Raw genomic sequence first — 57,671 nt, 5'->3', positions numbered from 1 at the left:
GAGGGTAGCTGATTATCTAAGAAATACTGAAACTTCCTAATAGAAAAAGGCTTGTCACTTTGGAAAGAGATGGAAGTAAAACCATCATTTTCTAAATGGTCAGAATGGTGGTGATGATCGTGGTGATCGTGGTCATGATCGTGATGGTCGTGACCGCATGTTGAGTGGTCATGATCATCATGATGATCGTGATGTTCATGATCGTGATGGTCGTGTTCATCCACCACTGTGTCAAAATATTTATCCGACTCAAACAGACCAACACTCAAAATTAAAGGAAGTGGGACTTGCGATCGCGTAGCGCGAATAATTCTTGCTCCTTCCTTGACTTCGTTAATTTTTCTTTCTAACTCGTTCAAAGTGGCTTCATCAACCAAATCAGCCTTGTTCAGCACAATTACATCACCATAAGCAATCTGGCTGTATGCTGCTTCCGAGTTAAATAAATCTAGGCTGTAATTGGCCGCATCTACCACAGTAATAATCGAATCCAAGCGGGTTAAATCCCGCAATTCTGTGCCCAGAAATGTTAAAGCTACTGGTAGCGGATCTGCCAATCCGGTTGTTTCCACTACTAGATAATCTAGATTTTCTTGGCGTTCTAAAACTTTGTAAACTGCATCTACTAAATCATTATTAATAGTGCAGCAGATACAACCATTATTTAGCTCCACCATGTTCTCACCAGTGGAAACAATTAGCTCGTTGTCGATGCCAATTTCACCAAATTCATTCACGAGAACAGCGGTTTTCAAACCCTGTTGGTTGTTGAGGATATGATTGAGTAAAGTCGTCTTGCCACTACCGAGGAAACCCGTAATAATTGTTACTGGCATTCCTTGTTTGGGCGTATCCATTGCCGAAGATTCGGATGTAACTGCTGATTGCATAGCGCTGTTATCAAATAATCAAAAAATAGTAATGTAGCGCAGATAGTCCAGAAAACACTAGCATCGCAAGGCGGAAGTCAAAAGTTAACACTGAGCGAAGTCGAAGTGTCAAAAGTCAAAAACCCTTGATTTCTAAGCTTTCGAGATTTTGTCCAATAGTATGTTGATTTCCGCCGTGACGTACTAGCATAGGGATGCTGGACTGTCATCCCAGCTGCTTTACCCTATTATTACGTATCTTCTTATTTCAGCATTACTCTGTTATGACCCTAACACTTTACAATACCCTCACCCGTCGTCAAGAACCGTTTGAAACAGTCGAACCAGGCAAGGTTAAGATGTATTACTGCGGGGTGACGGTATACGACTACTGCCATTTGGGTCATGCGAGAGCTTGCATTGTTTGGGATGTAATCCGCCGATATCTCCAGTTTATCGGCTATGAAGTCCGATATATCCAAAATTTTACTGATATTGATGACAAGATTCTCAATCGAGCTTGTCTTGAACATTCTTCGATGGAAGCCGTAGCCGATCGCTTTATCAAAGCATATTTTGAGGATATGGCGCGGCTGGGAATCAAAGAAGCTGATGAATATCCCCGCGCTACCCACACGATGAATGGCATTCAGCGGTTAATTCATGAGTTGGAAAATAAAGGTTTTGCTTACCCTGCTGACGGTGATGTGTATTATGCAGTCCGGCAGTTTGCTGAGTATGGCAAGCTATCGGGACGCAGGTTAGAAGATATGCAAGCGGGTAAAAGCGATCGCGTCAACATCGAAGATCCAGAGTATCAGAAAAAGAAAGACCCCTTTGATTTTGCTTTGTGGAAGGCAGCAAAACCGGGAGAACCCGCTTGGGAATCACCTTGGGGCGCAGGTCGTCCGGGGTGGCATATAGAATGCTCGGCAATGGTACGCGATCGCTTGGGTGATACCATCGATATTCATGCTGGTGGTGCTGACTTAATTTTTCCCCACCACGAAAACGAAATTGCCCAATCTGAGGCTGTGACAGGAAAACCCCTAGCGCGTTACTGGTTACATAACGGCATGGTGAAGGTAGATGGTGAAAAAATGTCCAAATCTTTGGGTAATTTTACCACTATTCGAGACTTACTGGATCGAGGAGTTGACCCGATGGCAGTGCGGTTGTTCGTACTGACTGCTCAATATCGCACACCAATTGATTTTACTGATGAAGCGATCGCCGCAGCAACCAATGGCTGGCACACCATTAAAGAAGGGTTATTGTTTGGCTATCAATACGGCAAAAAACTAGGCTGGGGAGTGGGAACTGCTTCACTACCCGCTGAAACTGTTGAACGCTTTCAAGAAACCGTAAATAACGACTTTAATTTTCCTGGTGGGTTAACAGTGCTGTTTGAATTAGCCAAAGAACTGCGCCGTGAGGGAAATATTATTGTGCATGAAGGGAAAACCGAAACTTCCCCTGATGAGTTACAGCGTCAATGGCAAACTCTCGTCACATTAGCTGGAGTTTTGGGTTTAGAAGCCGAGATAGAAGCTGAAACTCAAACAATTAATGGTTTAAGCGATGCGGAAATTGAAGCGAAAATTCAGCAAAGGCAAGAAGCACGTAAAGGCAAGAATTTTGCCGAAAGCGATCGCATTCGTGACGAACTTCAAGCACAAGGTATTACGCTAATTGATAGTCGTGATGGCACGCGCTGGCATCGGAATTAAGGAGAGCGGGGAATGGGAAAGCAGGGGAGCAGGGGAGAAATTGCAGTAATGTTTTTCCCCTTTGCCCCTCTGCCCCTCCGCACCTCTGCCTCTTATGCCCAATGCCCCATTCCCCATTCGCCATTCCTTATTCCCCTAAATTATGTGGTCTGAACTTAGAAAAGCGATCGCTAGTTTCGATATTCCCGCTGATTGGATTGGTATTAGAGCCGTAAAGGAGACTTCTACTACCCGTTTAGTCCGTGATGCCTTACCTCAAGTTAACGGCAAATCCTTCACTGTTGGAGCCATGCTGGAAGTTTTGGTCAATGGTTGTCTGGGTTATGCAGCTACTAACTCTCTAGAACTGTCTTCCCTGCAAACCGCGGCTCAAACAGCCTATAAACAAGCACTAGCAGCCAGTGAATGGTGGATACATCCCTTCGGTGAAAGTGAGCGTCCTAAAGTTGTTGGTGAATATAAATCTCCATTTCTGGAGCCATTGGATGCTCTGAGTCCAGGAGAAATCAACGACTTACTGGTTCGTATTTGCCAAACGCTCAAAGTTGACGACAAAATTGTGCAAACCATAGCTAGTGCCAGCACAATCGAGAGAGAATCTTGGTTTGTTAGCAGCAACGGCTCAGAAGTCTATCAAAAAATACTATCTATAAGCACCAATTACGGAGCCACTGCCCAAGATGGAGCAGTTGTACAGCAGCGCAGCAACAACGGCTCCCAAGCAAACTGTTACCAAGGCGGACTCGAACTATTAAAACAAGAAGATTTATGGCATCGGGTGCGGCAAATAGGCGAACAAGCAATAGAACTATTGACAGCAGAAGAATGCCCAACCACCCGTACCAATTTAGTTTTAGCCCCAGATCAAATGATGCTGCAAATCCATGAAAGTGTCGGGCATCCCCTAGAAATTGACCGAATTTTGGGAGATGAGCGTAACTATGCTGGCGGCAGTTTCGTTAATAAAAGCGATTTTGGCAACCTAGTATATGGTTCGCCGTTGATGAATATTACCTTTGATCCTACTGTGCCTGGTGAATTTGCCAGTTATGGCTTTGATGATACCGGTGCTGTAGCAACAAAGGAATATTTGGTTAAAGAAGGTGTACTGCAAAGGGGTTTAGGCAGTCTAGAGAGTCAAGCCAGAGCAGGTGTAGCAGGAGTTGCCTGTGCCCGTGCTTCCTCATGGAATCGGCCAGCGATCGATCGCATGGGTAACTTGAATTTAGAGCCTTTAAACGGCACTTTTGAAGACATTATTGGCGGGATAAAACACGGTGTTTACATGGAATCTAACCGTTCTTGGTCAATTGACGATCGCCGCTACAAATTCCAATTTGGTTGTGAGTACGCTAAATTAATTGAAAACGGTAAACTTACCAAAACCCTCCGTAATCCCAACTATCGCGCCACAACACCAGAGTTTTGGCATAGTTTAATTAAAGTCGGAGATGCCACAAACTGGCAAATGTATGGTACTCCTTATTGTGGCAAAGGAGAACCAAATCAGGCCATTTGGGTAGGACACGGTTCACCTGTCTGTATATTTGCTAATGTCGAAGTTTTTGGTGGAGGAACTTCAAAAATACAATAGTTAGGAGTTGGTAGTTAGGAGTTTTGAATTAAGTAGGTAGGTATAATTAAACATCAAATAAAATTCTAGCTTGTAGTGAGCGATTCATCGCTCAAAAAGGATTATCAGGACTAAAGTCCTTACTACAAACTTTAATTTGTTTACGCCTAGCTACTTATAAAAATTCTTTTAACTCCTAACTCCTAACTTTCTCCCTCTCTCTATTCCCTATTAATATTTAATATCCATGAAAATTGAGGAATTATCTGCATTAGAAGTCAGTTTTAATCGACTGATTGAAAATTTGCTTATCAAAAAAGCAGAAGATGAACAATTCACTGTGAGACTTAGTAGTGAAATAAGTCAATTTACTCGTTTTAATCATGCGAAAGTGCGGCAAACTGGTTGTGTTGCTGATGGTTGGATAGAACTGACTTTGATGCAAAATCAGCGCAATAGTGTTCGGCAGTTTCCCTTTACTGGGAATTGGGAGGTAGACTGGCAATTAGCATATACTGCTTTGCAAGAACTACGTGACGAACTTATTCTACTACCCGTCGATCCATATCTAGTTTTGCCATCAGGAAATAATATCAGTCGAGAAATACATTCTGGAAATTTATTGGCGGCTGAGGCAGTAGTTTCAACTGTGCTAGAACTAGTTGCTGAATTGGATTTTACAGGAATATATGCAGGAGGAGTAGTAATTAAAGCTTATGGTGATTCTAGCGGTCAAAAGCACTGGTTCGCTACTGATTCTTTTACCTTAGATTATTCTCTATTTTCCCCATCTGGACAAGCAGTTAAAGGGACGTTTGCCGGGAGTGATTGGAATGAATCTAAATATATAGCCAAAATTAGCGAAGCTAAAAAACAACTACAATTGCTTGCTCACCCAACTAAAGAACTGCCACGTGGACAGTACAAAACTTATTTTGCACCTGCTGCTGTTGCAGATTTATTATTGATGCTTTCTTGGGGAGCAATAAGCGAAGCTGATATCCAACAAGGAAACAGTGCTTTAGCTGCTTTATCGCGTCAAGAAAAACAACTTTCTTTAAGATTTAGTTTAAAAGAAAATTTTCAACGGGGATTAGTGCCGCGATTTAATGAATTGGGAGAAATGGCAGCACCGGAGTTACTTGTAATAGATAAAGGATATTTGGTAAATACTCTGGTGAATTCTCGGACTGCTAAGGAATATCAAAAGATTGCCAACGGCGCTAATGGTTCAGAGACTTTACGAGCGCCAGAAGTGAGTCCGGGAAATTTAGTATTTGAGCAGATTCTTCCAAGTTTAGATACAGGATTATATGTATCAAATTTGCATTACTTGAATTGGAGCGATCGCCACACTGGTAGAATCACAGGTATGACCCGCTATGCTTGTTTTTGGGTAGAAAATGGAGAAATTATCGCACCCATTGAAAACCTACGTTTTGATGAAAGTCTGTACCGCTTTTGGGGAGAAAACTTAGTAGATTTGACTAATTTTCAAGAATTCATTCCCGAAGTAGGTACTTATGATAGTCGCCAACTTGGAGGTAGTTTAGTTCCCGGTATGCTAGTGGAAGATTTTACATATACTTTGTAGTCATATAGCAATCCTAATTGAGTTGTGAAAAATATAGATTAGGAAACGAACCGCCAAGGACGCGAAGGACGCAAAGGAAAGAAAGAAGAAAGAGAGATATAATTTTCACGAATGATTTAGGACTGCTATATTGTGTAAAAATACTCTATTTTTGCTAGAGACGCATTAGCGAAGCCCACTCTAAGTTCACGTCTCTACAAAAAATTATAAAATCATCTATCTCTGTAAACTGCATTAATTACAATATCTTTGACGCTCAGGTAAAGAATTAATAGCAATAATAAAAATTGCTCAAATTGAAGAACTGGATCTAAGCGCCAACCTTGATAATACAAGATTGCTCCAGTTAACAACATTATAATTGGCGTAAATATAAGTTGAGTAATGTAAAGGGCTAAAGCCCAACCTCTAAGCCTGGTTCCACGTTGGGATAGCCAAGCTACTGTTAAAATCAAGTAAATAATTGCCCAAAGCAAATAAATAATTCCAATTAAACCAGCTATATTTAATCCAAAATTCACTTGAGCGAAAGTAAGCATTTATTAAAAATCCTGCTTAATTACAAGCTAAAATTTTAAATTTATTACTAGTACAAAACGGCGGAAATAAACCAATCATTCCAAATCAACGAAACCCTTATGCTATATTCATTTTTAATTTTTAATTTTTAATTCCGCCTTGCTGTACTAGGTAGATTCCCTAAAATTACTCCTTCATGAAAATTGTTGGGTTAAGCAATAGCGAAACCCAACCGGCAATTTTTCCTCATCTCTCGTTAGAACCTCTATTTTTTCTTACCTGGAGGTGAATTGCGCTGGGTGAGGTTATCAATCTGCAATTGTTGCCGTCCGTTGGTGATAATTCGCAACATATCTTTGAGATCCTGCTCGATATTTCCCAAAATGCCATCGGCATAAGCATCAGCACCATCTTCAATTTCTTGAGCTTGAGCGATCGCAGTTTGTCGCATCAGCTCTAACTCTTGCTGACAAGCATACCGCTTGCGGTCAATCTCGGCGAGGGTTTCTTGCATTATTCCCTCACACTCTTGTTGCACTTGTCGCCGCAGTTGTTCAGCTTCTTGTTCCGCCTGGTGAATAATATCGCTTTCAGCTAAAATTTGCGCTCTTTTGGCTTGTGCAGCCTCAACAACCTGCTGTCCATACTCTTCCGCTTCCAGCAGAATTTCGTTCTTTTGGTCGAGAACTGCTGCTGCTTCTTGAAAAAGTGATGGTAAAGCCAGTCGGATGTAATCAAGCTGATCTAGCAGCTTTTCTTCATCAATGAGTGTGCGTCCCGTTAGCGGAATTCTGAGACTAGAGAGAACCATTTCCTCTAGGCGGTTGAGTTCCTGCTGAATATCTATGCTTCCCTCTCCACCGAGATACTTTTGAGGGGGGGGATTGCTTCCGTTGAGATTGGGTTCAACATTGGAGATTTCTGATTGTAGCATTGGTATATATCTAGGGCAATGTGTGGGGGAACGAGATGATCGATAGAGCCACCAAACCTTGCAATCTCTTTTACCACACTACTACTTAAAAAACTATACTCATTTGAGGTTGCGAGAAAAACTGTTTCTATTTGGGTAGAAAGAGTTTTATTGGTGTGAGCCATTTGCAGTTCCACTTCAAAATCTGACACAGCTCGTAAACCCCGGATCAAAACTTGTGCTTGTCGCATTTGAGCATAATTGACGGTAAGACCATCAAAGCTGTCTACTTCTACATTAGGTAGATGTTGTGCAGAAAGACGGATCTGATCTAGCCGTTGCTCCACACTAAAAAGTGGCATTTTGTTAGGATTCCGTAGTACAGCGACAATCACCCGCTCAAACAGCCGACTACCGCGCTGGATAAGATCGAGGTGTCCCAAGGTAATGGGGTCGAAGCTACCAGGATAAATAGCAATCACAATTTTAAATATATCAAAGTTGTTTAGGTGATTATATCGAAACGGTTTTGTGTAACTTACTCAAATCTACCATCTTGCGCTCTCGGTAAGGATGCTAAACTCAATTGTTTTAGTGGCACAAGTTATGCTCAACTAGGCGTTAGGAACTAGACTCCTAAATATGAATACTGGATTTTTACCTACGTCCCCACAATGTTGTGGAAGATTCAAGTGTAGTTACAGTATTCAAGACACAATAAACCCCGTACTTAGCAAAGTGCGCGGGTAGCTAACGAACTTTTCTAGGTAATTTTTCATGGCACTGGATTTTCCCACTTTGCCCTTGGCGTTTCAATTTACTTCTCCAGGACCGATTCTGGTGAAAATAGGGCCACTAAGTATTCGTTGGTATGGCTTGTTAATTGCCACAGCAGTGTTAATTGGCGTCATCCTTTCCCAGAATTTGGCAAAGCGCCGTAACGTTAATCCTGAGTTGCTAGGCGATTTGTTCTTTTGGCTGTTGATTGGAGCAATTCCTGGCGCACGACTATATTACGTTTTTTTTGAGTGGTCAAAATATGCCCCAACTCCAGGAAAAATTTTTGCGATCTGGGAAGGAGGTATTGCCATTCATGGAGCGATTCTTGGTGGCGTTGTGGCTGCGTTAATCTTTGCCAAAATCAAGCAGGTTTCTTTCTGGCAATTGGCAGATTTAGTAGCACCTTCGCTGATTTTAGGGCAAGCGATCGGACGTTGGGGCAATTTCTTTAATTCTGAAGCTTTTGGCGATCCTACTAATTTACCCTGGAAACTCTATATTCCAGCAGACCATCGTCCTTTAGACTATGTTAATTTCGATTACTTTCATCCCACCTTCCTCTACGAATCTCTATGGGATTTAATGGTGTTTACGCTACTAATAACGTTGTTTTTGCGGTCTTTATCCGGTAAGCCACGCCTGAAGGTAGGCACACTGTTCCTAATTTACTGGCCAGCCTACAGCTTAGGACGCTTGTGGATTGAAGGCTTTCGCACTGATAGCTTGATGTTGGGGCCATTACGGATGGCACAAGTAGTTAGTAGTCTAGGAATTTTATTAGGATTAGTTGGATTAGCTTGGCTTTACTTACTCAAACGCCCTTTACCCGATGTAGTTCCTACTCTTAAGGGAAATGGGGAGCGGGGGGGACGAGGAGAACAAGGAGAATAACTATGCTCTATGCTCAATTCCCAATGACTAAAAAATAAAAAATGCCCCAGAGTATTCTCTAGGGCTTAACCAGGGTGCATCTACCATTACTCTCTACTAGGGAAAGAGGGTAAATCCGGAAAGATACTGAAGAATTTGCCAAAAAATTTTTTTGAGGGATTGCCGTGTGTTCTTCTAAGAGTGAATATACAGAAAGCCTAAGCTATAAAAAAACACTATATGCTGTAGAACCATCTGTGTATATTGTCGGAGCTGGCCCTGGAGATCCTGATTTATTAACGGTGAAGGCGCAAAAATTACTGGTTGCTGCTGATGTAATTTTATTTGCTGATTCTTTAGTACCCGAACAAATTTTAGAACTTTGCCGAAAAGATGCCGAGATAATTAGAACTGCGAATCAGACTTTAGAAGAAATTTTGGCGATTATGATTGATAGAGTGCGATCGCAACACAAATCTGTAGTCCGTCTCCATTCTGGCGATCCTAGTCTCTACAGCGCCATCCACGAGCAAATGCACCTCCTCGCAGAGGCAGATATTCCTTTTGAAGTCATACCAGGTATCAGCGCCTTTCAAGCCGCTGCTGCCAAACTCAAAATAGAACTAACTGTTCCTGGTTTAGTCCAAACAATTATTTTGACACGCATCAGTGGACGTACAGAAGTCCCCACAACTGAAGAATTAGCCACTCTTGCGGCACATCAGGCTAGCCTCTGCCTATATTTAAGTGCGCGTCACGTCGAAAATGCCCAAGCTAAATTACTCGAACATTACCCACCCGAAACCCTGATTGCGATTTGCTTTCGCATTGGATGGCCTGATGAAAAAATCAGGGTTGTTCCCCTGAATCAAATGGCAGACTGCACTCATCAAGAAAAACTAATTCGCACCACACTGTATATAATCAGTCCAGCACTCTCGACAACAACAGGGCGATCGCGTTTATATCATCCCGAACATAGTCATCTATTTCGCTCATCTCATAACTAAATATTGGGCATTGGGCATTGCTTATTATCCTTATCTCCCCACCTCGCTAATCTTTGTACTCTGTACCTCTACATTTCGATAAACTTAACAATGTAATAAAATCCAAAATTCTGATTTCGGTACTATGCCTTTAATTAAAGTGCAAACTTCTGCATCTGCTCCTCAAAAAGCTGAAATTGAGTCAATGCTTTTAAATCTCTCAGCCAAGTTAGCGAAACATTTGGGCAAACCAGAATCCTATGTAATGACTGCTTTTGAACCGGGAATTCCTATGACTTTTGCAGGGAATACAGACCCAGTTTGCTACATTGAAATTAAGAGCATTGGCAGGATGAAGCCAGATCAAACCGTAGCAATGAGTCAAGACTTTTGCCAGCAGATTAACCAAACTCTAGGCGTGCCGAAAAATCAATCGTATTTACATTGAGTTTGCAGACGCTAAGGAGGCAATGTGGGGCTGGAACGGCACAACTTTTGGTTAATTTCTCGTCTTCTTTGGTCAAGACTAACTCGATCTGGCAGGTGTAGGATAGAGATCCAACATCAACTCGTGATTTTTTATGTCTGCTACGCCTCTTGTATCTCAGGTTGACTTCAACTCAGAAAAATCAGAATTAATCCCTCCCCTTCTAGGTGCTTCTCTGGCGGAGTTAAGCACTTGGGTGCAGCAACAGGGACAACCTGCTTACAGAGGAAGGCAACTGCATGAATGGATCTACGATAAGGGGGTGCGATCGCTAGCTGATATTTCTGTCTTCCCCAAACAATGGCGTGCAGAATTAGCAGAAATCCCTATTGGGCGCTCGATTTTACATTACCGCTCTGAGGCTCCCGATGGTACGGTCAAATATCTTTTACGATTAACAGACGGGCAAATTATTGAAACTGTAGGCATCCCCACCTTTGCAGAAAGGGGAGAAGGCCCAAAAGCCCGTTTGACAGTTTGCGTCTCTACTCAGGTGGGTTGCCCAATGGCGTGTGATTTCTGCGCTACTGGTAAGGGAGGCTACAAACGCAACCTAGCACGGCACGAAATTGTCGATCAGGTGTTGACTGTGCAAGAAGATTTTCGGCAACGGGTTAGCAATGTCGTATTTATGGGACTAGGTGAACCGTTGTTGAATACTGAGAATGTCCTAGCAGCATTGAAATCTCTAAATCAAGATGTTGGTATTGGACAGCGATCGCTTACTGTTTCTACAGTGGGTATTCGCGATCACATCCGTCAGTTCGCACAAAATAATTTGCAAATCACTCTGGCTGTGAGTCTCCATGCACCCAATCAAGCACTACGAGAAAAACTCATCCCCAGCGCCCGCGCCTATCCTCTCGAAGATTTACTGGCTGAATGTCGGGAATATGTAGAAATCACCGGCCGCCGCGTTACTTTTGAATATGTTCTCCTTGCTGGTGTTAACGATTTACCAGAACACGCATTAGAACTTTCAAAATGTATGCGAGGATTTCAAAGTCATGTGAATTTGATTCCCTACAATCCCATCCAAGAAGTAGACTACAAACGCCCCAACCGCGATCGCATTCAAGCTTTTGTGAACGTTCTCAAGCAACAAAATACTGCTGTTAGTGTCCGTTATTCTCGTGGTTTAGAAGCTGATGCTGCTTGCGGACAACTAAGAGCAAGTAAGAATTAAATCTGTTGTAGCCAGTAAATTTAATTACTTTAATCTCACAGATATCTTGACATTAGTCGCAATTAGTGCGGCAAGGCATCTGTAGAAATTGTTATATTAAGGTTAAGCGATCGCTCAACCCAACCGATAACAAATAACTTATGTTGAATCGATCATTGACGCTTAAACTATTGCCCCTAGTGATTGTTGTTGCAGAAGCTTTGCCGATAAATTCTCCTGCTTATGGACAAATAATTCGACCGATTTCTCCACAACCTGAGTCCTTTCAAGAAAGAATGAGACAACAACAAGAGGAACGAACTCAGCAAACACAAGAGCAATTGAGGGAAACATGGCTACGCCAAAACCTTCAACAACAACAACTACAACAACAGCAAGAATTTACACGACAACGGCAAGAACTAATACGCCAGCAACAATTTAGACTACAAGAGCAAGAAACAAGACTACAACAGCAACAATTTACACGACAGCAACAATTGAGAATACAAGATCAACAACTCAGACAAGATCAACAAATTAGACAACAGCAACAATTTAGATTACAAGAACAGATACGACAGCAAGAACTCAGACAGCAGAAAGAAAACCTGTGAAGTGTTCAGAATTTCTGTTGAAGAAGAATTCAGAATCCAGAATTCTGAATAAGAAAGTGGGGAATATCCTGCAAAAAGCAAGCTACTGACTTGCCACTAATGTAAACAAACCGCTAAATCTTCTTTTTCAGAGACGTGTAAAGGACGACTTAGCGTATTTATTAAACACGCTTCTTCAGAAGTTCTTGACAAGACGATGCGCGTAGCTTGCTTACCTGTAATGGTAGTGGTACGCTGACTCACTACCGCTGCGCGCCAGTCAGACTCCAATTCACACAGAATTCTAACTCCTGAATTCTCTTTTGATAAAAAACTTTTTTATTAAAAATTAGAGAAAATCTTCTCCAATTTTTAATTTTTTCTTATTAGCTAGCGGTGTGCATGAATGCCAGGGGCATACGCTTCAATTACTTTACCAGTGCGAGTGCAACTAATCATCAAATAGTCACAACTTGGGCATTGTGTTCGAGTTAATTGACTATCAGAAATATAATAACGCTCCGCATGACTACCACAATTTGGGCAGTAAATCTTTTGTACTGTCTGCATTTTAAAACCCCTGGTTGTAATTATTTTTTATTTGGTAAAGCTACTAGTTAAACCAGGAAAAAAATCTGGTTCGACCCAAATTAACAAACTGCTGTAATATTGGCTGATTATTTTAAACAAAATTTCAGGTTTGATAACTTTCCGATATCTTTATCTATTATTCTAGAATTTAAGTGATTTTACCCTCCTACTTTAGATACATAAATTATTTTTTAATTAAATGCTGTTTAGAGATTTACTGATCCCTATGATTAATGGCTTGAGAGAGGCTTGTTTACAGTCATTTTAGACGAATACAAAAAAGCCGTTCTTGTATTCAAAAATTAAATCACATAAATTACTGTATATTTAGTAACCAAATCTCTATCTTAAGATTTAGTTAATATTTGCTGACAGGATTTATAAGATTAAATTCTGGTAAGATAATTTAATTAAAATTAGCAAACTTCATGAGAAGGGGCTTCCTGTGGTCGAAGCTTCGGGAGCCGCTAAAAGTTCTCTGCAATGCTAGTAATTAAACCTGAATCTTAGTACAGCATCCTTTTGATAACTAGTCTGTTTTTGACATCTTGGAGAGAAGTTATGGGAATATATCCGGTTGTACGTACTAAAGTTTTAGCTCATAGCAATTCTCGTTTACGCGTGTACCTCACGTAAACGAGAACCGCTATAAAGGCTCACTACCTTACCATTACTCAGTCCCTAGTACAACATGGCGTAAATAAACCACCCCTGACGCTCGATGACTCGCTAACGCTGCGCTAACGGGTGACGCTCTCTACGAGACGCTAAAAGCGAACGCAGGCTCGCTAACGGCAGTTCCTCATGGGGGGAACCCCCTTGGCGCTAGCCTCTCCCTTTGGGAGAAGACCGGACTGCCTCACCATTCCAAATCAATGAAACGCTTACGCTGTATTCATTTTTAATTTTTAATTCCGCCTTGCGGTAGTAGTTCCCAATCCCAAGTTCAAGATGAAAATGGGAGTTGTGACTTCAAACAGGATGAAAATAATCGTAAATTTCTTGAGCCAAACGCGGCCCAATTCCTGCGACTTCAGCGAGTTGTGTGGTTGTTGCTTGCCGAATATAATCAACTGAGCGAAAATGCCCTAGTAGCTGCTTTTGTCGATGATGTCCTAAGCCAGGAATTTCATCTAAACGCGATCGCTTCAATTTATCACTGCGCTGTTGACGATGGAAACTCACAGCAAACCGATGTGCTTCATCCCGTAGCCGCCGCAATAACTGTACTCCTGGTTGTTCTGCATCAGTTGTTAAGGGTTTAGATTCTCCCGGTAAAAAAATCTCTTCTCGCTGCTTTGCTAAACTCACAACTCGCAACTCTTCTAATAAATTCATCTCTTGCAAAACGGCGATAACCGATGACAACTGACCTTTACCACCATCGATCATGATTAAATCAGGCCAGTCAGGATTACCCAGACGCTTTAATTGCTGATCTTCTGCATACTTGCGGAACCGTCGCTGGATGACTTCAGCAAGACTAGCAAAATCATCTGAATGTCCTGCTGTCACCGTGGGATTTTTAATTTTGTAGTGTCGATAGTGCTGCTTTGCGGGTAATCCGTCGATAAACACGACTTGCGAAGCTACTGCATTTGACCCTTGAATATGGGAAATGTCATAACCTTCGATGCGGTGGGGTACATCTGGTAAATCGAGAATGGTAGCTAAATCTTGCATTGCTTGGTGATTGCGATCGCCAAATTTCTGCATTCTTTGCAATTCATACTGAGCATTTCGCTCTACCATCTCAATTAATTCTGCCTTAGTTTGGCGTAAAGGAGTCAAAATTGTGACTTTTTTGCCTTTGCGTTGAGTTAAGACATCCGCCAATATCTCCGCATCTGGTAAATCATGCTGTACCAAGATTTCTAAGGGTATTTCCACCGAGTCAGCAGTTTGGTAATGTTCCTCTAAAGCTCGTTGTAAAATAGCTCCTGGTTCTGCGTGAGCATCCGCTACAAAGGCTAAACGTCCTACCAATTGTCCAGCGCGAATCTGGAATAGTTGAATGCAGGCGTGTTGTTCATCAGCTGCCAGTGCGATCGCATCCCGTGAAACTGTATCATCTGGTAAGGAAACTTTTTGGTCGGCTGTCAGTGACTTTAAGCCAGAAATTTGATCTCGAATCCGCGCCGCTGACTCAAAATTTAAGTTCTCAGCGGCTGCATTCATCTGTTGGGTCAAAATATCAATCAGTTCTTGGGTTCGACCTTGAAAAACCATCGCTATTTTTTGGACAATTTTGCGATATTCTTCTGGTGAAATCATCTGTTGACACACACCAGGACAACGCCCTAAATCAAAATTCAAGCAAGGGCGGTCTTTAAACAGTGGTTGAGGTCGTTGTTGCTGTGGAAAAATGCGCTTGCAGATGTGGACAATTTCTCGCAATAAACCAGCATCAGTATAAGGCCCGTAAAATTTATCCTTTTCTTTGCCGAATTGCCGCTTACGGGTAATAAAAATTCGCGGATAATCTTCTGACCAAGTAATGCAGAGATAGGGATATTTTTTATCATCTTTGAGCAACACGTTAAAGTACGGTTGGTGCTGCTTGATCAAATTGGCTTCTAGCGCTAAAGCTTCGGCTTCAGTATCAGTGACAATGAATTCAATTTCTGTCACCAACTTGACCATCGTGGCGATACGTTCACTCTTGTTGTAGCCATCCCGGAAATAGGAACGGACACGCGATCGCAACTTACGTGATTTACCTATATATATAATGCGATCGCTCCTGTCCCGCATGAAATAAACCCCCGGTTCCGGTGGAATTTCGGCTAGACGGTTTTCTAGTCGTTCTGGCTCTTTAACCAGTGGTAATATTTGAGTAGATATTGTCACAACCAAAATTAGGTAATCTTTCTCTATTTTAAGAAAAATTGTTTTTTCGTGCCGATTTAACAAATTATTTATCAAGTAAATATAAAGTAGCCGTCATGAGTGACACATACCACAACAAATGGCAGACGAGAGTTTGTTTCTCTGTCACTTAGTCATTGGCTCCTACTGTCATAATAAAAACTTTGCTTTTTGAATATATAATTCAATACGCTTGGGTTAGTGCCAAAAATCTTAAACTGTGTAGGTTGGAGAGCCACTGCATTAGACGGGTTTTCCTACTTGTACCCCTTCGGGGAAGCAAGCTACGCGCAGCGTCTCCTCTCCCTTTCTCCCAAAGGGAGAGGCTAGCGCCAGGGGAGAAGCAAGTAGCGTTTGAAGAACGTAGACCCGTTCGCGGAGCGTCTCGTAGAGAAGGGGCTTCTCGTTCGCGTAGCGTCTCCGACAGGAGAAGAGTAACCCAACAATTCCTGGGCTTTGTTGGGTTGCGCATTGCTTAACTCAACATACAATTTTTCTTAACTGAACTGTATTGATATATAATTAACATTTTTAAATTGGTAATACTTTATTATCTAAAACTTTATATTTGAGATTAGATGATAATAGTTTTGTATTGACTTATATTGTTTATTAATAAGTAATCTACTTATATGTTGTTTGTATAAACATTAGATAAAATCTTAATTTATTGATATTATTTGTGTTTGTTTGTTGAATTTCTAATATTAAGCGAATTAACGGATTTAGTCAGTTAAATTTGCGACTATGATTGAGAAGATATTTATGATGATGATTTCAGGCGAGAGCTAAACTATGAATTTACAAGATTTTGAAATCCAGTATCGTGAGGCTATGGCTGAAACTCTAAATGAATTGCAAACAGCAGTTTTATTATTAGCACAAGTACAACAAAAAATTTCAAAAATCGGCAGTTCTGTACAAACTATTAGCGAGTGTGTTGAAGAGTTTATTGCTGACCAAAAAGCAGAATAAATACACGCCTAGCAAAAAAACTTTATCTGTGGTGACAAGTAAACTGTTCTTCAATTGCAAGGATGAGATCCTTGAGTTTTAAAGGTTTAACAAAATAGCAACATGCACCCAAACTCAGAGCTAGTTCTTGATCTGCTTTAAAAGCAAAGGCTGAAACCACAATGATAGGTATTTTTGACAAATGAGGATTTTGCTGGACTTGTTTTAAGAGTGAATAACCATCAATATCTGGCAATTTCAAGTCCAATAACATTAAATCTGGCTCGAATTTCTCTATGGTTGAGAAAAAAGCAGAGCCTTCTGATAAACTTTGGACTTCATACCCACAGTAAATTAGATAGTCACTAAGTAACATCCGATTGAGGTAATGGTCTTCAACTAGTAAAATTCGTCTAGCTTTGTGTGACTGCAATGGCTTATTTATATTGAGTAATTGTACTGTCATTGCTACCTATTATCTGATTATCTTAATTAAAAGCCAACAATGATTACCATAAAATAAAATAGTAGTGCATTTAAACAGTGAAACAAATATAAATTGTACTTATGTAGTCTAATTAAATATCTGAAGAAATAAAATTTAGCTGCACTACAATACTAAAATGATAGTATAATCAAATATAATTAAATCAAAAATTAATCTTTTTTTTACGAACTTTTTATAATTTAGAGTATTTAAGTTAACATCTTTTTTACAATAGTAATTTTCTAAAGTTTATCAGTAAAACTACTTAAGTAATACTGGAACTAATATTATGGTAATTGCCCTTCCTAAAGATATGAAGGTAAGTAATACCATTGTACGAAATCCATATTAAAAACAAATCAAGTTGGTAGAGACATATAGATGTCAAATGTTGCAACCGATTTATTTTTTGCAAGTATTTTTAAAAATAGTATAACCTAGAAGATTAAATTCTCTTATAGCTGCAAGGAATTATTCATCAAAAAAGGGAGCTGTTAGCTCCCTTGCTTATTTTTTGGAATGGAAACCGGAGTTTTAGCCAGATACTTTTTTTAACTTGCGTTGTGTAGCAAAGATACCAGCAACACCTAAAATACCAAATACCACTGAAGGTTCTGGTACTGAGGATGGAGAGACATATTCAGGTGTTGTCCAAGTATAAATCGCACTGTAGGATACACCATCATCAGAAGCAGTAATACCAGATGCAGTGGGGTTAAAGCTATAGGCATAGTAAGTTTGACCACCAGTAACGACTTTAGCAATTTCACTAGCCGCAATTTCACCTTGATATCCATTTAATGCAGCTTGCAGAGTCAGTACATCTTTAAATGATGTGAGTTGAGAGATTTGATCTGGTAGCTGATTTTTGAGAGTATTCAGTTGAGAGATTTGACCTGGCAGCTGATTTTTGAGAGTATTCAGTTGAGAAATTTGACCTGGCAGTGTCTGATTTTTGAGAGTATTCAGTTGAGAAATTTGACTTGTCAGTTGTTGCCTTTTTACTTGATTGGCTGGAATGTTAGGAGTTGCGTTGAGTTGTGTTTGCAGTGTGGTAATCTGTGCTGGAATTGCGTTTAGTTGTGTTTGCAGTGTTGTAATCTGTGCTGGAATTGCGTTTAGTTGTGTTTGTAGTGTTGTAATTTGTCCTGGAATTGCGTTTAGTTGTGTTTGTAGTTGTGGAATTGAACTTTCAAGTTGTGAAAGGGTTGGTTGAGTTGTTTGTTGAGGAAACTGTGATTTAATTGCAGTCCACTTTTCATCAACCTTAGTAGAAATAGTTGTTGCAAGTTTAGTCTTTACATCCAAGTGACCAACTAACTTCAGTTCCACACCGCCATCTTGGCCGAATTGGAAACCACCAATGTTAGGATCTCCCATTCCCAAGGAAGGAAAATAACTAGTTATTAGTGATTTGCTGTCGGCTGAAAACCCGTTCCAAACTGATTGAAATGGTGTGTAGCTACTCAATAAATCGCCTAGCCATTGCGAACCAAAACTATTCCAGTCATTAGCAGTGACACTACTAACGGTGGCTGTATAAGTTCCTTTTGTGGCGGTGAAGCCAACATTAGAACCTGGGGTTTCGCTACTATACCAAAGCTCGACGTTAGAGCTGGGGTTATTATCTGTCAAAGCTTTGATGGCAGCGTTAGTACCACCTTGTGCATTCCCGTTAATGAAGGTACCTGTTGAGCCACCAGTGTAAGTGTTAATTTCTCCTGTATTATTAAAGTCAAAGGATGTAGCGTGTGCTGGGGCAGTGGCAAAACCGCTCACACCAATAGCCATTGAGGCACCAATCACAAGTTTCTGAAAAGTCATTTTCATTGTTTTCAAGTCTCTGTCAGTTTGGAAGTTAAGTTTTAAACTAGTGCCGTTTTTAGGGTTGGGCTGTCTTGACCACAGGCTTTTTGGCAATAGGGTTGCTTAAAAGCACGACCTGTATTATTAGCCGTCTTTGGTATCTCAGCGTACAAACCCAGTTTAAGAAATGGGGAGACTTGATTGGGTAAAGTTACTTCTGATTATCAATAAAAAGATGAAGAATGTTTTGATATTTTTATACGTTTAATTACATATTTAAAACAATATATTTAGTAACAGAAATTACCACATAATATTTTTAAGTTCAGTACAATACGGTAATTAGTAGGGACGCACAAATGTGTACCCCTACGTATCTTCCATTGGTAAACTTTGCCACTAAAAATCCTTAGCGTTCAGCTTGAGAAGAAATTTAATGAAGAAACTCAGCCATTCTTTCTACAGCAATTTCTAACAAAGGTGGCTCATGCACCAAGGCAAAACGGACATACCCTTCTCCAGATTTGCCAAAGCCAGCACCTGGAGAAGCTGCTACACCAGTTTGTTTGACTAGCTGGGTACAAAATTCTACAGAGTTTTCACTCCAAGGTGAGGGTAATTTTGCCCAAATGTACATTGTGGCTTGGGGAGTGGGAACATTCCAGCCAATGCGATGTAAAGCACTGATGAAAGCATCACGCCGCCCCTGGAAGGTAGCAACAGCAGATTTTACGCCGGCTTGAGGACCAGTTAGGGCAGCGATCGCACCATTCAAAATTCCCCGATACTGGTTAAAATCAACGGCGGCTTTTACCTGGCGTAAAGCGTTAATTAACTGGGCATTACCGATGGCATAGCCAATGCGGAAGCCGCCCATATTGTAGGACTTGGAAAGGGTGAAAAATTCAATCGAGACGCTTTTCTCTGGATCGGCTTGCAGAATTGAAGGGACTAGGCATGGGACATGGGGCATTAGTGATTCTCCCCTGCTCCTCTGCTCCTCTGCTCCTCTGCTCCCTTTTCCCCAGTCCTCACTCTCCCCAAATACTAAATCTACATAGGGGAAATCGTGAACTAGCACGAGGTTGTGTTGTTGACAGAAAGCGACAGCTTCTTGGAAGAAAGATAAAGGTGCGATCGCAGCAGTGGGATTATGAGGATAACTTAATACCATCATCCGCGACTGAGCCAAGACTGGGGCAGGAATATCAGCAAACACTGGTAAAAAACCGTTTTCTGCCAGTAGTGGCATTGGGTAGATTTGACCACTGGCTAGGTAGACTCCCCCCGCATGGGAGGGATAGCCTGGATCGAGCAACAGGGCAAAATCTCCTGGGTTGAGTATTGCTAGGGGTAAATGGGCTGTACCTTCTTGAGAACCAATTAGAGGTAGTACCTCAGTTTGAGGATCGACTTTGATGCCAAATTTTTGTTCGTACCAGTTGGCCGCGGCTTCGCGGAATCCTTGGGTACCGTTAAATAACAGATAGCCGTGGGTACTGCGATCGTGCAGAGATTGGGCGATCGCCTCAATAACGTGTGCCTCGGCTGGTAAATCAGAAGACCCCAACGACAAATCAATTATCTCTCGTCCAGCGGCCAAAGCGACTGCCTTGGCTCTGTCCATATCAGCAAATACATTAGATTTTAGGGGTTGTAAACGTTTTGCAAACTGTATGTTAGTCATTAGTCATTAGTCATTAGTCATTGGTCATCAATCATTTGCTATGAACTATGAAGTATTGACTAATTACTATTTAAGTGGGTATCTAGGAGAGCAAGTAATTTATCTTTGCCGATGACTCCCTCAGTAGATATCAAAACTTCCTGGCCTTGAAATAGTCTGAGGGCGGGTACACCTTCCACTTGGTACTGCTTAACAGTGAGTGGGTTGGGGTCGATTTCCATCTTAACGACTTTGAGGCGATCGCTATATTTGCTAGCAGCTGAGTTAATCAGGGGCGACATCAATTGACAAGGCCCACACCAGGAAGCCCAAAAATAAACTAATACAGGCTGCTCGGCTTTTAACACTTCGGTTTCAAACTCAGCATCGGTTATGGTGATTACAGCCTTACTCATTGCAGTCTCCATCAGGTGGCGATCAAAGTTGGCACACACAATACTTTATCCCAAAGTCGTCAATAGTCCATAGTTAATAATTCATAGTTATCTTGATTGTTAACTATTGACTAGTGACGTAAAATCCCACAGCCAACAGGTGTGGGACTAGCTCAAATAAGTTTTCTGTCAATTTTACAGTTGATCCAATTGCTTGCGTAGGGAATCTAACTCGGCATCAACCACCTCATTAGATTTAGGATTAGGGGCAGTGGTTTCTTGTTGCGGTGGCAGTTGGGCTTGAGTTACTGGAGTAGCGGGTGGTAGCATTTGCGCTTTCAAGGCTGCCAATTCATCATCGACATCGCTGCCACCTTCCAACTGGGCAAATTGGGTTTCTAAATCTGCACCTGCTAACTCTCCTAGTGCCTGGGCCCGTGATTCTTGCATCAAGACTTTTTCTTCCATCCGCTCGAAGGCAGACATTGCACTGCTGGTATTCATCCCACGCACCATGCCTTGGAGTTGCTCTTGGGCTTTGGCAGTTGTGATCCGAGCTTTAAGCATTTCTTTCTTGGTTTTAGCCTCAGAAATCTTGCTTTCCAGCTGAATTAAATTGCGTTTGAGAGTTTCAACTTGAGTGCTTTGCGTATCTAAACTAGCTTTGAGGGCTGTGCTGGTGTCAGTATAGGTTTTTTTACGCTCTAAAGCTTGTCGTGCTAGGTTTTCATCACCTTTTTGTAGCGCCAGTTGAGCATTGCGTTGCCACTTATTGATTTCATTTTGGGCATCATTATACTGTTTCTCACTGCGTTTTTGGGCGGCGATCGCTTGGGCTACTCCCTGACGCAGCTGTACCAAGTCTTCCTGCATTTCCAGGATGGCTTGCTCTAGCATTTTTTCGGGGTCTTCGGCTTTGTTAACCAGGTCGTTGAGGTTAGAACTAACTACTCGCTTAATGCGATCGAATAATCCCATAACTTTGTTTTTCCTTGTGTGATTTACGCTTTTTCTGGACAGTTAGCTTTTTTACTTTTTTATAGCTACCTATTTCAATGTAATCTTTCCATTTTGAATCAGTACCTCCTAACAACTCTTAATTGTTAAGATATCGCCAAACTGGGGTAATTAGTCGAACTTCAAGAATCCTGAGTTTTCGGTAACTGCTGTTGGGGAGGCTGCTCTGTCTTTTGGCTCTCCTCAGTTAGGATTTTGTGCTGTGTGTTTTCTGACTGGTTGAAAACCTGCACCTTCATCGCTGCCAATTCGGTATCTACATCATTAGATTCCAAAGAAGTAAATTGTGTTTCCAAGTCGTCGCTACTAAGTTGAGCTATGGCTTCTGATTGAGCTTCTATCTGTGAAACTTTTTCTTCCATGCGCTCAAAGGCACTCAGACTGCTAGTAGCAGAGACTCCGCCGAGCATTTCCTGGAGGCGATAAGACGCTTCAGCAGAACGGGCGCGAGCAATATACATATCTTTTTTTGTTTTCGCCTCGGAAATTTTTAACTCTAGCGATCGCATATCCTTTTTTAGCCTAGCAACTATCTCGTTTTGCTGCTCTATCTGCGAAAAGAGGGCTGTAGTGGTTTCTTTGTAGGCTTGGCGCTTAGTCAAAGCTTCGCGTGCTAGAGGTTCATTGCCTTGTTGCAGCGCCAATTGGGCGCGGCGATACCATTCTTCTGTTTGCGACTCAGCGGCGGCGGCTTGTCGTTCAGTGCGTTTCTGAGTAGCGATCGCTTGTGCTACACCCTGCCGCAACTGCACCAGATTTTCCTGTATTTCCAGAACAGCTTGCTCCAAAATCTTTTCTGGATCTTCTGCACCACCAATCAAACTATTGAGATTAGCGCGAATCACCCGCAGGATACGCTTGATTAATTCCATGTCGGCTCTCCATTCACGAAACCCAGTTCTGAGTGCCTAGTTAAAATCCTGAGTATAAAAATTTTTGTCGTAGGGTAGTTATGGAGTGCTGAATGCCAAGTTAGAGTCCTGAATATTAAGAATTTTTATCGTAGGGGCGTAAATAAGCAAGATTTTATCTCTACTACTCAGGACTCAGAATTGGCTCAACGCTCCGCTACTGCTAACAAAACTCAGCACTTAAAACTCAGGACTGTTATCTCATAGTATCGTAGATTTTTGCAATTCATGGCTGCTGAACCCGTGCCTTGATTCCCTTCGCTTCTAACAGTTTCATCTGTTGTTTTACTTGCTGTTTAGTTTTAAAAGCACCTAGATAAATCAATTCTTTGTTGGGCGATAAATAAGCATCAGGAATTACTTGCCGTGCTGAGGCAAAAGCTTCCCCTTTATTATCGATCACTACATGATAAAACCCATCTGTTCCTGGTTTGATTTCTGCATTTGGCTCTAGTGGGGTTGCGACTGGCTTGGGCGAGGTTTTTGTCGATGAAGTGGGAGGCAAATTTAGGGGAGGCAAGGATTGTAGCGTCGGTACTGGTGCTAAGGCGATCGGGTTGGTCGGTTTTAGGGCTGTATTGGGTTCAGACAATGGCGCTTGAGGATTTGCGGGGTTTTGGGGAACAACTGGATTAGTTACTACTGCGGGGTTTGGTTGGACTTTGGGTTTTAAGCCAACTACATCGTTAGGATCTCTTACTTCAGGAAACTCTTCAGTAGCTAGATTGGGATATTTGGGTATAGATGTACTTGGTGGCTGGATTTGAGGTTGGACATTACTCCCACCTTCCTCAGTATTTTCTGGTGTAGGAGACGAGTTGCCATTAAACAAATTGCCTAAATTCCATTGTGGCAAGCTTTTAGGGTTGAAGACTACATAACCCAAGGTAAGACTCGCTACTAATAGCAGTAACATGGAGCCAATACCCAAAGGTGATAGCAGACTGTCGCTAGAATTGCTTGGTTTTTTGGTTTCTGGTTGTTCTTCTGTCAGACTTCGCAGCAGTGCTTCACTAGATTCTAAATAGTCATCTGGATGCTTGGGGCTATCATCTGACTGCAAGTGATTTTCGCTTTTAGTATTTTTAACGATTGCTGGCACGATGCTGCTACTAAAGTTGGGTGGGGGTGGTGGAAGTTGAGTTTGTGTTTTAGCTGCATTGGAGGTGGAGGACGCATTAAGATTATTCAGTTCCTCACTTTTTGCCGTAGTTGGTGCTGGGTTCATCTCAAGATTCACAGCTACAGATTCGGGTGGGACATCAATTTTTGCCGTAGCTGGCGCAGGGGTTCCCTGATAATTCACGGGTACAGATGCAGGCGTTACGTTGGTTTTAATTTCCGTTGCTGATGACTGAGTTGCGCCCAATGTTGTCGGAATGGCAGTTAACTGTTGGGGTTGTCCGCTCATGTAACTTGCAACACGGGACTGGTTTGATGACACCAAACCAGTTCGCGTGCGTCGGTATCGAGCTAACTCTTGATCTAGCGGCACCTCTAAACTCGCTAGTGCTGCTGCTAGTACTGGTTTCAATCCAGGTGTTTTAGATGATTGATGAGTACCGGAGTCGTTCAGGGGATTTTGAGTCATTACTTTTGCGCCTCAAACGTAGATTACTGGAATCAACTTTTAGATATATTTTGTGACAATAGTAGCGGAAATTATTTAAATAGATAGAGGCATTGAAAAGAAGCAGAGGGGAAACTCTTCTCCCTTGCTCGCTGATCCCCTGCCCTTGCCCACTTTCCACTCCCCACTTTGAATAATGTCGTTGAAATCAATTAATGATGTTTTAAGGATTCTGGAAAAGCAGGCCAAATGGCAGGAACAACCATTTCAACGCCTGCTCAAATGTTGGGCAGAAGTTGTTGGCCCACTGGTTGCCGCAAATACTCGACCATTATCGATTCAGCGTGATGTTTTGTCGGTAGCAACTTCTAGTGCTGCTTGGGCGCAAAACCTGACTTTTGGTCGCACATCTCTACTTTTAAAGTTGAATAAAAAGCTGCCAACGCCTTTGGTTGATATTCGCTTTTCGACTGCTGGCTGGCAGAATCCTTCGGCGGATAGAAAACAGCAACAAACGGTTTCGCCTCATGAGCATCCCAGTTACCTTGGTGATGAGATTAACCGCCCTAATGCTACACCCACTAAAGATGTAAATGCGGCTTTTGGACATTGGACGAAGATTGTGCGATCGCGATCGCATGGCTTACCCCTTTGTCCCCAGTGTCAATCTCCCACCCCACCTGGTGAACTCCAGCGCTGGGAAGTCTGTTCTGTCTGTGCTGCTAAACAGTTTTCAAAGCAAAAGAGTTGAACGATTATTTCGTTGAGCAGAGTTGATCCTGAAATACCTTCCTGCCATTACATCAAAGATTTCTAATTCTTGAGAAAAAGTATAGTTTGTAGCTAAAATATGCCAAATGTGGGATCTCAAGCAGACTATTTATCTGAAAATCTATGCCTTAAGGATGGCTCAAGGAGGAATTTAAAAGGCTAGATAAATCAAAAGCTTTACTTTTATTCTTGATCCCTAATAAGTTTTAGACGATATCTATATGTAATTGCTCTACTGATTATTTAAATATATGACAAGATTATAAAAATATCCTGAAGTTTATTTTTTACTAGGGATCGCTGAAACCTATAGAAAATAATGACTTTTTGGCTTTTCTCTGTCTTTATATATAGAAGCAAAATATAAAGATGAAATTCAGCCAGAAATGACACTAAAGATGAATCCGAATGAAACCCATTAAAGTTTTAGCATCTGCCTGTAAATATTGCCGTCATTACCAGCCAGAAGGTCGCCGTGGCGGAACGTGCCAGCAGTTGGGCGCACCAGTTCAAGCGGCTTGGAAGGCTTGCTCTTTGGCGCTCCCACCTTTTGCACCTTCTTGGGAAACCTTGGAAGATGCTTGGGGTTTACCAGATGCAGCTCCAGTTTTAACATCTTGTCAATCTTTAGCCTCAGATTTAGACAATGCTGCTCTTGCCCCTCTAGAGGAAATAGCTGCTTCTATATCAGAACAGGTAAAAACTAAAGCAGTGGTCATTTAGTCATCCATTATTACTGGACTGAGTTTGTAGTCTGCTTAAAATAAGATTTGTTTTTAAGATTTTTAGTGCTGTAAAAGTTGATATCTACAAAAATCGCATCTCATTAAAGAGTGCGATTTTTGCAATTCTAAGGCAACCAAGGAAAAGAGCGAAAATCTGGTGGACGCTTTTCGAGAAAGGCTTGTTTGCCCTCAGATCCTTCTTCTGTCATGTAATAGAGTAGGGTGGCGTTGCCAGCAAGTTCTTGTAAACCAGCTTGTCCGTCACAATCAGCGTTGAAGGCGGCTTTGAGACAGCGAATTGCGATCGGACTTTTTTCTAAAATCTCTTGCGCCCATTGAATACCTTCCGCTTCTAGTTGTTCCACTGGGACGACGCAATTAATTAAACCCATTTCTAGCGCTTGTTGTGCATCATATTGGCGGCAGAGAAACCAAATTTCTCTAGCCTTTTTTTGCCCCACAACGCGGGCGAGATAGCTGGCTCCAAAACCACCGTCGAAACTGCCGACTTTCGGGCCAGTCTGTCCGAAAATGGCGTTATCGGCAGCAATGGTAAGGTCGCAAATTAAGTGTAGGACGTGTCCGCCACCGATCGCATATCCAGCCACTAAAGCAATCACCACTTTCGGCATCGAACGAATCAGCCGTTGTAAGTCCAGCACATTCAAGCGAGGGATACCAGTATCATCCACATAACCCGCATGTCCGCGCACGCTTTGATCGCCACCGGAACAGAAGGCATATTTACCATCAGTGTGTGGGCCATAGCCAGTAAATAGAACAACACCAATAGTAGTATCTTCACGAGCATTAGAAAAAGCGTCATACAGTTCAAAGACTGTTTCAGGACGGAAGGCATTGCGTTTGTGAGGACGGTTGATGGTGATTTTCGCAATGCCATCAGTTTTTTGATACAGAATATCTTCGTAGGTTTTGGCAGTTTGCCAGTTAATTTGCATTGGTATGGAGTGCGCTGTTGTGCTTGAGAATTTTATCGCGGACGTAGGGACATGCGATACCTGCGGTGGGCTACGCCTACGCACTCCGTAAAATAATTATGGCTACAAATAAAGTTTCCCGTAGTGAAGAAGCATTTGTAGACACGCAGGTATATCAGAAGCAGTGGAAGAAAAAGTGCGATCGCTCGTCCTGCGACTGTTAAAACGACTATTTGGTGAAATTGCTTAAGAAGATTGTTGGAATTGATATTGCGATCGCTGTCTTGGAAGGCTGGTTACAAGGTTAACCAAAATGATCTTGAATTGAAAGTGATGCTATTTGGAAGGCTGGTTGGCATTCATTAACTAGATTTTGGCTGTTGACACTCGACCACTATCACCATTAGGGATAAAATAAGCAACCGTGCAAAAAGTTACGTTAAGGCTAATTTTCCTGAAAACAGAACTTAGTCATTATCTTTTGAACAGCTCAAAATCTTGATTATTTAGTTGAATGTCCATGCATATTACTCAGCGTCAAGAGCAATTTAGTAACGCTTATATTCGTGCTGTTGCAGCAGTAGCAGGTTATACCCTTTATCCACTAGAGGTAGATGATGACAGCATTGACTTGGGTATTGCAGCCAAAGGAGCTATTGGAACTAGTCGCTCTCCCCGTTTAGAATTACAGCTAAAAGCCCCTTTTAAGAGGAATGTAGTTGGTGCTACGAGTATGAGTTATCCCTTAAAGAAAAAAAACTATGACGATTTAAGATATACTAATGTCTATGTTCCACGCATTTTAGTTGTTGTTGTCTTGGCTGACGATCTAAATAGTTGGTTGTATCAGTGCGAAGAACAATTAGTTATTAAACATTGTGCTTACTGGACATCACTGCGAGGTGAAAAAGAATTACCTATTGGTCAAGAAACTAAGTCAGTGCGTTTATCAAAAGATAAAATATTTAATGTAGAAACTCTACAAAAAATGATGGATATAATCTCAAATGGAGGTAATCCATGAAAGCAACTATACGAGACATTGACGTTCTTAAATCCATAAATCCACTAGAAGTTGCTAGCTATTTGGAAACTCAAGGTTGGAATAAACAAAGGCAAATAAACGATGTTGCATCTGTTTGGACATTAGAACTAGCTCAAGGAGACAATGTTGAAATATTATTACCTCTGAATCCTGAATTTCGAGATTTTTCTGCTCGGATGAAGGAAGTTTTACAAAATCTTGAAATTGTAGAAAATCGTTCTCAGTTAGAAATAATAACTAATCTTAAGACTCCACTAGCAGAAATTGTACAAATTTCAGTGAATCATTCAGAAATTATAAATGGGAGCATTCCTATATATCAAGGAGTTCAATTATTTGAATCAGCTAAAAAGCTAATGTGGTCAGCTGCTTCATCTGCTGTACAACCTAAACCTTATTTTAAAGGAGGTTCATTTAGTGAAGTAACTGACTATATGCAAAATTTACGTTTAGGACATACCAAAGAAGGTAGCTATGTTTTAACTATTATTTCTCCATTAAAAGTTGACAATTATCAATCTTCAGATTGTTTTGAAAGAAAGGTGACTAGAACTCTATTTCAAGCTTTAAATATTATTAGTTTAGCTCACGAGCAAAAACTTTCTGAAAGAGAAAGTGTTTTAGATAAAGCCATAGAAGAAGGAGTAAGTGCTAATCTATGTGATGCATTATCACACATGATAAATAATGATAATGATCCAAACTTGAGTTTTAATTTAACTTGTTCAAAAACACTAGATCATCCATCTAATATTCCTTTAGAAATAAAATTAAACAAACAAGTTCTGTCTGTTATTACAGAGGTTAAGAATAAACTAAAATCTCGCAAAAATATTTTGGGTAGAAACCAAAAAGCTATCCTAATCGATAGTATTGCATTGCCTTTATCTTCTAAACAAGAACTATTGCACTCAACCATTAAAGGTTTAGTAATTAAGCTTGAATGGTTTGGTGGAAATGAAAAAGCAAAAGTTACTATTATAACTATTATAGAAGATGAAGAGAAAGAGATTATTGTTGAAGTTAATCGTAGAGACTATCTAATTGCATTTCAAGCTAACTTAGATCAGCTACCAATAATATGTAATGGTCACTTAATTAAAGAAAATGAATTATTAGTTTTGAGAGAAGTACAGAATTTTTCTCTATATCGAAAGAATGTTTAAATTCATTTTCATTAAAAATTAAGAGCTTGTCACTACTTTGTCAGCGTTTGTAAGACTTGTAGCAAAGAAATTTTATGTTTAATCCCACAAGTGTTTAACTTAATGAGATAATTAAATTGCAATATTTACAGCAAACTTACTTAAATTACCCTGTCGCCACTTTGCATCTTTTTTACGATTTGTCCGCAACTCCAAAACCCGAATTCCCTGAGTTGGTAGCGGGTTTAATCTTTGCTGCAACTGCTGCCAAGAAGTAATCAATTCATGCTGCACATTATAAGTAGCGCATAACTGAGCAAAATCAATATCCTGGGGAGTGCCGAAAAACTCTTCAAATGGCGGGTCAAATTTAGCAATGGGTAACATTTCAAAAATACCACCACCATTGTTATTGATTAACAAAATTGTGAGATGCCCGACAAACTTATTGCGGATTAAAAAAGCATTGGTGTCATGCAACAGCGCTAAATCTCCCGTTAACATCACACTACTTTGCTGGCGATGGGCAATTCCTAAAGCTGTGGATAATGTGCCATCTATGCCATTTGCACCCCGGTTAAAGTGCGATCGCACTTCTAAATTATTCGGTTTCCAGAAATATTCCACATCCCGCACAGGCATACTATTGGCAATGAACAGAGGCGTTCCTGGCGGTAAAATCTGAGAAATTAACCAAGCTGCTTTACTCTCAATTACTTTATCTATTTTCCCCATCGTCTGGTCAACAACTAACCTGACTTTAGCTTCCACATCACACCATTGCTTTCCATAGTCTGAGGATAAAGATAAATTTATCTGCTCTGCTTTTATATCTTCCACAGATATCCGTAAATGCGTCGTTCTCCCATGCAAAGGGTCGAGGTTTTGGTCACTAGGGTCAATTACCCAGCGTCGCGGTTGAGTTGCATCTATCCAGGTACGCAGTTCTTTACTTGTAGGCATTTCACCCACCTGAATCACCATTTTGGGCGCTAACTGCTTTGCTAGTTGCTGATTTCGCAAAATCAGGTCATAAGTGGAAATCAAATAAGGGTTGAGTTCGGCATAATTTCTAACTGGGGAGAGTCCCTCAGCTAGCACGGGCCATTTGAGAGTTTGGGAAAGGTACGCGATCGCTCTACAATATTCCTCTGGTTGCGACGGTTGAGCAACACCTGCGATAATAATGCCGCGATCGCACTCTTTCCATTCTTTGGGCATTGGGCATTGGGCATGGGGCATGGGGCATGGGTTTGCTATTCCTGCGAAAAATTCTTCTGGGTGGAACTGGGACTGTAAATAACTCAAATCGGTTCCATCAGGAAGAGGCGCTAAGGGATCGCGAAAGGGAATATTCAAATGGACTGGCCCCTTTGTAGGAGTTTGCGCCCTTTCCCAGCTATGAATTACCGTTTGTCGCAGGTAAGCTAGCATTCCCAGATCGGCGGAGGGTAAGGCTAACTCTGTTTGCCAATTTGGGTAGTTTCCATATAATCTCAACTGATCTATAGTTTGCCCAGAGTGACAATCTCGCAATTCTGGGGGTCTATCAGTAGTTAGTATCAATAGTGGTACGTGACTATATGAGGCTTCTATTACTGCTGAATAAAAATTTGCTCCTGCTGTACCAGAGGTACAAACTAGTACTACAGGGCGTCCGGTTGCTTTAGCTTGTCCCAAAGCGAAAAAGGCGGCGGAACGTTCATCGAGAATGGAAATCGCTTCAATCTCAGGTGCTTGTTGAGCAAAAGCGATCGCTAAGGGTGTAGAACGCGATCCAGGGCAAATGATGGCACAAGTCAATCCCAACCGCTTTAGCGTCTCTGCTAAAATATAAGCCCAAAGTTGATTAACATTCCTATAAGCGATCGGCATTAAATCAAACATAGCTATAAAACAATCTTAAATTTTAGATTTTGTCTAGGGAAATTCAATTTAAAATCCATCAATGCGGTGTTGGGTTCCATCACCGCCACGCGAGTTTCTGGGAAAGAAAATCTCCAAGCAAAACTTGCTCTACTTTCTACAAAATGCACAATTTGCTCTCAAACTTTTATGGATTGCATTCATTTAACGGGAATTCGCGGTTATGGCTACACTGGGTATCTACCAGAAGAACAGGTGCTAGGACAATGGTTTGAGGTGGATGTGAGGTTATGGTTGGATATCTCCACAGCGGCCAAGACTGACGCGATCGAAGACACTTTAGATTATCGCAGCGTCATTAGCTTGATACAACATCTGATCAAAACGTCTAAATTTGTTTTGGTGGAGAAATTGGTAACAACGATCGCAGATTCTATCCTCCAAGAGTGCGATCGTGTAACAAAAGTTCAAGTCACTCTCAGCAAACCTGCTGCACCTATTCCAGATTTTGGTGGCAAAATTAGCATTGAACTGACTAAAAGTAAGTCCAACCTTTAATTCACAAAATGCGTTTTTTTTCAATATCTATCAGCTAGCAAAAACAGGGGGTTTACGTGGAGCTTGGAAATGTTTCATAATGATAATCTTTCTTGCTATTACCTCCAGCACCTGCTGATTACCAAAAAACTAAAAAATACCGCGATCTGCTGATGAACATTTAACTTGCATATTTTCAGAGGACATCAATTGTGATTAAGTATTAACCAGAAGCTATAGGGCTAGTACCCCAAGGCGGAAGTCAAAAGTCAAAAAGCTTAGAAGACAGGCTTTTGAACGATTTGAAATAGTTGCTTTATTTACGCCGTGCTGTACTAGTATTTTATTTTTAAAATACGCGTAGTGCCGTGGCAAGGCTAAAATAATGCATTAAAAATATCTCAACTATTGAGATTTGAGAAACATAACTAATTTTCTATTGCACATATTTAGGCTTGCCATGCTATTACAATAAGACTGAGAAGTTTAAAAAATTTACGGTTTTTATATGAATATTTCTAAGTAAGACGAGTTTACTTATCATTAAAAATTTCAGACAGATTTAGACCGTAATCTAGACCTCATCTGATATAAAACCTGTTTTTAGGTAAACCAGCATTAAACTCTTTAATTACAGGTTACGATGAATTATTAATAATATTTTATTTGATGTATATTAGCATAATAGATACAACAAAGTCTAGATTTTTTAAATTATATTAAAGTAATATAACGTGATTTTATGATTTTTTTTTCTTGATTAATTTGTATAGAGATATTATACTTAGTGTTTATACTTTCCCAATAAAAAATTATTGTATACATTTTAAAATCAGTTTTTGAGTGCTTGATAATTACATTCTAATTTAAATTTGATGTTTAGTAGCATCATATTAGCTACATAAATTAATTAAAATTAGCTTTGACAAGCATAGAAATTTCCGGAGATTAATAACATGATGCTATTTACTCATTAGTCAGTATTAATATCAAGCAAGAAAACAGGGTCGCTAGAGATTGTTTATGATAAGATAAGCACTTTTAACTTGAGTTGACACTAACAACAAAAATCTGAACCTTAGCAAACAGGTTATCGTAACATGTTCGCCCGCAAAATCCTAGTTGTTGAGGATGAAAAAAATATAGCCTCAAATATTAGAAAAAGTTTACAAAAATTAGGTTATTTAGTATCAGAAATAACTAAATCTGGTGAAGAAGCAATAAAAAAGGTAGCAGAGACTCATCCACATTTAGTATTAATTGATATTTGTCTAGCTGGAGAAATAGATGGTCTTCACGTAGCGGATATTATCCAGAATCACTTCCATGTGCCTGTAGTATATCTAACGGAGTGTTCGGAATATAAAACATTATATAAAAATCAGCTAAGTGAGCCTTTTAGTTACATAGTCAAACCATTTATTGAAAGTGATTTACATTTTGTGATTGAAATGACCCTGTACAAACATCAGAGCAAAAAAATATTATACGAAGAAAAACAGAGGTTGATGGCAATTATTAATAGTATGGGTTGTGCAGTGATTGTGACATACGCAAATGGTTGTATTGAAATGATGAATCCCATAGCAGAACTAATCACTGGTTGGAAGCAAAGTGAAGCGTTCGGGAAAGATTTAATAGAAGTCGTTAACTTAGTTAATAAAGATGTAGGAGAAAAAATTGAAAACTTGGGCACTTATGTAATCGAAGCAGGTGAAGTTTTCAATTTACCAGAAAACTTTACATTGATTACCAAAGATGGCAAAGAAATAGCGATTGGGGATAATGTTGCACCTATCCGCGATCGAGATGGCAATATTACTGGCGCGGTTTTAGTTTTTCAAGACATTACTAAACGTAAGCAGACAGAGGCGCAACTGATCCGCAATGCATTTTATGATGGGCTGACAGAATTACCAAATCGTGTTTTATTTTTAGATCGGCTCAGACAAACTATTGAACGTAGCAAACGCAGAAGCGATTATTATTTTGCAGTTTTGTTTTTGGATTTAGATGGCTTCAAAGAGATTAACGATCGCTTTGGGCATGGAATAGGGGATGATTTTTTAGTAGCGATCGCTAGACGTTTAGAATCGTGCTTACGCAGTGGCGATACTGTAGCACGATTTGGTGGTGATGAGTTTACTGTTCTTTTGGAGGATATTAAAGACATTACCGACGCTACCAATGTTGCCAAACGTATTCAAGACTCTTTACGATTGCCAGTTAACCTGAATGGATATCAATTATCTACTACAGCTAGCATTGGTATTACTTGGAATTTTAGTAATTATGAGGAGCCTGCAACTCTGCTGCGGGATGCTGATATTGCTATGTACCAAGCTAAACGCCAGGGAAAAGCTACTTATACTATATTTAGTTAAGAATGGAATATGATAGATACTCTAGGCGCTACTAAGGTTATGGTATACAACTGAGAAGCCCGATAATTCTGTCATGGAAAAAACTGAAAAACAGAATTCAGGAGTCAGTAGCCAGAATGGGCTAAACCTTAGCTATCCGCTAACAGAATTGAATTCTTTATGACTGGCGGACTTAGACAAGCGCTCAGGCGAACGCTGAAAATAGGTTTAGGTTTGCCACTTTGATTCTAAATTCTGAATTCTGAATTCTGCATTCTGCTTCAAAACTTATAACCTCTAGCAATCCAATAGAGCCAGTCTGCGATCGCTTCTTGAGTTTCACTGTCAGCATCAATAGCTGCTATTTCAGATAATTTTGCCGAATATACATCTTCATCCTTACCATTAATATAAGCAACTTCGACAAACATATCTTTTAAGCACTCATCATCTGGGGCCATTCCCAGGACTTCAACTTGTTTCTCCTCGACAGAACCTGATTTGCGTGCCTTCTTAGTCCATTTAGCCAGAAAGGGAAAATTCAGAGCCTCTTCGAGGTAGTAGTACCAACCCATAGCCCGGTCTTCTTTGTCTTCAGCATCTACAATGATCTCAGTTTTAATGCGATGCTCTCGGTTTTCGTCGGCTTCAACACTAGGCATAAGATAACACTTTGCGTATAATTCATTTTGATAATACTACCAAAATGTTTCTAAAATCATAGTTCAATATATCTCTTATGTCCGTTTAATTACTTATTAACCTCCAAGAACCCCATCCCTGAATACCCTCTTTGCAAACTCTTAGGGCCGGTTGGGGTGAAATGACTGTGGGAATCATAACTAATTATCTGGAAATGATATAAACTCTATAAAAAACCGCTTGTCATTGACAAACGGTTTTCTAGTTATTGCTCTTAAGGGTAAGTTATTCGTTGCACTAAGATGCAAAGTTTTTTTTAGCGCTCAAGCGCAAAATTGTTCAGAGATTAAACAAGTCTCAAATCAGGATAATTTGCCAACACATCATCAGATGTGAGGGTATCATTTTCAGCTTGCGGAGTCCAAAGAACTTCAATTGCTAGAAGCTTGTCGCTAGGGATACTACCAATTTGCCGCAAAGCTTGACGCAAATCATCAGCACTATTAATCGCTGTGGGGATTTCAAACTTACCTAGTGTCGCCGCCAACAATGTGACAATAATGTATTCACCAGGACCTTCGGTAAATAGGCGAGTGGGATTGTCGAGTTCACCAGCCGGAGGTAAAGCATCTTTAGCAAGGGCTGCTTTTAGCTGGTTGTTGACGTTAGAAAGAGTTTCTTCGCTAAACTTGCTGCGTTCTGCCAGTGACAGCCGATTAAACTGACCTTCAGCTGAATTTAAACTGGCTTGTTGAGTGCCACCACCCGCATATACAAAGTATTCGGGATGGCGGAGTAAAGCTAGACTGGCTTCTTGGAGAATTTCTGCTCTGCCTTCTGGGGTGTTAGTATCAGCAGTTTCAGCAATGTGGTTGAGTTCATTTTGCAATTCCCGGGCTTGAGCTAACAAACCTACTTGCAAACGAGTTACAGAAACAGGAGAGTTACTGCTGTAATCTGTTTCTCCAGTTTCACCGCTAGAGACACGGCGGAAAGTTTGCAATAAGAAATTAGCGATCGCCAAGAAAATTAAGATGGTAAATATCCCACCAAATCCTCCCCCAATACCCCAGAAGGGAACTATGAAGGGAAAGCCAAAGCCACCACCAAAACCACCACCAGGATAGTATCCGCCCCCGCCAGGAGGTGCATAGGTGCGCGGTGTATAAGTGCGGCTGGAAGGCATTCTAAAGGAGCCACCACCGATACGACCCCCACTGCGGGCTGCTAATGCGCCATCAGCGTGACCAAGAGCCAAAGCTAACACCAAGCTTAGGGCTAAGAAGGTTTTTAACAGCGGTTTGATGGTTTGTTGTAGTTTTTTACGCATAAGACAATAGCTTGAAAAACGGAATTATTATTTATGATCTCTCCCTATGCTGGGAGTAGTGTTGCAGGATGTCGCTAACGCTAGCCCGTAACAAGCAAGTTTGTAGCATTCACGTAGCATTGACTTTTAGAGGCTACATATTTAATTTACCGCGTCTTCTCTTGGGTAAGTAGCGATCGCAGGGGGGATTTCTCGACTGGGGAACCGTACCTGAAGACATGTTTATCATCACAGAAATTTACGATGTCTACGACGGGCTACGCTTACGGGCAATTGTTTGCTATGCCTTGGGCTAGCAGTTATCAGACTACAGTTTTGAATTATACAGATGATTTTAATTTTTAGTGATTATTTTGACTAATTTTTTTAATTATTCACTGAAATGGTGTTGAGTAAAACAGAACTTACGCAAACATCCGAGTAGCAAGTTAATCTGACTTTTCACGGAATTTGGAAAATCTCTTCCATATCTCTTCTTCTAGCAGAGAGACTTTAAATTTTCTCTCTTCACGACACTGTAAGGAGGCTAGTACCGCAAATCAAAAGTCACGCATAATTGTATTCCGAGCTTCTTGCGCCATTTGAAATGGTATGTTGTACTAGATTTTTCCTTGGCTGTTCCATATCACGTCAAAAGTCAGGAATATTTATTTACAAGTACTTCTTTTTAACTGATTACTTAAGGATTTAGCACTGGCTCAACGAGCCACCACCATTAATAACATTATTTAGTACATTAAAAAACTTAAAAATGCGTATACGCAGAACAATAAAAAGTGCTTGCAATCCCTGTTAGCCAAGGTATACAGACGCAATTTTGCTACTGAAATTTACAAAAGTTTTTATCATTTTGGTACAATAGTTCAGGTATTTAGGATATTCTATTGAACGTAGTTAAATTTGGGAATGTTCGCAACAGTTGTTCACTGAGTAATTTCGCTAAAAGTGCTAGCTTTGAAGCTGTTACGTATTTAAGTTGTATATTTAGTCATGAGGGTTGTGATTTATCATTTGTCATTAGTTATTTGTATTTCAAAGGATAGATGACCAATGACAAAGGACAGTATTAACGAACGCACATCAGCTTATTTATTGTTCATCATGCACATAATTTCTCATTACTTGAGAAATTTGCAGCAAAAATCAAATCAACACAATAAAAAAACAATCTTCCTGGCTAATCTTCTAAAATAGGCTTCAAATTTGTCTACCAAATTCGTTTTAAAAGAAATAAAATAATAATGATGGCTTTGAAAGTAATCCTAATTGTAAATAAATTAAAAACTATTTGAAATATAGTCATCAACTTTATTATGGAACATATTTCTCAACTAACAGCCGAAATCAGAGACAAAGCTGCATACCCAGATATCCTAGTCATATCCCGGATCTTCCTGCCGAAAGAAGCTGTAATTGGGGAATATATCTACAATCGCTGTCTCCAAGATCCAGAACGAGTAATTGTGCTGGCAGCTAGTTGCTCAGGAGATGAAGTATTTGATAAGAGTCAACAGTTTCCTGTGTATCGCTGGTATTATCCTAAATATTGGCGTAGTCGCTATGTGAGAAATATCCTGAGGCCTTTGGTCAATATCGTCTGCTCATTTGTCCTAGCAATTAAACTCTATTTTCGCTATCACTATCGTTATATAGAGTGGGGCCACGGCTATGATTTTCCTTCACTGTTGCTATTGAGCTATTTGTTACCGATTCGCTTTTTTATCTATCTGCACGGCAACGATCTTCTTTGTACTTTACACAATCCCGTGCTGCGATCGCTATTTAAATTAACACTAAAACGCGCTGAAGGCATTGTTTGTAACAGTTCTTATACAAGAGACTACCTCAGAACTGCTTTCCGATTGGATACTCCTACCCACGTCATTAACCCAGTCATCAGACCAGAAAAATTTGGGAATAATGTAGCCAATCCCAGTAGCTTTGATGATTTACGGGTTCGGGTGCGTCAGACGTACAACATTCCCGATTCCGCAATAGTGATTCTCTCCATCGGCAGGCTACTAAAACATAAAGGTTTCGACAGAGTAATTGATAATATCCCAATATTGCTAACTTTTGGGGTCGATGTTCATTATATACTCTGCGGGCAAGGGCCAAGTGAGTCGGAACTGAAATCTCTGGCGCATCGTTTGCGGGTTGATAAGCGCGTCCACTTTGCTGGATATGTGCCAGAGCGAGAATTAGCAGGTTATTATGCAGCTTGCGACATATTTGCCATGCTGACTTTATCGGATACTAAGCCTAATAATATGGAAGGTTTTGGTATGGCTTATTTAGAAGCAAGTTACTTCGGGAAGCCGATAATTGCCCCTCGTTTAGGTGGTGTTCTAGATACAGTTCAGCATGAAGAAAATGGAATACTGGTTAATCCCAATTCTGGTTATGAAGTTTTTCAAGCTTTCAATCGGTTGTGTAAAGACCAACCATTACGCGAGCAACTCGGTCGTAAAGGTAAAGAATTAGCCAAGCGTAGAACTCTTCATCGATCGCTTTATAAATCAGAGGGAAAAAACGCAATTTTGTGAAGTGATTTTATTAACTAAACCCGATGAAATCATAAAATTCAAAAAATACCAAAAAGGGCAATTTACTATAAGCCATATTCTGCATAACCTTTAACAAATTGCTTCACAAAAGAGCAAGATTACAGTGTAAAATCTCGCTTGTGATGTGATTAAGTGTGCAATGAAAAATATCTGGTTTAACATAGAGCAATTCCTTCGGCGTTACACAAAGCACCGAATGCAATCTTTCGTGTTTACAGTCATTGGATGTCTTGCTGTTGTAAGTATGATTACCTTTGGAGCAATGTATGTTGTGGCTCAACCTGCTTCAACTTCATCTGAACGTCCCGCTGTGAAAGCGCCAAATTTCGGGCGACACTTTCAAGAATTTGGGCGTGAAGGCTCTATCTTGATTTACGACTTAAAAAATAACTGCATTTATGAACACAATCCTCAACGTAATGCAACTGCAATTGCTCCAGCTTCAACATTCAAAATTTTTAACGCGTTGGTGGCACTAGAAACAGGTGTAGTTCCTGATGATGTGGCAGTTCTTACTTGGGATGGAATTCACCGAGAGATTGATGCCTGGAATCATGATACAAATTTGCGTCAAGCCTTTAAAGATTCAACTGTTTGGTTCTATCAAGTATTGGCGCGTAGAGCTGGATATGAACGGATGCAGCAATTTATTAACAAAGTAGGCTACGGGAACCGTCAGATTGGCACTGTCGCAGACATCGATGGTTTTTGGCTACAACCGCAGCTATTGCAAATTACCCCCAAAGAGCAAATTAAGTTTTTGCAACGGTTGTATCAAGGCGATTTGCCTTTCTCGCAAAGGACAATAAATCTTGTTAAAGACATTATGGTACGCGAACAAACTCCAGACTACACACTGCGAGGAAAGACGGGATGGTTAACGAGTATCAAACCAAATTTTGGTTGGTTCGTGGGTTATTTAGAGCAAAACAAAAACGTCTACTTTTTCGCGACAACCCTTGATATACAAAAATCGGAAGATGCACCCGCCCGCATTGAGATTACACGACGTAGCCTCAAGGATTTGGGCTTGCTGGCTCAAATCAACTAACCACCACCGACAATAGTTACAACTTCTAAGCGATCGCCTGGCTGCACTTTTGTTTGCTGCCAAAACTGGCGGTGTAAAATTTCACCGTTATACTCTACAGCCACCAAGCGGGGATTAAAACCCAATTGTTGGAGCAAATCGGGTAAGGAAGTTTGCAACGAACAGCTATGGGTTTCCCCATTTACCTGAATCGTAATCTCGTTAGACATAATATGTGTGTGGGGCATTGGGCATTGGGCATTGGGAATTGGGCATTGGAAATTGGGTATTGGTTACTCACTTTGGATAAATGACAAATAACAAATGACAAATGACTATTTTAAAGTTCTGGTTTAATGCGATTGAGTTGCGAGAGCAAATATTGCGTCACGAGGGTAGGCTGTTCGGCTTGCATAAGCGATCGCACCACTGCGACACGTTCGGCTCCGGCATCGATCACATCATTGATATTATTGGCATCTATTCCCCCAATCGCAAACCAAGGAATTGAACAATTTTTGGCAGCATAGCTGACGTATTCTAACCCTGCTGCTGCTTTACCTACTTTTGTAGGAGTTTCATAAACTGGCCCCACGCCAATATAATCTACACCTTCAGCAATTGCTGCTTGCATTTCTTCCTTATTTGTGGTGGAAAGCCCTATCAGACGTTGCGAACCCAGTAATTGCCGAGCAACAGCAATAGGCATATCTTGTTGTCCCAGATGCACGCCATCGGCATCGACAGCTAAAGCTACATCCACGCGATCGTTAACCATGAACAAAGCGCCGTAGATGTGGCATAACTGCCGTAATTTTCTCGCTTGTTCCAGACGCAAAGAATCATCAGCGGTTTTGTCGCGGTACTGTAGAAGCGTTAATCCACCTTTGAGTGCAGCCTCGACATTGCTCAACAAACTTTCACTAGGGGAAGTCACAAGATACAAATGCGATCGCCACAACAATTGATGGCGCTGATGACCCATTAAACTACTTTCTAGGGTATAAACCTGATAGCGCATCTGCTTACAAGCTTTAGCCATATTTGGCTGGTAAAGCTTGCTGTATTCTTCCAACACCCGTAATGCTTCTTCTATCCGGCAAAAGTTAGCTTGCAAGACCGATTTTATACTAGCTCGTTGTTCTTCTTGAGGATGGGTTAATTCAGTCCCAGGATCGCCTGGTGTATCTCGCGCCGCCCGCAATTCTGGGGTATGCCACTTGGCTACCTCTTGTCGTAGCCGTTTGCATTCAAGAGCCAACTGGGCACTATTCAACCCAAACCGACACCATTCCTCGATAATTCGCAAGCCCTCACGAGCGCGATCTAAATTGGCATCTAAAATGCGGTAAACAACTTGCTGTATTTGCTCTTTTTGGCTGTATGGCTCGACCATTACAACAACCCCGTTAGTGCTTTCATCGAAGTGTGAATTATCATAAGTCCTAGTAACCATAAGTTAATTAATTTGCTTTTTTTTTACTAGATTTTTGCTGAATCTACGCAAAACAACGTAGTAGTGAGGGTTACGGTAAATTATCCCATGTTCCTATAGACAGTGATAAGGGTAGTTTGAGGCTACAGTTTCGCACTGAGCTTAGTCAAGTGTTTTACGGTAGACAACGAGCTTACAAAAGACTGGCAAAAGGGAATACACCAGAAAATTCACAATTTAAAAACGAATGTAGAGACATAGCAGTGCTACGTCTCTACAAGGGTTCTGGATAACGCATATTTAATTTCACTCTTAATATCTATTAGATATAGAAGTGAAAATGATATAGGCACAATTCATGAATTGTGCCTACAAATTATTTTGGGCAACGCACAATTAATTTCTGGAGATGTCTAATATCATTTATTACTATGTATTAAATATCGCCAATCGGTCAATATATGAGTAATATTATCGACATAATACTCTCTAGAGAGTATAAGAATTTATGATTACTTATAAGGAGTCGTGTTAAATATGATTCTCCCTCGTGTGTTTCCTGAGTACCGTAGAGTAGATGTTCTGTTTGCAAAGCTGAAGTTTGTGAAATCAGCAAGGCTTTTATTTTTTAGTTTTTCAGTATTATCTTTTACTGTAGGTATGGGGGCGGCAAGTATAGCGTTTCTGGGTATCAGCCTGGATAGTGCAATCGCTCAAATTCCATCGACACCAGATTCAGCGCCTCTGAATCAGAAAACAACTTCTCAGGCTAATGTGCTATTTGTCAACCCTAGTGTTGGAGATGACAAGGCAGGCAATGGCAGCGAATCCGCTCCTGTAAAAACGATTACCCAAGCGCTGCGATTAGCTAACGCCAATACTGTAATTATGCTCTCTAAGGGCACTTATAGCACCGAGACAGGAGAGGAATTTCCCTTAATACTGAAACCAGGTGTTTCAATTCAAGGCAACCCTAGCAATCAAGGTAAAGACATTATTATTCAGGGAGGCGGTGATTATCTGAGTCGGAGCTTTGGCGGTCAAAACGTCACAATTGTCGGGGCAAACCAAGCCTTACTCACTGGGGTAACGGTGACGAACTCTAATCCCCGTGGTTACGGTTTATGGATTGAATCTAGCAATCCGGTAGTTGCGGAAAATACTTTTACTGGCAGTACCCAAGATGGAATTTCCGTCAGTGGTAATGCCGCACCCACCATTAGTAAGAATTACTTCGATCGCAATGGAGCCAATGGCATCACAATTGCTGGTAACTCTAGTCCCCAAGTGAAGGAAAATGTCTTTCACCAAACAGGTTTTGGGATTAATATTGCCCAAAATGCCGCTCCTGTAATTATAGGCAATCAAATTCAGAACAATAGATCGGGAATTGTCGTACAAGCAAATGCTCGCCCGATTTTGCGGAATAATATTATTCAAGATAATTAAAGAAGATGGTTTAGTTGCGATCGCTCAAGCAATGCCAGATTTGGGTAGTGCATCCGAACCTGGGGGTAATCAATTTCAAAATAATGCCCGCTACGATATTAATGCCAGCGCTGCTAAACAGGTGATTTCTGCTGCTGGTAACAACCTTGTAAGCGATCGCATCACTGGCAAGGTAGATATTAATGGTACAACAGCACTAGCAACCCAAAATTCTCAATCCGCCCCTGTTTCTAACAATGCGTTACGAGAAATACCATCAACTGGAGAAATCACCTTCTCGGCTCCCGAAATCTCTGAAACTACCAATGGGCAAACCAGCAATAGCATTTCAGTAAATAATCCTGTTTCTACACAATTAAATAGTCAACGGCTGCCATTAATGCCAGCCAATAATGTACCGCTTTCCCCGCCTATATCCAAACAACCACCCACTTCTAGAGTCGTCGGATTTCCTACTCCTAGCAGCTTGTCAGGTAGACAAATACCAACTAACGCACAGCCGACTGATACACCACAGTTAAATTATGTGCGGATCGATCCTAATACGATTGAGTTTACTGCCCCTGAGTCCCCATCCAATTCAGTTGCACAGCCAACAGTTCCAAGTATGAGGAATCAAACACAGCAGCCATTACCAATACTAGAAACTTCTGCTCCAGGTGCTTCAGAACTTTTACCACTTCCCGATCGCAATATCCCCATTGTTAATACTCGCAATCTGCAAACAAGTTCTGCAAGTATTCCTTATAGTGGTAACTCTGCAACACAATTTGGTGTACGTTATCGCGTAGTAGTGCCACTTATAACTGATAAAGATCAAGATTTAGTAAGATTCCTTGCTCCTGGTGCGTTTCCCACAGTTTGGCAAGGTCAAAGAGTTATGCAAGCAGGAGTATTTAGTAGTGAATATAATGCTAAAGAAATGCTAAAAACACTCTCTAGTAAAGGTTTAAGAGTCATTATGGAGCCGTTGAATTAATTGGGCATTGGGCAAAAGGTGTAGAGGGGAAAGACTTACATCCCCTCCAGTCTTTTTTCTCAATTTTGAATTTTGATGTAAGGGCGATCGCTCTTTAAGGGGTAAAGTAAACTGAAGACAGAAATACCACAAATCCAAGAATTGCCCCCATGAGCGTTCAAATCGAATTTCAGGTTACCGCTCCACCGTTTCGTTGGGATGAAGCTGGAGGTATTCGCATCGGTCAAAGCCGCGTTACTCTCGATAGCTTGCTAGCAACATACCATAACGGCTCTACACCTGAAGAAATTGCTGTTCAGTATCCCGTTCTCTGTTTAGGGGAGATATACGCAGCGATCGCATACTATCTCACCCATCGCCAAGAAATCGACAATTACCTAGAGCAGCGTCGCAAAAAAGCTCAACAACAGCGAAATCAATTTGTCCAGCAGTATAATTTAGCTAATCTTAGGCAGCGCTTGCGCGATCGCTATCAACCCCAAGCAGAATTATAGTCAGTGCCTCTTTTTCTCGTTTTACCAACATTCGGTTATTTGTTGGTATATGAGTTTATATATTTATTTAATAGCTTCACCACAAGATTTCTATAAAACTGCTGCCATTTTTTTCCTTACTCCAAGGCTGATCGCGTTTGGGTTAATCTTGAAATTCCTTGGCTGTGTATCAAAGTTATTCGTTAGTCTTACTGCTAAAGTGGGTGTTTTGACTTGCGAAAAAGGGCGTAGTATTCTGCTCGTTAACCGAACACATTGACACATTCAGTATCTAGATAGTCGAACTCATTATCGGTAAAAGAAACACAATAATATAAAATAATGCAAAGTGGCACCATATACAGAAAAATCTAATTTTTATGCAAGAAGAAGCGGTATCGCTAGAAGAAACCATACTGGTTGTAACAGAAGATACGGAAGACCTTTATGTGGATGGTCAAAGAGGATTGGGTGAAATTCGACAGCGCTTGAGGAAAGCAGCGGAAATTCCTGTTTTAGAGATAGAGCGGAATATGCATCACTTTCTGAAAGTGATGCAGCGTGTGTTCCGGCAAACAGAGCAGCAGCTTCAAGACCAGCCAGAACTGCGATTAGACGAGGTGGAATTACAGGTGGAAATCAGTGCGAAAGGTGAAGTAAAGCTGTTTGCTGGTGGAGAAGCCTCTGGAAAAGGTGTCATTAAATTGAAATTCAAGCCAATGAAATAAAGTAAATGAATAACTGGGCAATTGTAATTGGGGTTAATTACTATGAACACCTGCTTGAAGACCAGAATTTAAGATTCGCTGTACGGGATGCCGAAAAGGTAAGAGATTTTTTGTGCGATCAAGCCGGGTTTCCTTCTGAGAATATCCTTTTTTGCACTGACAATTCTCAGCCTCAACAAGGACTTTCTACGCGTCCCACGGTCAGTAATCTGCCCAAAATACTAAATCGGCTTCAGTATTTTTTAGATAGGAATCCGGCGGATAACCTCTGGTTTTTCTTTGCTGGGCATGGCATTAGGTATAATGGCGACGACTATCTCCTTCCTTGCGATGCGCTTATTGATAGTTTACAGACGACTATCTCCACTGACTTTGTTGCAAAGTGTTTAGTGCGTTCTCAAGCCCAAAGTATCATCATGATATTGGATATGTGCCGTAATAATGCGCCCAACACTGGCAATCGTGGACTTGGAGAAAGAACTGCTGAAATTGCAAGAGAACAAAGAATTCTCACGATTTTTTCTTGTAAGTCAGGTGAGCGTTCCTATGAAATCTCTGAACTAGAGCAGGGAGCTTTTACTTACAGCTTACTTAAGGGATTGCAAGAATATACTATCTTAGCTCATCTGGAAAAGTATCTTCGTGATGAGGTTCCAAAAATTGGTCTCAAATATGGAAAACCGCGTCAGAACCCGTGGTTCATCGTACAACCTCCCTGGAAGTTTGAGCTTCCTTTATTACCAATATATGCAACTAAAACAGATATTACCAATCTCGTCTCTTCAGCAAAAAGCGCACAGTTAGACAAGGAGTTTGAGAAAGCAAAAAATTTATGGTGGGCAGTAATTGCAGCTTCACCCTCAAATGAAGTCCTTATAGAAGCGAGACGCAGACTCGAGCAAATTCAACAACAGGAAAAAAGAGGAAGCCAGAGAAAGATGGGAGTTAAACCGTTCCCAACTTTCTCGCCGCTTATGGCAGTGTCTTCTATCTTAGGCTTCATACGCTCTACATTGCAATCTGCGTTGCAAAATAAGCCGTGGAATTATTTATTTTTAGTAATATTTATCATTGCTGTTGTGACTTTTTCCTTATGGATTTCAAATAATCATCCTACTCAAATTAAACCCCTTACTTCTATTGAAAAGAAAAATTTTCAAAAGCAAATTAGTGTAGGAGAAGTTAATTTAGCAACATCTGAGGGTAAAAATCCATCCCCTTTTCGTGCTGCTAAAGATCAGGCAATACAAGACATACGTGAAGGTCACTATCAAAAAGCTATTGAAGTATTAGAGCGGACAAGGAAGAACGATAAGGCACCTGAATATTACAAAAATGCACCTGAGACATTAATCTACCTTAATAATGCCTACATTGGAGATCAACAATCATATACTATTGCAGTCGCGGCACCATTAAGTCACCCGGATAATTATGGGTTGGGTATTCTGCGTGGTGTTGCCCTAGCACAGCAGAAAATTAATAAACAAGAAGGAGGAATCAAAAATGGCAATAGCAGCAACAAGCTACCTCTAAAAGTTTTAGCTGTAGATGATCAAAACAATACAAATGAAAAACTAGCTCTCTTTTTAAGCGATTTTAGTATTAATGTATCCAATAGAAATCCAGATATCAAAATATTAGGGCTAATTGGTCATCAAACTAGTGATTTGACTTTAAAATTTGGACATATATATCAAGATCATCATATACCAGTCATTACCCCTTCATCAACTTCTGTAGAAATTTTTGATAAATTTAGTTATGTACATCCTGTTTCTCCTAGTACTTATCAAATAGCTCAGAAGTTGGCTCCACAAATACAACAAAAAAAAGCTATCATTTTCTATGATGCTCAAGAAGACTTTAGCCAAGCATTCGGGAGCGAACTTTGCGATATAATTGGTAGTTATTGTGTTAGTTGGCTACTTAATGAAAGAGCTACAGTTGATGCTGGGCGTGTTGAGACAGAGATTAATAGTACTGGCTCAACTGCTCTAGTAATTGCATTTAATCCAAGCAAGGGTGAGTCGAATAAAAATAGAGCTATTGCAATTATTGAAGCTGTATCTAAATTTAATGCAAGTCATCAGAGTAAAATAGAGCTATTTGCCGGAAATATTCTGAGTGACCAGAATCTCAGGGAACGTGCCAAGATTAAAGGGGTCAGTATAGCTACAGTCGATCCTTGGCCTCGTGATTTATCTGGAAATTTACCACCTAGTATTATCGAAAATAACAGACAGTTTTTACTTGAGAATAAGGAACTTTGGGATACGGATCAAGTAAACTGGTTCACATTAGCGGCTTACAATGCGACTAAAGCTTTAGTTGCAGCAATTGAAGCATCGCAATCATCTCCCCCAACTAGTGCTGAGGAAGTTAAAGCAACCCGTGAAAAGATAAACCATCAGTTTATTAGTGGAACCTTTAATGTACCTGGTGCTTTAGGGGAAATTCACTTTGCAAAAGAAGGCTATGTTGATAAAGGTAATTACGTCTGTTTATCGATAGTAGGGGCTATTACAAATATTCCGACGGATTGTCAGCAAAGTGAATCATTTCCAATTAGGAAACCCATCATCTAATACTCCGACACGATTTCAAAGTACCTCAACATGACTTAGAAGTACCTCAACACGATTTCAAAGTACCTCAACATGACTTAGAAGTACCTCAACACGACTTCAAAGTACCTCAACATGACTTGGAAGTACTCCAACACGACTTTGAAGTACCTCAACATGACTTTGAGGTATCTGTTGCTTATTTAATGTAATCTTTTTGACAGATTTAATAAATATCTCAGTACAATCTACTAAAAATAATTAGGTCGATCTTAATTTGCTTTAATTTTTCCGAATTATCTCTCAGAGAAGTTTATTGTTGCATTGGCTAGAGTACATGCAGTAATCCTATAACTTCCTTCAGGAGCGCATTTTATGGCACGACTAAAACGCAGTTCACCCACTCTAGAAAAGGCTCTCCGTCGAATTGCAGGAATGCGATCGATTAGCCCGACGCTAGAATTTGGTAACGGATTAAATTTGACAGACTACGACAGCCGCATCCAAACTTTGCAAACCCAGCTATCTACCTACAACACTTTACTCTCTAGCATAGATGAAATGGCAGGTCGCCTCTCTCTAATTGAAGAAGAATTGCGCGGCTACTCTGAAAAGATGTTAATGAGTGTGGCAACCCATTATGGCAAAGACAGTTTGCAATATATCCAGGCGGGAGGCAAGCCACGCAAGAAATTATCACGCCGTTCGAGCAACACCCAATCCCCATCTGAGAGTACAGCTACAATCTTGAATGGTGCAAACAACAATGGTAAAGAAACCTCTGTTGTTTTACCTTAATCGTTTAACTGCATCATGCTAATGAATTCTTAATTACAAATTACAAATTACGAATTACTAATTACTAATTACTAATTATTTGGTCACTGGCTCTGCGTCGGAGAACGCCACCTGATACTCCTTATCTCCCCACTCCCTATCCTGGTTTATGATCCAAACGGGTAGCTTGCTCTAGGGCGGATTTTTCTTTGGCTCGGCGGACATAGGGTTGTAATTGGGCGCGATCGCAAGCAGTAAAAATACTCAGGTTTTCCAAGGTAATCCCCCGCATCAACATTTCTACGCGCCAGGTTTGTTGTGCTTGGGCGATCGCTGGCGTTTGTCCTTGGGGAGTTAATAGTCCTTCGCTCCATACTTGCCAACGTGTCTCAAGTTCTGATTCTGAGATGGGTGTGCCTGTATCATTCAAAAACATGGCTGTTTGAGCATCTTTACGACTTTTCAGCCATTTGATTAAGGGATTATTAGTAAAAGAACCGTAGCGTTTGCCCAAAATCCACTGATTCACAGGTACTTGACGGATACATCCAGGGATTGTGATTTGCAGGAAGTGCCCTTGAGTATCGTAGATTTGGTGCGATCGCTCCAAGCTAGTTATTTCTGTAGCGGATAACCCAGCCCCAAATAATACGTAAGCTAAAGCATAATCTCGTACTCCGAATTTCCTGGCTTGTTGCAGAATTTCGTGAACTAAACTAGCTGGTAAATCAGTTACTTCTGTGGTGGTGAACCCTCCTTGTAAGGAGTTTATTGCTGATTCTGTTGAAGATGACATGGCTCCATGTAAAAACAACTCCACCAAATTTTCCAGAAAGTCGTCCCGATCTTCCCAAAGTTCGTGAAATTCGCTGGTGAACTCAATTACTGCATATCCCAAAATCATCCCATTCAGCAAACTGGCTAATTTTTCTGCCGGTAAGTAGGTGTTTAGGTGTCCTTGCTGGATTACAGTAGCTAAATACTGAGCTACATAACGGTTTGCCTCTGTGACTCCCCTGCCTAGTGCGCGGCGATTTTCTGCCGGGAATTGGTCGGCTTCACCTACCACAGACCGAACGAACTCTGGCACTCGTTCTAATGTATGTAAAGTGTCACTTGCATAATCTTTAAGAGCTTGGTAAACATTGCCGGGAGGTGTTGCCCGTCGCACTAGTGACTCACCTAAATCCTTGAAGGCTGCGGACTCTTCCAGCACAGCTAAAAGCAGTCCATGCTTATTGCCAAAATTCCGAAATAGAGTCACTTCGTTGACTTCGGCTTTTTCAGCAATTTGGCGGGTTGTGGTAGCGCTAACTCCCTGAGCAGAAAACAACTCAAGTGCAGCTTGAATCAGGCGTTGACGAGTGGAAATGAGTTGAGATGACATAGAAAAATGCAAGTGGCACTTGCAGGGGTATCAGAGTTCTGCTAGCATAACAAATGTAAGTGATACTTGCTTTACTCTACTGTAACTAACTAGTAAGAGGGTGGATAAATCCTTAGTAGGATTATGTCCAATAAAAAGTCAATCACTTCATCATCCATCAACAGGAATTTTTATGACCGCAAATTTTGGGGCGATCGCCCCTGAGAGAGGCAACTCACCTCGACTCAGTTGGACAAATGTAGTATTTTTTACTACGTTTCATGCTTTAGCACTTCTGGCTCCTTGGTTTTTCTCCTGGCCAGCATTAGGTTTGCTAGTGTTTCTCCACTGGTTATTCGGGAGTATTGGTATTTGCCTGGGATATCATCGACTACTGAGCCATAAAAGTTTCCAGGTTCCTAAGTGGTTAGAGTATGCGATCGCCCTGATCGGAGCGCTGGCTTTGCAAGGGGGGCCAATTTTTTGGGTAGGTGGACACCGCCAGCATCATGCCCACACAGAAGATATCAATTTAGACCCCTATTCTGCTCAAAGAGGATTTTGGTGGAGCCATATATTGTGGATTTTCTACCCACGTCCAGAATTTTTTGACTATGACACCTATAAAAAATATGCCCCTGATTTAGCCAGACAACCCTTTTATTGTTGGCTAGATCGCTACTTTTTGCTGTTGCAAATACCCTTCGGGCTGCTGCTTTATGCTCTAGGAGGATGGTCTTTTGTATTCTACGGAGTGTTTCTCAGATGTGTTTTGCTTTGGCATTCAACCTGGTTTGTAAACTCAGCATCACACCTATGGGGCTATCGCACCTTTGATGCTAATGATGGCGCTCGTAATCTTTGGTGGGTATCCCTTGTCACTTATGGAGAAGGCTGGCACAACAACCATCATACTTATCCCCACATGGCGAAATCTGGGTTGTCTTGGTGGGAGATTGATGTTACTTGGTGGAGCATCCTAGTTTTGCAGACTTTGGGTTTAGCTAAAAAAGTTGTCTCAAGTCCCCCTCAAGGTGCAACTCACGGCTAAATTGCAACTAAATTATCATGAATTTGTTATGCCGATTGCTTCTTGCAGTCGGCTTACTCATTTTTAGCAGTAGTATTTCACGGTAAAATCTAACGGATTAAATCACCGCAATACATCAAGTGTGAAAACTGACAGCATTTTTTATCGTCTTTTTCAAGAACTTCCTGGGATCTTTTTTGAATTAATTGGCAATCCACCTCAAACGGCAGAAACTTATAAATTCTCCTCACTTGAAATCAAGCGAACGGCATTCCGTATAGATGGTGTTTTTCTGCCAACACAAGGGGAAGAAAATCCGATTTACTTTGTTGAAGTCCAGTTTCAAACTGATACAGAAATTTATTCACGCCTATTTTCAGAAATTTATTTATACTTACGCCAAAATAAACCGAAAAATTCTTGGCGAGGAGTAGTTATCTATCCCAATCGCAGTTTAGATACAGCAGATATCAAAAATTACAGTGAATTTTTCACTAGCCAGCGCATCAGTTGCATTTACCTTAATGAATTAGGTGAAACTGCATCATTGCCAGTTGGAATTGCTACGATGAAATTAGTGGTCGATGAAGAGGAGACAGCAATTATCGCTGCAAGGCAGTTAATAGAGAGAACCCAGCAAGAAATCAACATCGAACCACAACGGCGGCAGTTACTAGAATTGATAGAGACAATATTAGTTTATAAGTTTCCGACGATGAGTCGAGAGGAGATTGAAGGTATGTTTGGTTTAAGTGATTTGAAACAAACACGAGTTTATCAAGAAGGTAAGCAAGAAGGCAAGCAGGAAGGCAAGCAAGAAGGAGCGCGTGAAGAAAAGTTTAGAATGATACCTTTGTTGTTGAGATTGGGATTGAGTTTTGAAGAAACTGCGAAAGAGTTAGGTTTGAGCCTAGAAGAGATTCAGCAAGAAATGCAAAAACAGTCTCCAAGTCAGGATATGTAACCTACAATTACAGCAGAATTCTGAATTCAGAAATCAGAAGTCAGAAGTAAAACAGGCTTTATACCTGGCTTTGAGACTTAGCTTGCGTACCTCAATAACTTAAAATTCGCTGTATCCTTTATCACGGATTTATCTACATATTATTACTATTTCCCATTCCCATAATTTTTAATTTTTTCTATGATTTCGCTCTCTCCTATTCTTCAAGCTAGACTCTCCCAACCCTTAAAGATTGGCTCCTTTGAGGTAAAAAGTCGGGTTCTCCAGTCGCCTCTATCTGGAGTGACAGATATGGTGTTTCGCCGTCTTGTGCGTCGCTATGCACCAGATTCGATGATGTATACCGAAATGGTGAATGCTACGGGGTTGCATTATGTCAAGCAGTTACCCAAAATCATGGAGGTAGATCCAAATGAACGCCCAATTAGCATTCAACTATTTGATTGCCGTCCAGATTTCTTAGCAGAAGCAGCAATAAAGGCAGTTGCCGAAGGTGCTGATACTGTTGATATTAATATGGGTTGTCCGGTTAATAAAATCACTAAAAATGGTGGCGGTTCTTCATTATTGCGGCAACCAGAAGTAGCAGAAGCAATTGTGCGGGAAGTGGTAAAAGCTGTTGATGTTCCTGTCACCGTCAAAACTCGTATTGGCTGGAATGATAACGAAATTACTATTCTCGACTTTGCCAAGCGGATGGAAGATGCCGGGGCGGAAATGATCACAGTACACGGACGCACCCGCGCCCAAGGGTACAACGGTAATGCCCGTTGGGAATGGATTACCCGTGTAAAAGAAGTGCTTTCTATCCCAGTGATTGGGAATGGAGATATTTTTTCCGTTGAAGCGGCAGTGAAATGTTTAGAGCAAACTGGCGCTGATGGCGTCATGTGTTCTCGCGGGACTTTGGGTTATCCGTTTTTGGTGGGAGAAATTGATCACTTCTTGAAAACTGGGGAAATGTTATCGAAACCTACTCCAATTCAGCGTTTGGAATGTGCAAGAGATCATTTACAAGCCTTGTGGGAATATAAAGGCGATCGCGGTGTACGTCAAGCCCGTAAGCACATGACTTGGTATGCTAAGGGTTTCGTTGGAGCTGCCGAACTTCGAGGACAGCTAAGTTTAGTTGAAAAAGTAGATCAGGGTTTGGCAATGATTGACCAAGCAATTGAAAAATTAGCTAATGGTTATGAACTAGAAGAAGAAGTAGAAGGTAGTTTGGTAATGCTTTAAAAATTTGATTTTAACCTAGCTTGGGCTGATATTGCTGGTTGCAAAAAGAGATGCGATCGCTTGGATACTACTATTTCAGTTAGAGTTTAAATCTTCTTATGTAACTCTTTTTAATTTTGAATGTTTAACTAGCCCAAATGGAGGCTCACAATGTTAGTTTCCAAACAAAATGATGTTGTAATCGTCCCCGAAATCCTCTCATTAGAAGACTTCATGGCAAATCCTCCAGAGGGGATGGAGTGGGTAGACGAGCAACTAGTAGAAAAAATAGGGATGACATTAAAACATAGCGAAATTCAATTTAATATTGGTTTTTACTGGAGAAGTTACATTAACTCCAATCAACAAGGTGGGAAAGTTTACACTGAAGTACCTTGTCGTACATATAAACAGGGTCGTCGTCCTGATGTAGCTTATCTAACGCCTGAGTTGGTAACTGAATTTGGTAATGTTCCCACTTTGCCACAGAGTTTCCCGTTGATTGCTGAGATAGTTTCACCCACCGATTTAGCTGAAGAATTATTTCTCAAAGCGCAGGAGTATTTGCAGTCCAGTTGTGAGGAAGTTTGGCTAGTATTTCCTGAAAGCCGGTTAGTTTTTGTAATGACTGATCAATCAGGTTTTGGGGTTTAAAGCTGGTGATATGGTTAGTACTCAAAAAGTATTACTGGGTTTTAGTGTAGCCATAGACGAATTGTTGGGTTGAAAAGGCGATCCATCTAACTAATAACCTGCAACTTAGGTTAATAGGGATTTTATCGAATTGCAATTTGGCACAATTTATTTCGGCGATCAACTCCAGCACGTTTCAATCCCTAATAGGGATTTTATCGAATTGCAATGTAGGCGCAAGAATTGATGTAGTAGAAAGGATGAGTTTCAATCCCTAATAGGGATTTTATCGAATTGCAATTTGCAGCTTGCCGCATAGTTATTCCACCTGTTAGTTTCAATCCCTAATAGGGATTTTATCGAATTGCAATGGATTGATGGGCTAAATTTGAATATCAAAGCAAAAGTTTCAATCCCTAATAGGGATTTTATCGAATTGCAATGATACGGGGGCTAGCGGCAGTAAGGGTGATAAGGGAGTTTCAATCCCTAATAGGGATTTTATCGAATTGCAATAGTGACTCCTACGGGAAAAACCAAGGTCAGGCTTGTTTCAATCCCTAATAGGGATTTTATCGAATTGCAATCGCTGGCTTCTGAAAGGGTTGCTGTATTTGGTTTTCAAGGTTCAGTTGCGCGAATGAACGAATCATAACATAGGGAATAGTGATATCACAAGATGTAAATTGCTGAAACCCAGTCCCCATAAGGTGCGCGGATGGTTTGAGAGTACCATTGCCCTCAAAGTCTTGTATAGATGGAGCGTACAGCCTTTTTCGCTCCTTATCATTTTGTACATCTACCCATCCGCGCATTTGGGAAGAAAATTAGTCTGATTGGCGATCGCTACCACCATTCAAATAAGCGATCGCCTCATCCTTGCACATCTTAATTTACCAAATCAGGGAACACCTCTTGCACAGCAGGATGCACTAAGCGATGGTTCTGTACGTTTACACCCTTAGCTAATGCTGGGTTAACCTCCAGTGCCATAATTCCAAAATTCGCTAACTGCACAACATAAGGTAATGTACTGTTATTGAGTGCCTGAGTTGCTGTCCAAGGTACTGCTCCTGGCATATTGGGAACGCCATAATGCACCACACCTTCTTCAACGTATACCGGATTTGTGTGAGATGTAGGATGTAAGGTTTCTATGCAACCACCTTGGTCAACAGCTACATCAACTATTACTGAACCAGGACGCATTTGTTTGACCAATTCGCGAGATACTAGTATTGGCGCTCTACGTCCCAGTACTAAAACTGCACCGATGAGCAAATCGGCTTCTTTGACTGCGGCTTCAATATGAGCAGAGTTGCTGTAAAGCAATTCGACTCTAGAGCCAAAGAGGGTTTCTAAGTAAGATAAGCGCTCGACACTCACATCTAAAATCTGCACGATCGCACCCATGCCTACGGCAATTTTAGCTGCTTCTGTGCCGACAACGCCCCCACCTAAAATTACTACTTTACCTGGTTTAACTCCAGGGACACCGCCCAAAAGTACACCTCTCCCACCTTGCTGACGTTCTAAGAATCTCGCCCCAAATTGTACTGCTAGCCTACCGGCAATTACGCTCATGGGGGTGAGCAAGGGTAATCTGTTAGCACCAGGTTGTTCTACGGTTTCGTAAGCGATCGCGCAAGTGCCACAATCAATTAAATGCTCTGTCAATTTGCGATCGGCTGCTAAGTGTAAATAAGTAAATAATATCTGCCCTTTTTGCAAAAATTTATACTCGGATGTCAGCGGCTCTTTGACTTTAACAACCAATTCTCGATTCCAAGCCTTTTCTGATGTGGGGACAATCTCGGCTCCAGCACTTTTGTAGTCGTCATCTGAGAATCCAGCACCATTACCTGCTTGCGTCTCGACGAAGATGCTATGACCATTTTCTCGCAGCACCCGCACGCTAGAAGGACTTAACCCTACCCGAAATTCTTGATCCTTATTTTCCTTGGGAACGCCGATTTCCATATATCGCCTCTGATAATTTTTTTGTTTAACTGTAGCCTTCCAATCTCAAGCTTGCTACTTCCGTCTTGCTAGTTCCGTATTAGAGATAGCTGGATTAGAGATACCTACTCTCTGTTCTAACTTTCTTAATTCAATCTGAGTAGCCCAAACTCTTACCCTTGACTATTAACCCAGTATTTATACAATATATAAAGAATAGTAACAATTTATTAAAAGAGCGATTGTATAGCTCCCTACTAGGAAGCTCTTGCTGAATTTATCAATTCATCTTGGCATTCAAGCATTGCAATCAGCTCATAAGCTACTAAGTGTACGGTAAAAGAACGAGTTTATTCCTTTAACTTTTACCGCTTATCCCCACTTTCCACGACTTCTATCAGAAGTCTCATCTCAAATCCGGTTTGCCAAAAATAAGGTTTCTTAAAAGATGACACAAACACAACCAACAATTACACCTAAACTAGAAGAGCCTAAATTTGGCTTTAACGAATACGCCGAACGCTTGAATGGCCGAGCTGCAATGATTGGCTTTGGTTTGATGCTGGTGATTGAATATGTCACCAATCAAGGGGTGCTATCATGGCTGGGTCTGAAGTAGTGCGAACAAGCACAATCTTGAAGTTGTAAGCTAGTAATTAAAAGAGTTTCAACCAGCTGGAACAACCAGTTGGTTTTGACTTCAATAATTAATAGCGGAGTACTTCGCCCTAGATAGATTAATTAGACTTATTCATAAATAACTACCCTAGAATGTAAACAAGAGAGGAATCGAAATAGCTATTAGTGATTGAAATATCATAGACTTGCAACTAATATGTGCAAGGCGATTAATGAGTAAATTTCCTCCCCCTACTACAAAAATCATAAATTAGTGTCTGCCTGGAATGAGAAAGGCAAATTACGGGTGAGGTATTCTTGGTAAATATACACAAAAGGTGAACTGGAACCAACCAAGCTGTGATGAATGCTGTATTACCTCGTTTTTTGAAGTTAACCTATCGAAAAGAGCCACTAATCAGTGTATTTATAACGATGGGTGTTATGGATGCCCTGATTGGCGGATTGAATGATAGCTGGTCGTTGTTTGCTTTTGGTTTGGGAACGGCAGGGATAGCGCTAGGCTTTAAGTTGTGGCGTTTTCAGCAGCGTCGTCCTTTACCAGAGGAGCCTGTAGTGCAACATTATTTGCCCTCTCGTTCTTCTAGTGCGCCTTTACCAATGTTAAGCGTTTCTAAGAAAAAACCACCTCTTTAGGATGTGCAGAGTTATTACTGAAATAACTCTGCAAAATTTATTGGGTTTAACTGTATCTATAAAAGTGAGGAAAAAGAGTGAGTAGTGAGGGAAGAGGTGGCGGTAATTTTCTGCGGCCGTATATTGTCCTGGCATTTATGGCAGCTGTTGCCCTTCCAGTGATTACCTGGCAAGGGTTTTATATTCATCAAGCTCATGCTGCCATTGAAGAAGTAACGCCAAACTTCCCATCTACCAGCAGCTTTGCTAATGCTCAACTACTTTACACACTCATAGGACATAACGGAACCATTAAATCCCTCGCTTTCAGTCCAGATAGCAGAATGCTTGTGAGTGGAGGTGCAGAAAACGAGGGTGTCATTCGCTTGTGGAATTTAGCAAACGGCAAAAAGTTGGCGACTATTAACAAAGCACACAAAGCAGCCGTAGAATCTTTAGTGATTTCGCCAGATGGACAAACCCTCGCTAGCTGTAGTGATGACAACACGATTAACCTCTGGAGCCTGAAAAATTTAAAATTTAGCCGCTCTTTTGTCGGACATACCAGTAACGTATTATCTTTAGCTGTGTCTCCTGATAGTAAAGTTCTGGTCAGTGGAGCTTTGGATGGGATTCGTCTCTGGGATTTGCTACAGCAGCGTCCTCTAGGGACTATAGTGCGCTTTGATAATTTGATTTATACCCTAGCTATTAGTCCTGATGGACAGACCTTGGCTAGTGGTGATAATAAGGGTGTAATCAAGCTGTGGAATTTGAGTACTGGTAAATTAATCAGTGAACTGGTAGCTCATTCTGATGTTGTTAGCGCAGTCATCTTTACACCAGATGGACAAACATTAGTTAGTGCTAGCCACGATCGCACCATCAAACTGTGGAATATTAATACTGGAGAATTAGTCCGCACCCTTACAGGACATAATAACTGGGTAAATGCGATCGCCCTTAATCCCGATGGTCAGACCCTTGCTAGTGCCGGTAGAGATGGGATTAAATTGTGGGATTTAACTACAGGGGAGTTAATAAATACACTGAGTGGACATACAGACTGGGTAAGTGCGATCGCTTTTAGTCCAAATGGTAAAATTCTTGCCAGTGGTGGATTCGATCAAAAAATCAAGATTTGGGGTATTCCAACAAAACGAAAGTAACAGCGATCAAACAAAATAATTGTGAAAGAGTAGACTATATCCCCGATTTCTTTTAAGAAGTCGGGGATATCATTTTGACGCTCCTTTCAAGCCTGAGTGACTCGCCATAACTCATACCATTTTGGATTTTAGATTTTAGATTGTGAAACATCTATTGGATAGGTGTTTCAGTTTTCCATCTGTCGCAATCATTTTTCAAATTGGTATCAGGCTACCGCTAAGGGACTTCCAGTTAAAAAAAATATCCCGTCGTAGGGGTGCAAGTCCTTCATTGGTGTCAACTTAACGGCTCTATAATCTACCTGATATTGGTTGAGTCGATGGGGGATATTATTCCCCGCACCTCTCAGTTAGATCCGTGCGT

The 57,671-nt window shown here is 40.9% G+C and carries 50 protein-coding genes, 2 pseudogenes and 1 CRISPR repeat array (1 of these 53 running past the window's edge); of the genes and pseudogenes, 30 read left to right on the top strand and 22 right to left on the bottom strand.

Annotated features, from left to right (window positions below; genetic code table 11):
- Positions 1-890 carry the 5' portion of a GTP-binding protein gene (locus tag HWQ43_RS32510; protein ID WP_292741300.1) on the bottom strand. 229 nt of this gene lie to the left of the window's left edge, so only the first 890 of its 1,119 coding nucleotides appear in the window; the start codon lies at positions 888-890; the stop codon falls past the left edge of the window.
- A gap of 263 nt (positions 891-1,153) precedes the next feature.
- Between HWQ43_RS32510 and cysS the strand changes: the two genes are divergently transcribed.
- The 3 genes from cysS to HWQ43_RS32495 all read left to right on the top strand — a co-directional run bounded on the left by cysS (position 1,154) and on the right by HWQ43_RS32495 (position 5,766).
- Positions 1,154-2,599 (top strand): cysteine--tRNA ligase, encoded by a 1,446-nt coding sequence (cysS, locus tag HWQ43_RS32505; RefSeq protein WP_292741298.1) that lies wholly within the window; start codon positions 1,154-1,156, stop codon positions 2,597-2,599.
- Positions 2,600-2,741: 142 nt separating this feature from the next.
- Positions 2,742-4,193 carry a TldD/PmbA family protein gene (locus HWQ43_RS32500; protein WP_292741296.1) on the top strand — a complete coding sequence of 484 codons (1,452 nt, stop codon included), beginning with the start codon at positions 2,742-2,744 and terminating at the stop codon, positions 4,191-4,193.
- Positions 4,194-4,419: 226 nt separating this feature from the next.
- A complete protein-coding gene (locus HWQ43_RS32495) occupies positions 4,420-5,766 on the top strand; it encodes a TldD/PmbA family protein (RefSeq protein WP_292741294.1) in 1,347 nt (448 codons plus the stop codon).
- A 212-nt stretch (positions 5,767-5,978) separates the two neighbouring features.
- Here HWQ43_RS32495 and HWQ43_RS32490 read toward each other — a convergent pair whose 3' ends face one another.
- The 3 genes from HWQ43_RS32490 to coaD all read right to left on the bottom strand — a co-directional run bounded on the left by HWQ43_RS32490 (position 5,979) and on the right by coaD (position 7,680).
- Positions 5,979-6,287: a Ycf66 family protein gene (locus HWQ43_RS32490; protein WP_292741293.1), complete on the bottom strand. Its 309-nt coding sequence runs from the start codon at positions 6,285-6,287 to the stop codon at positions 5,979-5,981.
- A gap of 263 nt (positions 6,288-6,550) precedes the next feature.
- Entirely contained in the window at positions 6,551-7,219 is a 669-nt protein-coding gene (locus HWQ43_RS32485) for a DivIVA domain-containing protein (RefSeq protein ID WP_292741291.1), read from the bottom strand.
- Positions 7,129-7,680, bottom strand: a complete 552-nt coding sequence (coaD, locus tag HWQ43_RS32480; RefSeq protein ID WP_292741289.1) for a pantetheine-phosphate adenylyltransferase — start codon at positions 7,678-7,680, stop codon at positions 7,129-7,131. Before coaD ends, HWQ43_RS32485 begins: the two co-directional genes overlap by 91 nt.
- A gap of 295 nt (positions 7,681-7,975) precedes the next feature.
- Here coaD and lgt point away from each other — a divergent pair, with 295 nt between their 5' ends.
- The 5 genes and pseudogenes from lgt (at position 7,976) to HWQ43_RS32455 (ending at position 12,106) form a co-directional block, all read left to right on the top strand.
- The gene (lgt, locus tag HWQ43_RS32475; RefSeq protein ID WP_292741287.1) at positions 7,976-8,869 is read left to right on the top strand and encodes a prolipoprotein diacylglyceryl transferase; all 894 of its coding nucleotides are present in this window, start codon (positions 7,976-7,978) and stop codon (positions 8,867-8,869) included.
- 164 nt (positions 8,870-9,033) lie between these two features.
- Positions 9,034-9,858: a precorrin-4 C(11)-methyltransferase gene (gene cobM / locus HWQ43_RS32470; RefSeq protein ID WP_292741285.1), complete on the top strand. Its 825-nt coding sequence runs from the start codon at positions 9,034-9,036 to the stop codon at positions 9,856-9,858.
- A gap of 124 nt (positions 9,859-9,982) precedes the next feature.
- A pseudogene (locus HWQ43_RS32465) lies at positions 9,983-10,340 on the top strand (phenylpyruvate tautomerase MIF-related protein).
- Positions 10,341-10,418: 78 nt separating this feature from the next.
- On the top strand, positions 10,419-11,510 hold the full coding sequence (gene rlmN / locus HWQ43_RS32460) for a 23S rRNA (adenine(2503)-C(2))-methyltransferase RlmN (RefSeq protein ID WP_292741283.1): 1,092 nt from the start codon (positions 10,419-10,421) through the stop codon (positions 11,508-11,510).
- Between the two features lie 140 nt (positions 11,511-11,650).
- Complete coding sequence (locus HWQ43_RS32455; protein WP_292741281.1) at positions 11,651-12,106, top strand: hypothetical protein; 456 nt, start codon at positions 11,651-11,653, stop codon at positions 12,104-12,106.
- Between the two features lie 96 nt (positions 12,107-12,202).
- On the opposite strand, the gene HWQ43_RS32450 is transcribed toward HWQ43_RS32455, so the two are convergent.
- The 3 genes from HWQ43_RS32450 to uvrC form a co-directional block, all read right to left on the bottom strand.
- Positions 12,203-12,349, bottom strand: a complete 147-nt coding sequence (locus HWQ43_RS32450) for a hypothetical protein (protein ID WP_292741280.1) — start codon at positions 12,347-12,349, stop codon at positions 12,203-12,205.
- A 126-nt stretch (positions 12,350-12,475) separates the two neighbouring features.
- Entirely contained in the window at positions 12,476-12,655 is a 180-nt protein-coding gene (locus HWQ43_RS32445) for a replication restart DNA helicase PriA (RefSeq protein ID WP_179067652.1), read from the bottom strand.
- Positions 12,656-13,648: 993 nt separating this feature from the next.
- Complete coding sequence (uvrC, locus tag HWQ43_RS32440; protein ID WP_292741277.1) at positions 13,649-15,526, bottom strand: excinuclease ABC subunit UvrC; 1,878 nt, start codon at positions 15,524-15,526, stop codon at positions 13,649-13,651.
- A gap of 813 nt (positions 15,527-16,339) precedes the next feature.
- Between uvrC and HWQ43_RS32435 the strand changes: the two genes are divergently transcribed.
- A complete protein-coding gene (locus tag HWQ43_RS32435; protein ID WP_292741275.1) occupies positions 16,340-16,519 on the top strand; it encodes a hypothetical protein in 180 nt (59 codons plus the stop codon).
- Between the two features lie 22 nt (positions 16,520-16,541).
- Here HWQ43_RS32435 and HWQ43_RS32430 read toward each other — a convergent pair whose 3' ends face one another.
- From HWQ43_RS32430 to HWQ43_RS32400, 7 genes are all read right to left on the bottom strand, one after another.
- Positions 16,542-16,964 carry a response regulator gene (locus HWQ43_RS32430; RefSeq protein ID WP_292741274.1) on the bottom strand — a complete coding sequence of 141 codons (423 nt, stop codon included), beginning with the start codon at positions 16,962-16,964 and terminating at the stop codon, positions 16,542-16,544.
- 555 nt (positions 16,965-17,519) lie between these two features.
- On the bottom strand, positions 17,520-18,809 hold the full coding sequence (locus HWQ43_RS32425) for an NF038130 family PEP-CTERM protein (protein ID WP_292741272.1): 1,290 nt from the start codon (positions 18,807-18,809) through the stop codon (positions 17,520-17,522).
- A gap of 415 nt (positions 18,810-19,224) precedes the next feature.
- Positions 19,225-20,478, bottom strand: a complete 1,254-nt coding sequence (locus HWQ43_RS32420; RefSeq protein WP_292741270.1) for an LL-diaminopimelate aminotransferase — start codon at positions 20,476-20,478, stop codon at positions 19,225-19,227.
- A gap of 59 nt (positions 20,479-20,537) precedes the next feature.
- A complete protein-coding gene (locus HWQ43_RS32415; RefSeq protein ID WP_292741321.1) occupies positions 20,538-20,873 on the bottom strand; it encodes a co-chaperone YbbN in 336 nt (111 codons plus the stop codon).
- A 174-nt stretch (positions 20,874-21,047) separates the two neighbouring features.
- The gene (locus HWQ43_RS32410; protein ID WP_292741268.1) at positions 21,048-21,830 is read right to left on the bottom strand and encodes a PspA/IM30 family protein; all 783 of its coding nucleotides are present in this window, start codon (positions 21,828-21,830) and stop codon (positions 21,048-21,050) included.
- Positions 21,831-21,991: 161 nt separating this feature from the next.
- Positions 21,992-22,741 (bottom strand): PspA/IM30 family protein, encoded by a 750-nt coding sequence (locus HWQ43_RS32405; RefSeq protein ID WP_292741266.1) that lies wholly within the window; start codon positions 22,739-22,741, stop codon positions 21,992-21,994.
- A 265-nt stretch (positions 22,742-23,006) separates the two neighbouring features.
- Positions 23,007-24,371, bottom strand: coding sequence for a hypothetical protein (locus HWQ43_RS32400; protein ID WP_292741264.1), 1,365 nt, complete (start codon positions 24,369-24,371; stop codon positions 23,007-23,009).
- A gap of 175 nt (positions 24,372-24,546) precedes the next feature.
- Here HWQ43_RS32400 and HWQ43_RS32395 point away from each other — a divergent pair, with 175 nt between their 5' ends.
- Entirely contained in the window at positions 24,547-25,101 is a 555-nt protein-coding gene (locus HWQ43_RS32395) for a DciA family protein (protein ID WP_292741262.1), read from the top strand.
- Between the two features lie 428 nt (positions 25,102-25,529).
- On the top strand, positions 25,530-25,844 hold the full coding sequence (locus HWQ43_RS32390; protein WP_292741260.1) for a hypothetical protein: 315 nt from the start codon (positions 25,530-25,532) through the stop codon (positions 25,842-25,844).
- A gap of 127 nt (positions 25,845-25,971) precedes the next feature.
- Here HWQ43_RS32390 and menB read toward each other — a convergent pair whose 3' ends face one another.
- Entirely contained in the window at positions 25,972-26,805 is an 834-nt protein-coding gene (menB, locus tag HWQ43_RS32385; RefSeq protein ID WP_100899754.1) for a 1,4-dihydroxy-2-naphthoyl-CoA synthase, read from the bottom strand.
- A gap of 499 nt (positions 26,806-27,304) precedes the next feature.
- Here menB and HWQ43_RS32380 point away from each other — a divergent pair, with 499 nt between their 5' ends.
- Complete coding sequence (locus HWQ43_RS32380; protein WP_292741257.1) at positions 27,305-27,808, top strand: DUF4365 domain-containing protein; 504 nt, start codon at positions 27,305-27,307, stop codon at positions 27,806-27,808.
- Positions 27,805-28,995: a hypothetical protein gene (locus HWQ43_RS32375; protein WP_292741255.1), complete on the top strand. Its 1,191-nt coding sequence runs from the start codon at positions 27,805-27,807 to the stop codon at positions 28,993-28,995. The genes HWQ43_RS32380 and HWQ43_RS32375 overlap by 4 nt, the downstream gene beginning before the upstream one ends.
- A 111-nt stretch (positions 28,996-29,106) precedes the next feature.
- On the opposite strand, the gene menD is transcribed toward HWQ43_RS32375, so the two are convergent.
- A complete protein-coding gene (gene menD / locus HWQ43_RS32370) occupies positions 29,107-30,861 on the bottom strand; it encodes a 2-succinyl-5-enolpyruvyl-6-hydroxy-3-cyclohexene-1-carboxylic-acid synthase (protein ID WP_292741253.1) in 1,755 nt (584 codons plus the stop codon).
- Between the two features lie 168 nt (positions 30,862-31,029).
- Between menD and folB the strand changes: the two genes are divergently transcribed.
- On the top strand, positions 31,030-31,398 hold the full coding sequence (gene folB / locus HWQ43_RS32365; RefSeq protein ID WP_069073964.1) for a dihydroneopterin aldolase: 369 nt from the start codon (positions 31,030-31,032) through the stop codon (positions 31,396-31,398).
- Between the two features lie 1,079 nt (positions 31,399-32,477).
- A complete protein-coding gene (locus HWQ43_RS32360; RefSeq protein ID WP_292741251.1) occupies positions 32,478-33,761 on the top strand; it encodes a diguanylate cyclase in 1,284 nt (427 codons plus the stop codon).
- A gap of 260 nt (positions 33,762-34,021) precedes the next feature.
- Here the strand turns inward: HWQ43_RS32360 and HWQ43_RS32355 are convergent, their stop codons facing one another.
- Together HWQ43_RS32355 and HWQ43_RS32350 are read right to left on the bottom strand one after the other, a co-directional pair.
- Positions 34,022-34,402, bottom strand: coding sequence for a calcium-binding protein (locus HWQ43_RS32355; RefSeq protein ID WP_292741249.1), 381 nt, complete (start codon positions 34,400-34,402; stop codon positions 34,022-34,024).
- Between the two features lie 326 nt (positions 34,403-34,728).
- Positions 34,729-35,712 carry a DUF1517 domain-containing protein gene (locus HWQ43_RS32350; protein ID WP_292741247.1) on the bottom strand — a complete coding sequence of 328 codons (984 nt, stop codon included), beginning with the start codon at positions 35,710-35,712 and terminating at the stop codon, positions 34,729-34,731.
- Positions 35,713-37,025: 1,313 nt separating this feature from the next.
- On the opposite strand from HWQ43_RS32350, the gene HWQ43_RS32345 reads away from it, so the two are divergent.
- Entirely contained in the window at positions 37,026-38,258 is a 1,233-nt protein-coding gene (locus HWQ43_RS32345) for a glycosyltransferase family 4 protein (RefSeq protein ID WP_292741245.1), read from the top strand.
- Positions 38,259-38,523: 265 nt separating this feature from the next.
- Positions 38,524-39,330: a class D beta-lactamase gene (blaOXA, locus tag HWQ43_RS32340; protein WP_292741319.1), complete on the top strand. Its 807-nt coding sequence runs from the start codon at positions 38,524-38,526 to the stop codon at positions 39,328-39,330.
- Here the strand turns inward: blaOXA and thiS are convergent.
- Positions 39,327-39,539 (bottom strand): sulfur carrier protein ThiS, encoded by a 213-nt coding sequence (thiS, locus tag HWQ43_RS32335; RefSeq protein WP_292741243.1) that lies wholly within the window; start codon positions 39,537-39,539, stop codon positions 39,327-39,329. The two genes, blaOXA and thiS, sit on opposite strands and share 4 nt — an antisense overlap.
- 110 nt (positions 39,540-39,649) lie before the next feature.
- Positions 39,650-40,765 (bottom strand): thiamine phosphate synthase, encoded by a 1,116-nt coding sequence (locus tag HWQ43_RS32330; RefSeq protein ID WP_292741241.1) that lies wholly within the window; start codon positions 40,763-40,765, stop codon positions 39,650-39,652.
- 516 nt (positions 40,766-41,281) lie between these two features.
- Here HWQ43_RS32330 and HWQ43_RS32325 point away from each other — a divergent pair.
- From HWQ43_RS32325 to HWQ43_RS32305, 5 genes and pseudogenes are all read left to right on the top strand, one after another.
- Positions 41,282-43,172: pseudogene (locus HWQ43_RS32325) on the top strand (DUF1565 domain-containing protein).
- A 149-nt stretch (positions 43,173-43,321) separates the two neighbouring features.
- Positions 43,322-43,666 carry a DUF433 domain-containing protein gene (locus tag HWQ43_RS32320; RefSeq protein ID WP_292741239.1) on the top strand — a complete coding sequence of 115 codons (345 nt, stop codon included), beginning with the start codon at positions 43,322-43,324 and terminating at the stop codon, positions 43,664-43,666.
- Positions 43,667-44,025: 359 nt separating this feature from the next.
- Positions 44,026-44,373, top strand: coding sequence for a hypothetical protein (locus HWQ43_RS32315; protein WP_292741238.1), 348 nt, complete (start codon positions 44,026-44,028; stop codon positions 44,371-44,373).
- A gap of 5 nt (positions 44,374-44,378) precedes the next feature.
- On the top strand, positions 44,379-46,961 hold the full coding sequence (locus HWQ43_RS32310; RefSeq protein ID WP_292741236.1) for a caspase family protein: 2,583 nt from the start codon (positions 44,379-44,381) through the stop codon (positions 46,959-46,961).
- 354 nt (positions 46,962-47,315) lie between these two features.
- The gene (locus HWQ43_RS32305) at positions 47,316-47,738 is read left to right on the top strand and encodes a hypothetical protein (protein WP_292741234.1); all 423 of its coding nucleotides are present in this window, start codon (positions 47,316-47,318) and stop codon (positions 47,736-47,738) included.
- A 136-nt stretch (positions 47,739-47,874) separates the two neighbouring features.
- Here the strand turns inward: HWQ43_RS32305 and HWQ43_RS32300 are convergent, their stop codons facing one another.
- The gene (locus HWQ43_RS32300) at positions 47,875-49,104 is read right to left on the bottom strand and encodes a TetR family transcriptional regulator (RefSeq protein ID WP_292741232.1); all 1,230 of its coding nucleotides are present in this window, start codon (positions 49,102-49,104) and stop codon (positions 47,875-47,877) included.
- Between the two features lie 172 nt (positions 49,105-49,276).
- On the opposite strand from HWQ43_RS32300, the gene HWQ43_RS32295 reads away from it, so the two are divergent.
- The 5 genes from HWQ43_RS32295 to HWQ43_RS32275 all read left to right on the top strand — a co-directional run bounded on the left by HWQ43_RS32295 (position 49,277) and on the right by HWQ43_RS32275 (position 53,817).
- Positions 49,277-50,134, top strand: coding sequence for an acyl-CoA desaturase (locus HWQ43_RS32295; protein ID WP_292741230.1), 858 nt, complete (start codon positions 49,277-49,279; stop codon positions 50,132-50,134).
- Positions 50,135-50,255: 121 nt separating this feature from the next.
- Positions 50,256-51,077 (top strand): Rpn family recombination-promoting nuclease/putative transposase, encoded by an 822-nt coding sequence (locus tag HWQ43_RS32290; protein ID WP_292741228.1) that lies wholly within the window; start codon positions 50,256-50,258, stop codon positions 51,075-51,077.
- Positions 51,078-51,257: 180 nt separating this feature from the next.
- Entirely contained in the window at positions 51,258-52,313 is a 1,056-nt protein-coding gene (gene dusB / locus HWQ43_RS32285; protein ID WP_292741227.1) for a tRNA dihydrouridine synthase DusB, read from the top strand.
- Between the two features lie 150 nt (positions 52,314-52,463).
- The gene (locus tag HWQ43_RS32280; protein WP_292741225.1) at positions 52,464-52,946 is read left to right on the top strand and encodes a Uma2 family endonuclease; all 483 of its coding nucleotides are present in this window, start codon (positions 52,464-52,466) and stop codon (positions 52,944-52,946) included.
- A gap of 100 nt (positions 52,947-53,046) precedes the next feature.
- A CRISPR array of direct repeats spans positions 53,047-53,512; the repeat unit is 37 nt; unit sequence GTTTCAATCCCTAATAGGGATTTTATCGAATTGCAAT.
- Between the two features lie 170 nt (positions 53,513-53,682).
- Positions 53,683-53,817, top strand: a complete 135-nt coding sequence (locus HWQ43_RS32275; protein WP_292741223.1) for a hypothetical protein — start codon at positions 53,683-53,685, stop codon at positions 53,815-53,817.
- On the opposite strand, the gene ald is transcribed toward HWQ43_RS32275, so the two are convergent.
- Positions 53,814-54,905, bottom strand: coding sequence for an alanine dehydrogenase (gene ald, locus HWQ43_RS32270; protein ID WP_292741222.1), 1,092 nt, complete (start codon positions 54,903-54,905; stop codon positions 53,814-53,816). The two genes, HWQ43_RS32275 and ald, sit on opposite strands and share 4 nt — an antisense overlap.
- Before the next feature lie 427 nt (positions 54,906-55,332).
- On the opposite strand from ald, the gene HWQ43_RS32265 reads away from it, so the two are divergent.
- The 3 genes from HWQ43_RS32265 (at position 55,333) to HWQ43_RS32255 (ending at position 57,307) form a co-directional block, all read left to right on the top strand.
- Positions 55,333-55,503, top strand: a complete 171-nt coding sequence (locus HWQ43_RS32265) for a hypothetical protein (RefSeq protein WP_099099534.1) — start codon at positions 55,333-55,335, stop codon at positions 55,501-55,503.
- 362 nt (positions 55,504-55,865) lie between these two features.
- A complete protein-coding gene (locus HWQ43_RS32260) occupies positions 55,866-56,159 on the top strand; it encodes a hypothetical protein (RefSeq protein ID WP_292741317.1) in 294 nt (97 codons plus the stop codon).
- Between the two features lie 77 nt (positions 56,160-56,236).
- Entirely contained in the window at positions 56,237-57,307 is a 1,071-nt protein-coding gene (locus HWQ43_RS32255) for a WD40 repeat domain-containing protein (protein ID WP_292741220.1), read from the top strand.
- Positions 57,308-57,671: the final 364 nt, after the last annotated feature.

The organism is Nostoc sp. JL31 (assembly GCF_017114965.1).
In the GTDB taxonomy this organism is placed as follows: domain Bacteria; phylum Cyanobacteriota; class Cyanobacteriia; order Cyanobacteriales; family Nostocaceae; genus Nostoc; species Nostoc punctiforme_A.
Note: the sequence above shows the minus strand (reverse complement) of the source record. Positions and strands in the feature narration are given on the sequence as shown.

Coding starts and splice junctions, on each gene's coding strand:
- HWQ43_RS32395 (WP_292741262.1), top strand. CDS start 24,547: ATGTCGTTGAAATCAATTAATGATGTTTTAAGGATTCTGGAAAAGCAG.
- HWQ43_RS32405 (WP_292741266.1), bottom strand. CDS start 22,741: ATGGAATTAATCAAGCGTATCCTGCGGGTGATTCGCGCTAATCTCAAT.
- HWQ43_RS32420 (WP_292741270.1), bottom strand. CDS start 20,478: ATGACTAACATACAGTTTGCAAAACGTTTACAACCCCTAAAATCTAAT.
- HWQ43_RS32390 (WP_292741260.1), top strand. CDS start 25,530: ATGAAACCCATTAAAGTTTTAGCATCTGCCTGTAAATATTGCCGTCAT.
- HWQ43_RS32300 (WP_292741232.1), bottom strand. CDS start 49,104: ATGTCATCTCAACTCATTTCCACTCGTCAACGCCTGATTCAAGCTGCA.
- menD (WP_292741253.1), bottom strand. CDS start 30,861: ATGTTTGATTTAATGCCGATCGCTTATAGGAATGTTAATCAACTTTGG.
- HWQ43_RS32315 (WP_292741238.1), top strand. CDS start 44,026: ATGCAAGAAGAAGCGGTATCGCTAGAAGAAACCATACTGGTTGTAACA.
- HWQ43_RS32320 (WP_292741239.1), top strand. CDS start 43,322: ATGAGCGTTCAAATCGAATTTCAGGTTACCGCTCCACCGTTTCGTTGG.
- HWQ43_RS32380 (WP_292741257.1), top strand. CDS start 27,305: ATGCATATTACTCAGCGTCAAGAGCAATTTAGTAACGCTTATATTCGT.
- HWQ43_RS32375 (WP_292741255.1), top strand. CDS start 27,805: ATGAAAGCAACTATACGAGACATTGACGTTCTTAAATCCATAAATCCA.
- HWQ43_RS32350 (WP_292741247.1), bottom strand. CDS start 35,712: ATGCGTAAAAAACTACAACAAACCATCAAACCGCTGTTAAAAACCTTC.
- HWQ43_RS32355 (WP_292741249.1), bottom strand. CDS start 34,402: ATGCCTAGTGTTGAAGCCGACGAAAACCGAGAGCATCGCATTAAAACT.
- HWQ43_RS32425 (WP_292741272.1), bottom strand. CDS start 18,809: ATGACTTTTCAGAAACTTGTGATTGGTGCCTCAATGGCTATTGGTGTG.
- HWQ43_RS32500 (WP_292741296.1), top strand. CDS start 2,742: ATGTGGTCTGAACTTAGAAAAGCGATCGCTAGTTTCGATATTCCCGCT.
- HWQ43_RS32455 (WP_292741281.1), top strand. CDS start 11,651: ATGTTGAATCGATCATTGACGCTTAAACTATTGCCCCTAGTGATTGTT.
- blaOXA (WP_292741319.1), top strand. CDS start 38,524: ATGATTACCTTTGGAGCAATGTATGTTGTGGCTCAACCTGCTTCAACT.
- HWQ43_RS32310 (WP_292741236.1), top strand. CDS start 44,379: ATGAATAACTGGGCAATTGTAATTGGGGTTAATTACTATGAACACCTG.
- menB (WP_100899754.1), bottom strand. CDS start 26,805: ATGCAAATTAACTGGCAAACTGCCAAAACCTACGAAGATATTCTGTAT.
- lgt (WP_292741287.1), top strand. CDS start 7,976: ATGGCACTGGATTTTCCCACTTTGCCCTTGGCGTTTCAATTTACTTCT.
- thiS (WP_292741243.1), bottom strand. CDS start 39,539: ATGTCTAACGAGATTACGATTCAGGTAAATGGGGAAACCCATAGCTGT.
- dusB (WP_292741227.1), top strand. CDS start 51,258: ATGATTTCGCTCTCTCCTATTCTTCAAGCTAGACTCTCCCAACCCTTA.
- folB (WP_069073964.1), top strand. CDS start 31,030: ATGGATTGCATTCATTTAACGGGAATTCGCGGTTATGGCTACACTGGG.
- HWQ43_RS32445 (WP_179067652.1), bottom strand. CDS start 12,655: ATGCAGACAGTACAAAAGATTTACTGCCCAAATTGTGGTAGTCATGCG.
- HWQ43_RS32330 (WP_292741241.1), bottom strand. CDS start 40,765: ATGGTTACTAGGACTTATGATAATTCACACTTCGATGAAAGCACTAAC.
- HWQ43_RS32435 (WP_292741275.1), top strand. CDS start 16,340: ATGAATTTACAAGATTTTGAAATCCAGTATCGTGAGGCTATGGCTGAA.
- HWQ43_RS32410 (WP_292741268.1), bottom strand. CDS start 21,830: ATGGGATTATTCGATCGCATTAAGCGAGTAGTTAGTTCTAACCTCAAC.
- HWQ43_RS32295 (WP_292741230.1), top strand. CDS start 49,277: ATGACCGCAAATTTTGGGGCGATCGCCCCTGAGAGAGGCAACTCACCT.
- HWQ43_RS32415 (WP_292741321.1), bottom strand. CDS start 20,873: ATGAGTAAGGCTGTAATCACCATAACCGATGCTGAGTTTGAAACCGAA.
- HWQ43_RS32495 (WP_292741294.1), top strand. CDS start 4,420: ATGAAAATTGAGGAATTATCTGCATTAGAAGTCAGTTTTAATCGACTG.
- HWQ43_RS32485 (WP_292741291.1), bottom strand. CDS start 7,219: ATGCTACAATCAGAAATCTCCAATGTTGAACCCAATCTCAACGGAAGC.
- HWQ43_RS32260 (WP_292741317.1), top strand. CDS start 55,866: ATGAATGCTGTATTACCTCGTTTTTTGAAGTTAACCTATCGAAAAGAG.
- HWQ43_RS32400 (WP_292741264.1), bottom strand. CDS start 24,371: ATGACTCAAAATCCCCTGAACGACTCCGGTACTCATCAATCATCTAAA.
- HWQ43_RS32305 (WP_292741234.1), top strand. CDS start 47,316: ATGGCACGACTAAAACGCAGTTCACCCACTCTAGAAAAGGCTCTCCGT.
- HWQ43_RS32280 (WP_292741225.1), top strand. CDS start 52,464: ATGTTAGTTTCCAAACAAAATGATGTTGTAATCGTCCCCGAAATCCTC.
- HWQ43_RS32345 (WP_292741245.1), top strand. CDS start 37,026: ATGGAACATATTTCTCAACTAACAGCCGAAATCAGAGACAAAGCTGCA.
- HWQ43_RS32275 (WP_292741223.1), top strand. CDS start 53,683: ATGGAGCGTACAGCCTTTTTCGCTCCTTATCATTTTGTACATCTACCC.
- HWQ43_RS32360 (WP_292741251.1), top strand. CDS start 32,478: ATGTTCGCCCGCAAAATCCTAGTTGTTGAGGATGAAAAAAATATAGCC.
- HWQ43_RS32430 (WP_292741274.1), bottom strand. CDS start 16,964: ATGACAGTACAATTACTCAATATAAATAAGCCATTGCAGTCACACAAA.
- rlmN (WP_292741283.1), top strand. CDS start 10,419: ATGTCTGCTACGCCTCTTGTATCTCAGGTTGACTTCAACTCAGAAAAA.
- ald (WP_292741222.1), bottom strand. CDS start 54,905: ATGGAAATCGGCGTTCCCAAGGAAAATAAGGATCAAGAATTTCGGGTA.
- cysS (WP_292741298.1), top strand. CDS start 1,154: ATGACCCTAACACTTTACAATACCCTCACCCGTCGTCAAGAACCGTTT.
- HWQ43_RS32265 (WP_099099534.1), top strand. CDS start 55,333: ATGACACAAACACAACCAACAATTACACCTAAACTAGAAGAGCCTAAA.